51 protein-coding genes (2 of these 51 cut by a window edge) are annotated in these 57,671 nt (G+C 38.1%); 31 read left to right on the top strand and 20 right to left on the bottom strand.

From position 1 onward, the window contains the following. From AC0L7T_RS00500 to AC0L7T_RS00485, 4 genes are all read right to left on the bottom strand, one after another. Window positions 1-971 carry the 5' portion of a DUF4374 domain-containing protein gene (locus AC0L7T_RS00500; RefSeq protein WP_473340276.1) on the bottom strand. 268 nt of this gene lie to the left of the window's left edge, so only the first 971 of its 1,239 coding nucleotides appear in the window; the start codon lies at window positions 969-971; its stop codon lies off the left edge, out of view. Window positions 972-990: 19 nt separating this feature from the next. Further along, entirely contained in the window at window positions 991-3,360 is a 2,370-nt protein-coding gene (locus AC0L7T_RS00495) for a TonB-dependent receptor (RefSeq protein WP_473340275.1), read from the bottom strand. Window positions 3,361-3,825: 465 nt separating this feature from the next. Continuing rightward, window positions 3,826-4,989, bottom strand: a complete 1,164-nt coding sequence (locus AC0L7T_RS00490; RefSeq protein ID WP_473340273.1) for a PepSY-associated TM helix domain-containing protein — start codon at window positions 4,987-4,989, stop codon at window positions 3,826-3,828. Further along, window positions 4,989-7,370 carry a TonB-dependent siderophore receptor gene (locus tag AC0L7T_RS00485; RefSeq protein ID WP_473340272.1) on the bottom strand — a complete coding sequence of 794 codons (2,382 nt, stop codon included), beginning with the start codon at window positions 7,368-7,370 and terminating at the stop codon, window positions 4,989-4,991. Before AC0L7T_RS00485 ends, AC0L7T_RS00490 begins: the two co-directional genes overlap by 1 nt. Window positions 7,371-7,969: 599 nt before the next feature. Here AC0L7T_RS00485 and AC0L7T_RS00480 point away from each other — a divergent pair. Next, entirely contained in the window at window positions 7,970-8,770 is an 801-nt protein-coding gene (locus tag AC0L7T_RS00480) for a hypothetical protein (protein ID WP_473340271.1), read from the top strand. Window positions 8,771-8,906: 136 nt separating this feature from the next. Here AC0L7T_RS00480 and AC0L7T_RS00475 read toward each other — a convergent pair whose 3' ends face one another. From AC0L7T_RS00475 to AC0L7T_RS00465, 3 genes are read right to left on the bottom strand one after another with little or no spacing between them, the layout of a single operon-like run. After that, the gene (locus AC0L7T_RS00475) at window positions 8,907-9,770 is read right to left on the bottom strand and encodes a mechanosensitive ion channel family protein (protein ID WP_473340269.1); all 864 of its coding nucleotides are present in this window, start codon (window positions 9,768-9,770) and stop codon (window positions 8,907-8,909) included. Between the two features lie 49 nt (window positions 9,771-9,819). Then, the gene (locus AC0L7T_RS00470) at window positions 9,820-10,527 is read right to left on the bottom strand and encodes a methyltransferase domain-containing protein (protein WP_473340268.1); all 708 of its coding nucleotides are present in this window, start codon (window positions 10,525-10,527) and stop codon (window positions 9,820-9,822) included. Continuing rightward, complete coding sequence (locus tag AC0L7T_RS00465; protein ID WP_473340267.1) at window positions 10,524-11,603, bottom strand: type III polyketide synthase; 1,080 nt, start codon at window positions 11,601-11,603, stop codon at window positions 10,524-10,526. The genes AC0L7T_RS00470 and AC0L7T_RS00465 overlap by 4 nt, the downstream gene beginning before the upstream one ends. A gap of 86 nt (window positions 11,604-11,689) precedes the next feature. Here AC0L7T_RS00465 and AC0L7T_RS00460 point away from each other — a divergent pair, with 86 nt between their 5' ends. Together AC0L7T_RS00460 and AC0L7T_RS00455 are read left to right on the top strand one after the other, a co-directional pair. After that, a complete protein-coding gene (locus AC0L7T_RS00460) occupies window positions 11,690-12,559 on the top strand; it encodes a UbiA family prenyltransferase (protein WP_473340266.1) in 870 nt (289 codons plus the stop codon). A 127-nt stretch (window positions 12,560-12,686) separates the two neighbouring features. Beyond that, a complete protein-coding gene (locus tag AC0L7T_RS00455) occupies window positions 12,687-16,121 on the top strand; it encodes a ThuA domain-containing protein (protein WP_473340265.1) in 3,435 nt (1,144 codons plus the stop codon). Between the two features lie 257 nt (window positions 16,122-16,378). Here the strand turns inward: AC0L7T_RS00455 and AC0L7T_RS00450 are convergent, their stop codons facing one another. The 3 genes from AC0L7T_RS00450 to AC0L7T_RS00440 all read right to left on the bottom strand — a co-directional run bounded on the left by AC0L7T_RS00450 (window position 16,379) and on the right by AC0L7T_RS00440 (window position 19,746). Further along, window positions 16,379-17,557: a lycopene cyclase family protein gene (locus AC0L7T_RS00450; RefSeq protein ID WP_473340263.1), complete on the bottom strand. Its 1,179-nt coding sequence runs from the start codon at window positions 17,555-17,557 to the stop codon at window positions 16,379-16,381. Window positions 17,558-17,771: 214 nt separating this feature from the next. Next, window positions 17,772-18,761, bottom strand: a complete 990-nt coding sequence (locus AC0L7T_RS00445) for a 2-hydroxyacid dehydrogenase (RefSeq protein WP_473340262.1) — start codon at window positions 18,759-18,761, stop codon at window positions 17,772-17,774. A 160-nt stretch (window positions 18,762-18,921) separates the two neighbouring features. Beyond that, window positions 18,922-19,746: a DUF4349 domain-containing protein gene (locus AC0L7T_RS00440; RefSeq protein WP_473340260.1), complete on the bottom strand. Its 825-nt coding sequence runs from the start codon at window positions 19,744-19,746 to the stop codon at window positions 18,922-18,924. Between the two features lie 522 nt (window positions 19,747-20,268). On the opposite strand from AC0L7T_RS00440, the gene dapF reads away from it, so the two are divergent. The 5 genes from dapF to AC0L7T_RS00415 are packed head-to-tail and all read left to right on the top strand — an operon-like array spanning window position 20,269 to window position 27,002. Continuing rightward, window positions 20,269-21,075 carry a diaminopimelate epimerase gene (dapF, locus tag AC0L7T_RS00435; protein WP_473340259.1) on the top strand — a complete coding sequence of 269 codons (807 nt, stop codon included), beginning with the start codon at window positions 20,269-20,271 and terminating at the stop codon, window positions 21,073-21,075. A 30-nt stretch (window positions 21,076-21,105) separates the two neighbouring features. Beyond that, window positions 21,106-24,486: a preprotein translocase subunit SecA gene (gene secA / locus AC0L7T_RS00430; protein ID WP_473340258.1), complete on the top strand. Its 3,381-nt coding sequence runs from the start codon at window positions 21,106-21,108 to the stop codon at window positions 24,484-24,486. An 11-nt stretch (window positions 24,487-24,497) separates the two neighbouring features. Continuing rightward, window positions 24,498-25,040 carry a hypothetical protein gene (locus AC0L7T_RS00425; RefSeq protein WP_473340257.1) on the top strand — a complete coding sequence of 181 codons (543 nt, stop codon included), beginning with the start codon at window positions 24,498-24,500 and terminating at the stop codon, window positions 25,038-25,040. Further along, window positions 25,027-26,217 (top strand): M20 metallopeptidase family protein, encoded by a 1,191-nt coding sequence (locus AC0L7T_RS00420; protein ID WP_473340255.1) that lies wholly within the window; start codon window positions 25,027-25,029, stop codon window positions 26,215-26,217. The genes AC0L7T_RS00425 and AC0L7T_RS00420 overlap by 14 nt, the downstream gene beginning before the upstream one ends. Before the next feature lie 14 nt (window positions 26,218-26,231). Then, window positions 26,232-27,002 (top strand): S1/P1 nuclease, encoded by a 771-nt coding sequence (locus tag AC0L7T_RS00415; protein ID WP_473340253.1) that lies wholly within the window; start codon window positions 26,232-26,234, stop codon window positions 27,000-27,002. 6 nt (window positions 27,003-27,008) lie between these two features. On the opposite strand, the gene AC0L7T_RS00410 is transcribed toward AC0L7T_RS00415, so the two are convergent. Beyond that, entirely contained in the window at window positions 27,009-27,701 is a 693-nt protein-coding gene (locus tag AC0L7T_RS00410) for a ComF family protein (RefSeq protein WP_473340252.1), read from the bottom strand. Between the two features lie 144 nt (window positions 27,702-27,845). On the opposite strand from AC0L7T_RS00410, the gene AC0L7T_RS00405 reads away from it, so the two are divergent. The 17 genes from AC0L7T_RS00405 to AC0L7T_RS00325 all read left to right on the top strand — a co-directional run bounded on the left by AC0L7T_RS00405 (window position 27,846) and on the right by AC0L7T_RS00325 (window position 46,594). Next, on the top strand, window positions 27,846-28,208 hold the full coding sequence (locus AC0L7T_RS00405; RefSeq protein WP_473343406.1) for a hypothetical protein: 363 nt from the start codon (window positions 27,846-27,848) through the stop codon (window positions 28,206-28,208). Further along, window positions 28,205-28,963 (top strand): exodeoxyribonuclease III, encoded by a 759-nt coding sequence (locus AC0L7T_RS00400; protein WP_473340250.1) that lies wholly within the window; start codon window positions 28,205-28,207, stop codon window positions 28,961-28,963. Before AC0L7T_RS00405 ends, AC0L7T_RS00400 begins: the two co-directional genes overlap by 4 nt. 41 nt (window positions 28,964-29,004) lie before the next feature. Beyond that, window positions 29,005-29,406: an ATP-binding protein gene (locus AC0L7T_RS00395; protein WP_473340248.1), complete on the top strand. Its 402-nt coding sequence runs from the start codon at window positions 29,005-29,007 to the stop codon at window positions 29,404-29,406. A 1-nt stretch (window position 29,407) separates the two neighbouring features. Then, window positions 29,408-29,857: an rRNA maturation RNase YbeY gene (gene ybeY, locus AC0L7T_RS00390; protein WP_473340247.1), complete on the top strand. Its 450-nt coding sequence runs from the start codon at window positions 29,408-29,410 to the stop codon at window positions 29,855-29,857. A 53-nt stretch (window positions 29,858-29,910) separates the two neighbouring features. Continuing rightward, on the top strand, window positions 29,911-31,776 hold the full coding sequence (gene mnmG, locus AC0L7T_RS00385) for a tRNA uridine-5-carboxymethylaminomethyl(34) synthesis enzyme MnmG (protein WP_473340246.1): 1,866 nt from the start codon (window positions 29,911-29,913) through the stop codon (window positions 31,774-31,776). Window position 31,777: 1 nt separating this feature from the next. Further along, entirely contained in the window at window positions 31,778-32,662 is an 885-nt protein-coding gene (locus tag AC0L7T_RS00380; RefSeq protein WP_473340245.1) for a class I SAM-dependent methyltransferase, read from the top strand. Further along, the gene (locus AC0L7T_RS00375; protein ID WP_473340243.1) at window positions 32,659-34,413 is read left to right on the top strand and encodes an Ig-like domain-containing domain; all 1,755 of its coding nucleotides are present in this window, start codon (window positions 32,659-32,661) and stop codon (window positions 34,411-34,413) included. Before AC0L7T_RS00380 ends, AC0L7T_RS00375 begins: the two co-directional genes overlap by 4 nt. A 978-nt stretch (window positions 34,414-35,391) precedes the next feature. Then, window positions 35,392-35,745, top strand: a complete 354-nt coding sequence (locus tag AC0L7T_RS00370; RefSeq protein WP_473340242.1) for a MarR family winged helix-turn-helix transcriptional regulator — start codon at window positions 35,392-35,394, stop codon at window positions 35,743-35,745. Between the two features lie 42 nt (window positions 35,746-35,787). Continuing rightward, entirely contained in the window at window positions 35,788-38,193 is a 2,406-nt protein-coding gene (locus AC0L7T_RS00365; RefSeq protein WP_473340241.1) for a 3-hydroxyacyl-CoA dehydrogenase/enoyl-CoA hydratase family protein, read from the top strand. Window positions 38,194-38,291: 98 nt separating this feature from the next. Next, on the top strand, window positions 38,292-39,464 hold the full coding sequence (locus AC0L7T_RS00360; RefSeq protein WP_473340240.1) for a thiolase family protein: 1,173 nt from the start codon (window positions 38,292-38,294) through the stop codon (window positions 39,462-39,464). Between the two features lie 87 nt (window positions 39,465-39,551). Beyond that, window positions 39,552-41,360 carry an acyl-CoA dehydrogenase family protein gene (locus AC0L7T_RS00355; protein ID WP_473340239.1) on the top strand — a complete coding sequence of 603 codons (1,809 nt, stop codon included), beginning with the start codon at window positions 39,552-39,554 and terminating at the stop codon, window positions 41,358-41,360. Between the two features lie 9 nt (window positions 41,361-41,369). Continuing rightward, complete coding sequence (locus AC0L7T_RS00350) at window positions 41,370-41,888, top strand: DinB family protein (RefSeq protein ID WP_473340238.1); 519 nt, start codon at window positions 41,370-41,372, stop codon at window positions 41,886-41,888. Between the two features lie 165 nt (window positions 41,889-42,053). Continuing rightward, complete coding sequence (locus AC0L7T_RS00345) at window positions 42,054-42,617, top strand: glycosyl-4,4'-diaponeurosporenoate acyltransferase CrtO family protein (protein WP_473340236.1); 564 nt, start codon at window positions 42,054-42,056, stop codon at window positions 42,615-42,617. A 229-nt stretch (window positions 42,618-42,846) separates the two neighbouring features. Then, the gene (locus tag AC0L7T_RS00340; protein WP_473340234.1) at window positions 42,847-43,329 is read left to right on the top strand and encodes a peptide-methionine (S)-S-oxide reductase; all 483 of its coding nucleotides are present in this window, start codon (window positions 42,847-42,849) and stop codon (window positions 43,327-43,329) included. Between the two features lie 53 nt (window positions 43,330-43,382). Beyond that, entirely contained in the window at window positions 43,383-43,838 is a 456-nt protein-coding gene (msrB, locus tag AC0L7T_RS00335) for a peptide-methionine (R)-S-oxide reductase MsrB (RefSeq protein WP_473343405.1), read from the top strand. A 200-nt stretch (window positions 43,839-44,038) separates the two neighbouring features. Further along, on the top strand, window positions 44,039-45,916 hold the full coding sequence (locus AC0L7T_RS00330; protein ID WP_473340232.1) for a Xaa-Pro dipeptidyl-peptidase: 1,878 nt from the start codon (window positions 44,039-44,041) through the stop codon (window positions 45,914-45,916). A 162-nt stretch (window positions 45,917-46,078) separates the two neighbouring features. Further along, entirely contained in the window at window positions 46,079-46,594 is a 516-nt protein-coding gene (locus AC0L7T_RS00325) for a peroxiredoxin family protein (RefSeq protein ID WP_473340230.1), read from the top strand. A gap of 54 nt (window positions 46,595-46,648) precedes the next feature. Here the strand turns inward: AC0L7T_RS00325 and AC0L7T_RS00320 are convergent, their stop codons facing one another. The 6 genes from AC0L7T_RS00320 to ubiE form a co-directional block, all read right to left on the bottom strand. Continuing rightward, entirely contained in the window at window positions 46,649-46,948 is a 300-nt protein-coding gene (locus AC0L7T_RS00320) for a hypothetical protein (RefSeq protein ID WP_473340228.1), read from the bottom strand. Between the two features lie 757 nt (window positions 46,949-47,705). Next, entirely contained in the window at window positions 47,706-48,476 is a 771-nt protein-coding gene (locus AC0L7T_RS00315) for a ThuA domain-containing protein (RefSeq protein WP_473340227.1), read from the bottom strand. 40 nt (window positions 48,477-48,516) lie between these two features. Then, window positions 48,517-49,290: a M15 family metallopeptidase gene (locus AC0L7T_RS00310; protein ID WP_473340225.1), complete on the bottom strand. Its 774-nt coding sequence runs from the start codon at window positions 49,288-49,290 to the stop codon at window positions 48,517-48,519. Next, on the bottom strand, window positions 49,287-50,048 hold the full coding sequence (locus AC0L7T_RS00305) for an SDR family NAD(P)-dependent oxidoreductase (RefSeq protein ID WP_473340223.1): 762 nt from the start codon (window positions 50,046-50,048) through the stop codon (window positions 49,287-49,289). The genes AC0L7T_RS00310 and AC0L7T_RS00305 overlap by 4 nt, the downstream gene beginning before the upstream one ends. Window positions 50,049-50,108: 60 nt before the next feature. Beyond that, a complete protein-coding gene (gene porT / locus AC0L7T_RS00300; RefSeq protein ID WP_473340221.1) occupies window positions 50,109-50,888 on the bottom strand; it encodes a type IX secretion/gliding motility protein PorT/SprT in 780 nt (259 codons plus the stop codon). Next, window positions 50,837-51,559, bottom strand: coding sequence for a bifunctional demethylmenaquinone methyltransferase/2-methoxy-6-polyprenyl-1,4-benzoquinol methylase UbiE (ubiE, locus tag AC0L7T_RS00295; RefSeq protein ID WP_473343404.1), 723 nt, complete (start codon window positions 51,557-51,559; stop codon window positions 50,837-50,839). The genes porT and ubiE overlap by 52 nt, the downstream gene beginning before the upstream one ends. Before the next feature lie 116 nt (window positions 51,560-51,675). Between ubiE and yihA the strand changes: the two genes are divergently transcribed. The 3 genes from yihA to AC0L7T_RS00280 all read left to right on the top strand — a co-directional run bounded on the left by yihA (window position 51,676) and on the right by AC0L7T_RS00280 (window position 53,095). Further along, window positions 51,676-52,275 (top strand): ribosome biogenesis GTP-binding protein YihA/YsxC, encoded by a 600-nt coding sequence (gene yihA, locus AC0L7T_RS00290; protein WP_473340219.1) that lies wholly within the window; start codon window positions 51,676-51,678, stop codon window positions 52,273-52,275. A 62-nt stretch (window positions 52,276-52,337) separates the two neighbouring features. Continuing rightward, a complete protein-coding gene (locus AC0L7T_RS00285; RefSeq protein ID WP_473340218.1) occupies window positions 52,338-52,772 on the top strand; it encodes a DUF5606 family protein in 435 nt (144 codons plus the stop codon). A 5-nt stretch (window positions 52,773-52,777) separates the two neighbouring features. Next, window positions 52,778-53,095: a hypothetical protein gene (locus tag AC0L7T_RS00280; RefSeq protein ID WP_473340216.1), complete on the top strand. Its 318-nt coding sequence runs from the start codon at window positions 52,778-52,780 to the stop codon at window positions 53,093-53,095. Between the two features lie 36 nt (window positions 53,096-53,131). Here the strand turns inward: AC0L7T_RS00280 and fbp are convergent, their stop codons facing one another. Then, entirely contained in the window at window positions 53,132-54,148 is a 1,017-nt protein-coding gene (fbp, locus tag AC0L7T_RS00275; protein WP_473340213.1) for a class 1 fructose-bisphosphatase, read from the bottom strand. A gap of 54 nt (window positions 54,149-54,202) precedes the next feature. Between fbp and AC0L7T_RS00270 the strand changes: the two genes are divergently transcribed. Further along, window positions 54,203-55,474 (top strand): aspartate kinase, encoded by a 1,272-nt coding sequence (locus tag AC0L7T_RS00270; protein ID WP_473340211.1) that lies wholly within the window; start codon window positions 54,203-54,205, stop codon window positions 55,472-55,474. 338 nt (window positions 55,475-55,812) lie between these two features. Here the strand turns inward: AC0L7T_RS00270 and AC0L7T_RS00265 are convergent, their stop codons facing one another. Further along, window positions 55,813-56,304 (bottom strand): low molecular weight protein-tyrosine-phosphatase, encoded by a 492-nt coding sequence (locus AC0L7T_RS00265; protein ID WP_473340209.1) that lies wholly within the window; start codon window positions 56,302-56,304, stop codon window positions 55,813-55,815. A gap of 162 nt (window positions 56,305-56,466) precedes the next feature. On the opposite strand from AC0L7T_RS00265, the gene AC0L7T_RS00260 reads away from it, so the two are divergent. Next, window positions 56,467-56,886, top strand: coding sequence for a Fur family transcriptional regulator (locus AC0L7T_RS00260; RefSeq protein ID WP_473340207.1), 420 nt, complete (start codon window positions 56,467-56,469; stop codon window positions 56,884-56,886). A 49-nt stretch (window positions 56,887-56,935) separates the two neighbouring features. Beyond that, window positions 56,936-57,565, top strand: a complete 630-nt coding sequence (locus tag AC0L7T_RS00255; protein ID WP_473340204.1) for a peroxiredoxin — start codon at window positions 56,936-56,938, stop codon at window positions 57,563-57,565. An 89-nt stretch (window positions 57,566-57,654) separates the two neighbouring features. Here AC0L7T_RS00255 and AC0L7T_RS00250 read toward each other — a convergent pair whose 3' ends face one another. Beyond that, on the bottom strand, window positions 57,655-57,671 hold the final stretch of the coding sequence (locus AC0L7T_RS00250; RefSeq protein WP_473340202.1) for a GAF domain-containing protein. Its footprint extends 1,096 nt past the window's final position; 17 of the gene's 1,113 nt are visible here — the last part of the coding sequence; its start codon lies beyond the right edge, outside the window — the gene reads right to left on this strand; its stop codon occupies window positions 57,655-57,657.

Raw genomic sequence — 57,671 nt, 5'->3', positions numbered from 1 at the left:
CCTTTCTCTTTATTCATGGTTACAATAAATTTACCGTTACCTGCATAGGTGTTTGCTGTGATGTAATAATCATCAGCCAATTCCTGCACATTGAAATAATAGGATTCGTCAAATGCTAATGTTCCCTTATTTATCCGTGTGATGGCTGAAGGAAGCGTCGAAGTCATTTCCCCATTAGAGGAAGCTACGGAACTTGAAAAACCATATGCATCACCCTGCTCATCCACTTCTAGGCCTGAAAGAAAGTACCTGCCAAGAAAACTGGTTCGGTCATCTTTAATTACTGTATTCAATTCCATGCTCGGGTAATCAAACACTGCAACCCACGAACTATCAGGGTAGCTTGTACCAAAAGTGTCGTTGCAACAAGACTTGATGCTGAAGTAAGGGGCAAAAAGTTTGTCACCTACCTGAGTCACCCAAGAGAAAAATGCACGTTCACCGTTATTGGCTATTTCTTGCTGATTCCAAGTGCCTTCATCTACGATCTGCAATTGATCAGCATCCATTCTATACCATGAGGCAAAAGGATTGGTCTCGCTACGGCTTATTTTCACCATCACGATATCATCGTCCATCGCACCAAAAGCCTGTACTGTTTCTGACTGGAAATCAGACAATTTTTCCAACTCACCTTCGGCATTCAATTCATAAGTAGTTACGGCACCCGGATTTCCCTGCCCGTAAAGCATGCTGAAGAACTTGTTTTTGTGCGTTACATAATAACGGTAGGTCCCGTCTTGTTCCACACCATTTCCTAGTGTGCTCACTGTTCCTTCGGTTAGGCTTTCAGCAGTCAAGAGATAATCCGCTACTCCATCAGAAGAGATAGGAGTGGATGCAATGATATAGCGGCTTTCAGCGGTCGGTTGGCCAGGGTCTGGTTCGGGATCATCTGTAGGATTACAGCTAGAGAATCCGACAGTCATGGCTGCCGCAAAAGCTAATAGGTAGTTAAAATTAGTTTTCATAATAATTAGTGTGTAAGAATTAATAAATAAAATATCTTATTTTGCCTGAGAAGCTCCGCCCTGGTTTCTGCAAGCTGAAATTGTCATAGAGTTTACTGTCCAGTAAATTTTTGCACTCAGCAATCAGCTGAAGTCTACCTTTTTCTCCAGTGGTATAAGTGAGATTGACATCATGAGAAAGCTGCTGTGGCACATCGAATTTCTCAGCTCCCAGGCTGGGCCAGTAGAGGTAAAATGCATGCACATAAAGCAGATTGTATCCGACGTTGAGGTCGTTCCCTTTGCCAAAAGCATCTTGAAGCATCAGACTTGCATCAGCATTCCCAAAGAGGTATGGCATATTTGGCACCCTATCACGATAGACTATGCTCGAAGCCGTTTGCCCTTCTTCAAATTCCGTATTGTTTCGAAGATTTTGATATGTAATATTGGCACCAGCAGAAAGCAGGTTCTTATAGGTCCAGCGGATTTCCCCTTCTACACCGATATTGGTCACGCTGTAGAGGTTGTCCATCACCTGCATCGCTTGGTTGTTATTGAGTCTGGCACGAATGAAATCTTTTGCGTCACGGTAGAAACCATTGGCAGAAATATCAACCCGGTGATCTCTGTTGAGTTGTTTCCAGATACTCAGACCCAAATTATAGTTGTAACTGGTTTCTGGCTTTAGGTCCAAATTCCCCTGCAGGTTCACCATGTCACCAAAGAGTTCTTCTGGCTCCGGTAGCCGGTAGCTTTTCTCAAAAGAGGCTTTGGCTTGAATATTTCCTGTGATAAAATAGGAACCAGTAATCCCATATCCCGGGTAGGTGAAATTTTCCCTTTCGTTGCGATAGGCCACATCTCCATAATTCCCTGTGGGATTATAAGACAATGTGAAATAGTTGGTCTGCTTGTAGATTTTAGTAAATGCTGAAACACTGGCCTTCTCTTCCCAATTCAACTGATAGCTTAAACCTGTTATATTCTTTTGACTTTTTCGAGGTTGTTCGTATTTGTCATTCTCTGGATTAAGTGCATCGCTCCCAATTCGATTAAAACTATTGAATACATTGCTGATGGCAAACGTATGAATCCCAAAGTTGTAATGGGCATTCGCCGTGAGGACAGCGTTGTTGTTATTAAACTTGTAGCGTGTATACGAGCGCTCTCCTCCTGGCACATCATATTCTTTGTACTGCTGAAACCAGTTGTAGCGACGATTGACCGTATCGATGTTTTGTTCAGAGCCAAAATTGTAATTGGCATTCACATTTAAATCCAAGCCCTTTGTGATAAGGTCTCTCTTTTGATATTTAAAGGTCGGCATGAGGATTGTTCCTCTGCGGTGCCACTGTCCAAAAACCGACACCAAACGAGCTCCAGTCTGTACTTCTGAGTAATTTTTCCCAGCTGTCAGGCCAATTAATAGCTTGTCTGCATAAGATTTCCCTTGAACACCAAGTTGTGTAATCACTGTCTCATTGTGATAGGTGTCATGAAACCTTCGCACACGCTGATTGGGGTAATATTTTCCTGTTTCTATGTCCGCTACATCCACATCCACCCAATAGTTGTTGTCAGAATAGTTCTGAAAAGCATTCAATTGAAATGTAAAGCCAGATTCTGCTACAAAAGCTGTATTGATGACGGACCTATGGGTATTGAAGGAACCATAGGAATAGGATGCATCTACATAGTTTTTTCGAACGTTTTTTGTAACAATATTCACTGCGCCGCCCAAGGCATCTGCCCCCAGGCCGATTGGCACTACACCTTTATAGACCTCTATGCGCTCGGCAAGGTTGATGGGGATATTGTTGAGCTGAAAGGAGGAACCAAAATCATCCATGGGAATCCCATCAATAAAAAATTTCACCTGCTTGCCTGAAAAGCCATTAAGGGAAAAATTCATTCTCGAGCCAACGCCACCACTTTCCCTAACCCTTACACCTGAAACCCTATCGAGTGCATGCCCCAAATCAAGGTTGGTATGGTGGAGCTTTCTGGCATCTACCACTTCTACATTAAAAGCCCGTTCCCTAATTTCACTTAACTCGGATTTCCCTAAAATGGTAAATTCCTGAAGGTCTGTGGTTTCCTCAACCAATTGAATTTTAAGCTCTTGGCCAATTGGCCCTGCTGCTATTACTTCTTGATGGATTTTGTATCCTAGAAAAGAAAAATCTAGTGTAACCTCTTTGCCGGAAGGCAAATTGACGGTGAACTTACCGTTGAGATCTGTGACGATGCCCGTATTTTGAGCGTGAACTTTAACCAAGACCCCAGGAATCGCTTGATCCTGTTGATCTGTAACTATACCAGAAAAAACCCTCTTTTGCTGTGAAAAAACAGCATGAGTTAATAAAAGGCACAGAAATACTAGTGACAATATTTTATTATATTGCATTGCTTTTTAATTGGAGAATTAGGAAGTGATTACCGGAAGTCTTACAGTTGCCGCTGTAAGGCTTCTTTTTTGATTATTGTTCTTATTGTTATTTAGATTAATTTTAAATTAAAACAAATCTAAGGCCTAGCCTTTAAGTAGCCAAACGTTTTAGTAATTAATTTGAAATTTTTTTTAACAGCAGTCTAGCCTCAAGATTGATCAGGAATATCACACAACAACTCCATGTTGAATATTCTTTAATAGGATTTAGGAATACCATTCCCACCACTAATTAAGATTGTTGAAACCATAAAAACTTTAATCGTTTATAGTTTAAACAATTAAGAAGGATAAAAAAGGAAAGCTACTTTGAGAGCAAGGCTTATATACTGGTAGACATTTGACGAATATTAATATTTCTTAAATCCAAACGATAAGCTACACATCATGTTGGATTGGTTCATTAAATAATTACTTTATGCATTAGCCAATTTCTCCTCTGTTTGAGAGGGGGGAGTTCTTGTCTTCTTTATCCCTTTTTGCTTTCTTTTTTCTGCCCCACCAAATTAAAAAACCGGTCATTGGCAAAGACGCTATTATTGCGCTCAAAAGAAATGCAAAAATTTTACCAGACAAACCCGCAATAGCACCAACATGAAGGTCATAATTGATACGCATTACTTTATCTCCAATGGAAGCTTCATCAAAACGGTTATAGATATGTTCTACAGGTAATTCTTTCAATGTGTTTTGGTCAAAATACCGGTAATCCATCTTCCAATATGTAGAGGCGTCAGGATTGGCATTGGCAGCAATGGCCGCATTTTCAAATTCAGGAGGATGTACTTCAATCCACTCAGCATTTGGATATAGGTTTCTCATTTTCATCCATACGGCATCCAGTGCAGGAACAGCATCCTGGTACACGGATGTTGAATCGGAAAGGGGAGTATAATACTCCACATAATTATCTCCAGCCGAACTTATGAAAAAAACAGTATTGCGAAACCATTCAAAACCCCAAACCAAACCAGTAATAGCGAAAATACTGGCAAAACCCATTACATAAAAGCCCATCACTTGATGCAGGTCATAATTTTTTCTCCTCCATCTTGCCTTCCATTTGATTTTAAGACTGCTCTTAAGGTTTTTCTTTTTTCTTGGCCACCAAAGTATTAAACCTGAAATAACCATAAACAAAAACACAAGTGTAAAAGAAGCCACCACGGGTTGCCCAATGGCTGGTGGCAACCACAGGTAAAAATGTCCGTCCAGGACTAACCTGAAAAAATCAGCATAAGCATCTTTTACCTTTAAAACCTCACCCGTATAAGGGTTGACGTAGACAAAATAATAATAATGTTCTTCAAAACTATAATAAATTGCCTGAGCTGCCCGATCTGGCGTAGCATATAAAACGGCATGTAAATGCTTGTCAGGCAATGCGACATCTGCTTTTTCCCAAATGGCAGTAGGAGGTAAGATGGATGAATCTTTAGGTGTCACAAACCGGTAGGATTGGGTTAAATCCTGGATTTCAGATTGAAAAGCATAAATACAACCTGTTACAGCCACAATAAACACTACAAGCCCGGAGCTTAATCCGAGCCATAAGTGAAGTTTTGCAATTGCTTTTTTAACCTTCATTAAAACCTATAGTTTAAACTTAGGGAAATGTTTCTTGGATTTTGAGGCGTCACCGTAGACCAACCCGAGTAATATTTTTGGTCGGTAATGTTATTTACCTTCAAAGCCAGAAAGTATTGGGATCCAGTATAATTTACAGAAGCATTAAATACCTGATAAGCTGGCAAAGCAAAAGAGCCAATGTTTTCTCTATTGATGGTCAGGTATTCGCTTGCTGTATTGCCTCCCAACCCAAGTCCAAATCCTTTTAAGTCTCCTGACAAAAAGGAATAACTGGCCCAAAAATTAATGAGTTGTTCTGGCCCTGCTTCTTCTGGTCTCAGACCCAAATAACCACTTTCCTCATAATCCCTGGTTACCTCTGCATGGTTTTTACTGTATCCAGCTACAAGGTTTAAACCTTCTATTGGACTGGCTATCACACTAATTTCTAAGCCTTGACTTTTTACCTGCCCACCCTGAATAACGTTATTGATATTTTCAGGATCGGTCATTACCCGATTGTTAACATTAATATGATAATAGCTGGCCGTGGCGGCTACTTTGTCATTATAAAGATTGGTCTTCACCCCTAGCTCAATCTGATTGGCGTTTTCTGGTGAAAAGGTTTTTAGTCTTTGGTTACTCCCATTGGCGTCAGCTACCGACCTCGGGGCCACATTTACAAATCCATTCATATAGTTTCCAAAAACAGAAACTTTATCTTGAATGGGTTGGTATACGAAACCAAATTTAGGTGATAAGGCCGTTTGCGTTTTTGCGCCATCTGCAGCCCAATTTCCGGTTTCACTTTTAAAATTGTCAACCCGAACGCTCGCCATAACTGAAAGCTCTGGAAGTACTTCTGCCACATCTGATACATAAGCACTCATTATGCGAGTTTTTCCAGTAGTATTCCCTTCAAAGGAATTTTTCAGCAAATCGTCTACACCCGCCTGAGTCAATACACCAGTATCAACACCATCAGAAAGGGTAACAGCGCCATTTCCTACCCATCCCGTGCTGCCATTGAACAGTGAAGATTCGTAATAATCAAGTCCAACGACCAATTTATTAGGTATGGTTGCCAAGTCAAAATCACCTATAAAGTTTTGTTGAATGTCCGTTGTCAAGGTTTGCCCGTTTCTATCAGAAATGTATCGGGTGAAACTGTCTCCATTACTATCATCAAATAAATAATGATAATAGCCATCAGATTTTGTTGCACTACGGGAGACAACTGTTTGCGAAGTCCAATGTTTTGTGATTTTGTACAGGCCTTGGGCCTGTAATCCATAAGAAGAATTGTTAATCCCCAATTCATTACCAGTAAAAGAACGGTCATAATTATTTTCAAAAAGATCAATTTCTGAAAAAGTAATTGGATTAGATCTGTTTAAGAAAATCATAGGAGCATTTACAGAGGTAGTATTCAAAAACTCGGTATTGATCAAGAAGGTAAGTCTTTCACTGGCTTGGAATTTAAAAGAGGGGGCAAAGAAGAATGATTCGCTACCGCCTGCATCCTGAAAAGTATTACTGTTTTGATAAGCCGTATTTACCCGAATGGATGAGGCTTCGTTAAGAGGCGTATTTATATCTGCAGTAAGTCTATTCAATCCAAAACTACCCGTTATTAACCCTATTTCTCCTTTAAATGAATCTCCTGGGCGCTTTGTTGTAATATTAATCAAGCCACCATAGGAAATTACAGCACTTCCAAAAAGTGTTCCGGATGGTCCCTTTATCACATCCACACGTTCCACATTGGCCGGATCGAGTCCTCCGTTGTTTAGACTGGGCATTCCATTTACCATGGTCGGCTGTACAGAGAAGCCACGCATGGAATAATATTCAGCACCATCACCGCCCCTACCGGTCGATTGCCAAAGACGGGCTACACCGGTAGCATTTTTTAAGGCATCGTTCATATTGGTTACCACCTGCTCCTTGAGCAAACGTGAGGATATGGAATTATAAACTTGTGGGTTTTGAAGATCTGTTAAGGGTAATTTAGCTACTGTAAAAACACTGTCTGCATAATATCGGTTGGTGCCAACATCCGTAACAATTACTTCTGCTAAATCTGAAGCCGATTCCTCCAGACTAAAAATGATAGCCAATCTTTCTCCCGGGGATAAATGAATATTCTTTTCTTGCCTTTTGGCACCTATGAATGACGCAAAAATGGTATGTTCCCCCGGTTCAATATTGTTTATTTCAAAGCCTCCGTTTCGAGCTGTAGTTCCCCCTTTTGCCAGACCCACAATACCAACGTTCACATATTCAAGTGCCTGACCATCTGAAGTGGTAACTACCCCATATATACTCGCTTTTTGAGCATAAGTAATGGAAAAACCAAATAAAATTAATCCTATAGTTAGTAAAATGCTTTGTTTCATTGCTTTATTATTTTTTCAAAACTAATAACTGGATAGATTCCAAACAAGTTTATTTGGAATTAATCTAAATAAAATTCAAACCTTCTTTAGGTTTATAGATTAATGACAAAACATAATTTACCTGATGCCCAAAAATTGAGACAGTGCAGTACCAGTGCAAAGTTTTGAAAAATAGGGAAAAATGGTGATTTTACTAGGAATTCACTAAAAGTCAGAAGGACTTCAGTTAATATATCCTACAGTGCTACAGTTAGGGTTAGCCCTTTGAATTTTAAGTGATTAGAAATAGGCAGGGAAGTATTTGTTCTTTTTATCCAATCACACCATTTATTCTAGCAAAGTCAAATATATCAATGTTTTAAGGTGGAATTTAGCACTATTTTGGAGAAACCACGGGCCCAAATGCATTTTTTTTTAAGGTAATGACATTTATCAAGCAATAACCTCAGTGGTATAACATTTTTTGCTTTTCAAAACTAAATATATGCTTTGTTAATTTTAATAGTTATTTAATTGGTTTTTTATTAGTAAAAGAAATAATACCACAGTACTTTTCGAAAACAAAGTAGTAAAACATACATTAAAGTATCTTTTTTATCATGAATAATCCGAAATTTTATTTGATCAACAGCTTCGCAATTGTATTGCTACTTACAGCAGTCTCTTGTGTGACATCTGATCATGAGGATTTAGCACCGATTGATAAAAGCATTCCTTCTGAAGAAATTTCAGGAATGATGGGACTTATGGAAGAAGTTGACTTGATGGTAATGTCCACCATGCAACAGAACCTTAGCGAACAGCGATTGATACCCTTATTGGATGAGTTAAGCTGTCCAGGTACGATTATTACCAGGAACGACAAAATTGGTCAAGTAAAAATTGATTTCGGCAGTGGTTGCGTAAGTGGCCTTGGCATGGAAAGAATAGGAAATTTAACTATAAAATATTCAGGAGAAATATTAAGTAAAGGTAGCCTTCTCACCATAGATTTCGAAAATTTCTCTTTAAACGGCCATCAAATGAATGGAGAGAGAACATTAGAAAACCTGGGATATGATATAGCTACAAAGACCCTAAGATTCTCCTCAAGCATGGAAGATTTCAAATTGGTCAATTTAAATGGGCAAGAATTTAATTTAAGCCAAAATTACACCAGAGAATTGGAGTTTTCGACAGCATCGGATGGATTTAGAATTTATCTGAAAGGCAGTGGGTCTTTAACTACTGAGAATTATAGTAAGACAACATTTGAAATAGTACAACCTTTTAAATACATGCAGGAATGCATTGAATCAGGATTGTATGAACCTATTGAGGGAAGTTTACAAATTAGCAGCAATGCGGATCAAAATACAATAGTGAGCTTTGAATCAATTGGATGTAGTAGCTCATTATAAGGAATTAACATTGGATTTTTTATTATTTATTTTTGTTGTGAGGAAGATTGATTGTAGATAGTTGGTTATTTTTTAATGTAGGGTTTGCCCGGAGTCTCGAAAACTTGGTAGTAACTGAGACTCCGGCATTTTTTACCTATTTTTTTTCTACACTTTTTAATTCTGGATTACCCTCAGGAAAATAATGATGCACGTCTCGTTGTGGGAACGGTACTTCAATATTTTTTTCTTCCAAAGCTTCTTTAATATTCTCCATATTGTCCCAAAAAACTGGCCATAAATCACCCGCATCTGACCAGCACCTTACCGACAGGTCCAAAGAGTTATCTCCAAAATTAGTAAAATAAACTACCGGGGCTGGATCAGCATGGATTCTTTCGTCTTTCTTCAAAGTATCCAGGATGATTTTTCTGGTAACTTTTAAATCTGTTCCATAAGCTACCCCTACAGCCATATCCACTCTTCTAGTAGGTTTTTCAGAGAAGTTTGTAATGTTATTGTTCGCTAAATTCCCATTAGGAACGGTTACTACCTTATTGTCAAATTGCCTGATAGTAGTATAGAGAATATCAATTTTTTCTACTGAGCCAAGTGTACCTTGAGCCTCTACCGTATCTCCGATTTTAAAAGGTTTGAACACTAAAATTAAAACTCCGCCGGCAAAATTAGCCAAGGAACCCTGAAGTGCTAAACCTACAGCCAAACCTGCTGCACCTAGAATTGCAACAAATGCTGTGACCTCTACTCCCAAGGTTGCAAGCACGGCAAGTATTAATAACACATGAAGTAGACCACTTAAAAAGCTTTTCAAAAAGCTAGTCAGAGACTCATCTAAATCAGACTTCTTAAAAATTTTGTCTACTGCTTTAATTATTAGTCCTATTACCCATTTACCGACAAAGTAAACGACAACAGCGATAAAAATACTTTTCAATGCAAGTAAAATTAAAGGGGTAACAGTCTGGATAATCCCATCAAGGGAATTGGTATCAAATTCCATAAATTAAACTGATTTTTAATGATTTAATAAAAATTTAAAAATATATTTATCAAATCCAGCAAATAACTTGCCATCTAAAAGCCCAGTGCCATGAAATTGTGAATTTCTCGATTCCAGAGGCTTTTAAAATCAATTCCCAATCTGATTTTTTGAAAGACCTTAGTACAGATAATGGTGCATCATTTTTAACCATATTCGATTTGGAAAAACACCTTGTAAGCCATTTTATCGAATAATAGGCAAGGAAATGTCTGTGCAGATCATTGATTACAAAGCCAACCCTTGTTTTGCCTTTAAGGTTTTTTAAAATTTGAACCAACTGCTCTGAAGTGAAATGATGCGTAAACAAAGTACACGTTTGAATGTCTACAGACGTTTTAATAAATTCTGGATCAAAAACATTGCCCACCACAAACTCAATGGCCATGTTTTCATTTTTTACTTTATTCCTCGCCAAATCTATGATATTAGGGTTGGCATCGACTCCTATGATCTGCAAATCAAAACCCTTTTTAATCGCCCATCTTTTAATATGTATTGCCATATCTCCACCACCACAGCCAAGATCCACAATGGTCATGGGCTGATTAGTAGGTGCCCCCACTAAAATAGTAAGCCCAGAGGTGGTCACATTATTCCCTCCCAAAAGTTTATTGATTGTTCTTAATTCCTTTAATGTCTGAGCTAATTCTATGCCGCTGCATTCCAGATCATCCATTATTTCTTTCTCTTCACTTCTGCGCAAAAATTTACTCATGGCTTTTCTATTAGTAGGCATTCTAGTGTTAACCCGGGTCCAAAGCCCATTGCCAATATTTTCCCTTTTATGGATGCATCATTCAAAATAGCCTCCAAAACAAAGAGAATCGTCACTGAAGACATATTTCCAAATTCTTTTAAAATGTTGTGCGCATGCTGGTTTTGGCTTGCATCAATGCCGAATGCAGTTTCAATTTTATTCAATATTTGCTTGCCTCCGGGGTGAATGGCAAAATGCTTAATATTTGAAAGGCCAAATTTTTCCTCCAAACCATTTGCAAAGCTCTTGATTCCATTCTCCAATAGACTAGGAATATATTTGCTTAACTTCATTTGAAAGCCAAAATTGCCTATTGACCATGCCATGTCGCCAGCTCCATCAGGTATAATATTGGATTGGTAGTTTTCAATGTGCATCCCTTGGTCCCCTTGCTGGATGAGAACGGCAGCGGCACCATCCCCAAAAAGGGCATTCGCAAGTATATTGTCTTCATTGTATTCCTTCTGGAAATGAATGGTGCAAAGTTCAACCCCAACCACAAGCACATTTGCAGCTGGTTCACTTTTACAGATCCTATCCGCCATTTTAATTCCATTGAAAGCTGCATAGCAACCCATAAAATGAATGGCATAGCGTTCTACAGTATTAGATAATCCCAATCTGTTGATAATGTCCATTTCAACCCCGGGAGCATACATTCCCGTACATGAAATTAAAATTAAATGGGTGATGTGTTCAGGTTTCACTTGGGTTTGTGCCAGGCAATTTTCTATTGCCACAATGGCCAATTCAGGAGCTACCTTCTTAAATACCTCCATTCTACTAAGGGTATCTGGAAAAGGCTCAAGCAATTTATTTTTTGGAAAAAAGCTGAAGTCCTGAGGGTTGCTAAAATTAAAGTCCTTAAGTGCACTATACCTTTGGGCTATACCAGATTTCCGATAAACGAAGGATAACTTTCTACTTTCCTGGACATCTAAACCATGAGCCTTTTGCATAAAACGGCAGATCAATTCCTGTTCTATAGGTTTCCCGGGACTAGCAAGCCCTATGCTCTTTATTTGGCTCTTCATTGATTTTAGTTTAGCTTTAATTTATAGTACATTTCAAGATAAGTAAAAACCAATGACAAAGCGAATTGTTATCTCGCATAACGAATATGTTTAAAAAATCAAGCTGGGAGCACCTTCGAATTCCTTTTTCTTATTACCTGATGCCGGTTTTTTGGTTTGCTCTTTCTTCAGCAACTGATGCTCCAATTGTAAACATTCTAGCCGTAGGGGTAATTTTGCACCTATTCCTTTATCCTTCAAGCAATGGTTATAACAGCTATTTTGACAAGGATGAAAAAAGTATAGGAGGGCTCAAAAACCCTAAAAAAGTTACTATTGGTCTCTATTACCTATCTCTGGCTTTTTTTGGAATCGCTCTTATAGGCGCCTTCTTTATTAATAGCGCATTTTTTACTATGGTCCTCATTTACGGTCTGGTATCCATGGCTTATAGCCATCCTGCAATCCGTCTAAAAAAGTACCCTTACCTAAGCTGGCTAACAGCAGGATTTTTCCAGGGAGCATTTACATTTGGTATGTGTGTCATTGGATTTCTAGAAGGGAGTTTTAATCTACTATTTGAATGGGAAATTTTATTGCCTGCGCTATTTACTACCCTATTACTTCTAGGTTCCTATCCACTGACTCAGGTTTACCAACATGAGGAAGACAAAAAGAGGGGAGACCTCACCCTTAGTTTAATGCTGGGAACGATGGGCACCTTCTATTTCGCAGCCATTTGGTTTTTAATTGCAGGAATTACCTTCATTTGGTATTTTGTACACATAAATACTGAATGGGCTATCTGGTGGTTTCTTGGAAGCACTGCTCCATTGGTAATTTATTTTTTCATTTGGTTTAGCCTTGTACAAAAAGACCGAAAAAAATATGTCAACCATACAATGGCAATGACCATGAACAAAATCTCCGCCAGTACCTTAAATTTTTTCTTCATCTACTATTTCTTCGCTCAATAGCGACCGGTATTTTTTCATTTTATAACGAAAATTTGTTTATAGAAAAGCCAATCGGACCTATTATATTTACAAATGTTCAAGTCAAAAAAAGATATTCATTATATTGCCGCAAAATAAAAATCAATTTATGTCCAATAATAGTGTCATTAAGGGATTCTGTTCCCTAATATTGGCAACGTTCCTATTAGGAGCTTGTACCAATAAACCCAAAGATCCAAAAGTCCTCGTTTTTTCTAAAACCAGCGGATATTATCACGAATCTATTCCTGATGGGATTCAAGCAATAATCGATTTAGGAAAGCAAAATGGCTTTCAGGTAGAAAGCACGAAAAATGCTGAAATGTTTACCGAGGATTTATTGAAAGATTTCAGTGCTGTAATCTTCTTAAGCACTACCAGCGATGTGCTAAACAATAGCCAACAAGCCGAATTTGAACGCTATATTCAAGCTGGCGGGGGATTCGTTGGAATCCATGCTGCAGCTGATACCGAATATGGTTGGGACTGGTATGGTAAAATGGTAGGTGGCTATTTTGTAGACCATCCAGGAATAAACGATCCATACCCCAATGTTCAACAAGGGGATTTGGTCGTAGTGGATAAAACCCATGCAAGTTCTTCATTCCTTCCTGAAAAATGGACAAGAACAGACGAATGGTACAGCTATAAAAATTTTAATCCTGAGGTGAATGTATTACTAACTTTGGATGAGAACAGCTATCAGGGAGGGGAAGACATGGGAGAGCATCCAATTGCTTGGTACCATGAATATGATGGTGGCCGCGCATTCTATACGGGCGGTGGTCATACCAGGGCCTCTTATAAAGAAGAGCTCTATTTAAAACACCTTCTAGAAGGTATAAAATATGCCATCGGAGACAATGAAATTCTGGATTACTCCAGGGCTCATAGCAAAAGAGTACCTGATGCGGACCGTTTTGAAAAAGAATACCTAGCGGTAGGAGAATTCAAGGAACCTACAGAAATGACCATTTTACCCAATTTAGATATTTTAGTCTCTCAAAGGAGAGGTGAGATTCTACTCTATAAAAATGGTGGCTCAGAAACCAGTAAAGTTGCTCACTTGGATGTTTACTGGCAAACTGATGTGCCTAAAGTAAATGCGGAAGAGGGACTTATGGGAATCAAAGCAGATCCAGATTTTGCCAATAATCACTGGGTTTACGTTTTCTACAGCCCAACTGGTGAATCCGTAAATAGGCTTTCCCGCTTTAAGTTTGAGAATGACGAGTGGAAAATGAATACCGAACAGGTAATTCTTCAGTTTTATTCCCAAAGAGGAATTTGCTGCCACACCGGAGGCTCAATCGCTTTTGATGGTAATGGCTTGTTATACGTTTCTGCAGGGGACAACTCAACCCCTTTCAACCAACCCAACCAGGAATATACTTTAAAAGGCTATGGTCCATTAGACGATAGACCAGGTTTTGAGCAGTATGATGCAGCGAGATCCTCAGGAAATACCAATGATCTCAGAGGTAAAATTCTTAGGATTAAAGTAAATGAAGATGGTTCTTACAGTATTCCTGAAGGAAATCTTTATCCTCAAGGAATGGATAAAACCAAACCTGAAATCTATGTTCAAGGAAACAGAAATCCTTATAGAATTTCAGTAGATCAAAAAACAGGCTTTTTGTATTGGGGCGAAGTAGGTCCTGATGCACGAGAAGACCAATTCGGCGTTAGGGGTTCAAGAGGTTATGATGAAGTTAACCAAGCTAAAAAGGCAGGCTACTTCGGCTGGCCTTTCTTTGTAGGAAACAATTACCCCTACAATGCTTTTAATTTTAATACTGGTGAAAGTGGTGAAGCTTTTGATCCTGCCAAACCAATCAATAACTCCAGAAACAATACAGGTATAAATGAATTACCTCCTGCACAACCTGCATTTATTTACTACCCATATGACGAATCCAAAGATTTTCCTGAGGTAGGTACGGGTGGTAGGAACGCCATGGCAGGGCCTGTTTATTATTCTGATTTATATCCTGACGGAGGTGGCCTACCAGCATACTATGATGGTAAGCTATTCATTTATGATTGGATAAGGGGCTGGATAAAAGTAGTCACCATGGATCAAAATGGGGATTACCTAAAAATGGAACCTTTCATGGAAGATGTAAGGCACAATGCACTTATAGACATGGAAATGGGTCCAAATGGTAAACTTTACTTGCTGGAATATGGCAAAGGCTGGTTCAGTGCCAATGCAGATGCTGCCCTCTCCGTTATTAATTACAATCCTGGTAACAGGGCTCCGGTAATCGCCTCAATTGCTACAGACAAAACCTCAGGTAGCCTTCCATTGGAAGTGAAAATAACAGCTTCAGTAAAAGACCCCGAAAATGATGCGTTAAGCTATCTTTGGGATTTAGGGAATGGTCAAACGATGGAAACAAAAGTCCCGGAGCTTTCTTATACTTTTGAGGAAGTAGGGGATTATGATATCTCAGTAACTGTCTCTGACACTGAAAATAAATCTGTAAAAAGCAAAACTATCAATGTATACGCAGGCAATATTGCACCTAGTATTAATGTCTCCTTTGAAGGCAATGGAAGCTTTTATTTCCCAAATGAAAAAGTAAGGTATAAAGTAACGGTCAATGATCCAGATGATCCTTCAGCTGGAGAAGATCTTTCTACTCTTTACCTTTCTGCAGATTATATCGAAGGTTTCGACAAAGCGGAAGCAGCCTTGGGACACCAGGTAATGTCTGAAGCCATGGCAGGAAAAAGCCTGATGGAATCACTTACTTGTAAAAGCTGTCACCAAATCGATGGCAAATCGGTAGGCCCAGGCTATACTGATGTTGCTAAAAAATATGCTGATTCACCTGGAGCGGTGGACAAGTTGATTAATAAAATCATCAAAGGTGGTTCAGGTGTTTGGGGAGAAACAATGATGCCGGCCAACCCAACCTTAAAAGAAGGAGATGCAAGAAAAATTGTAGCCTTTGTACTTTCGTTAAATGGAATGGAAAACCAAGAACCATCACTACCAGCTTCGGGTCAGTTGGATCCGCTTCAAGGCAAAAAGATGGTCAATAACGGGGTCATGCTTTTGAACGCAAGCTTTACAGACAGAGGAGGCAACAATATCAAGCCACTTAGTACCTCAACCACTGTTTTCCTTCGGAACAACAATATTAATTTAGGTGAACTTGATGAGACCTTTGCCTATAACACCGAAGTAGAAAATGGTCAGCAGCATTTATCTGCTCCAATTGGTAAAGGCTATTTTACCCTTAAAAACATTGACCTTACAGGTTTGGAAGGCATTGATTTTAAAGTACGTTCTAAAACACCATTTGACTTCGGTTATCAATTAGAGGCTCGATCAGGTAGTCCGGAAGGAAATATTATCGGCCAGGTAGTCATTAGAAAAAATGAAACGGAAGGCATGATGGAAGAAACACTTGAATTAAGGTTTAATGACACCGTTAAAGAAGCGTTCCAGGATCTTTATATCGTCACAGAAGCATTAAATGACAAAGAATCAGTAGGAATGAGCATTTTATCTATGAAAATGATTGGTAAATAAATCTTCCGAATAAATATAAAAGGCCTGTAAATAAGTTATTTACAGGCCTTTTTTTGTCCAGACCATAATTTAAACGGGCAAAAAGGAAAGGATATATCAAACATTGATGCGAAAAAAAGGCAATAATCCCCTCAAAATCGAATAGTGCTTTTCTGTCTTTTCCCAGTCGAGATCCATATCTGTTTAATTTTTAGCACTTAAACCTATTGATTAGAAAGAATTATATGGCATTTTTTAATTTTTATTGAGACGGAAACTTAATCTTTAGCCTTTACTTTGTTCTTGGCAAACAGTTGCCGTATTCCAGAAAACATAAAAGGAAAAAGTGGTACACTATTTCTAATTTTAAACTCTTCCCAAAAGTTACTGTCGTTGTCAAGAAAAGACAAGATTTTTTCTGGCGAATTACTTTTGAATAAACTGGAAAAAATTTCCTTGCCAGTCACCTTTTTTGAAAGGAGAACATCGAGTAAAGTACGGTCGTACCAGGCATAAACACTGTTTTTCCAGGTCAAATCAACTACCGGCGATTGATTGATTTTCAACTGGTTTACTATTTGAAAAACATGCTTTTGTACAAACTGAAAAGTATAGCCTGTGCTGGCTTTTGTGAAACCTCCGGCGGTTCCTATGTTGATGATTCGGCCCCCATCTTTTACGGTTTGAGCAAATTTGGCCAATGACATGGGAATTGCCCCAAATTCCTCATGTGTGATCTCGTAATTCTTGATTTTTAGCTCCTTGTCGATATACGCTTTTAGTGCCTCTTGGTAATCTCCCTCATCCAGAATGCTTTCGCTAAATAGCGTATATTCAATCAAAGCTTCCGTTGCACTGGTTGGCAATACATACATAAAGGTGGTGCCATGTGTTTGCTGCAACCTAAAATCCATCAAAGTCCCAATTTTCGCATCAAAAAAGGGGGAATCCGTTTTGATATACCAGCCCATAAAATGTTGCAATAGCGTATTTTGGGTGTTCATTTCAGGATTAAACAAACCTGTGGAATTAAAAATATATTGCCCCGAATATTCCCCTGCTTGAGTTTTAAGAATGGCTTTTCCGTCATTTACCTCCATATCAAGGATCGCCTCTGTTTTAAAGGTTAGGTTTTTAAAGGAGGAAGCATGGTCCAGAATATGGGCGTAAAAATCTCCAGCCTGAATCATTTTATACTTGTACTTTTTTAGTTCAAAGGTTTTGGATACCTCTGGAGAAAAAAACTGTAAGGTTTTCCATTGATGATGCACAATCGGTTCGAAAACACCTTCACCCTTTTCCCAAAAACACCAGGTTTTGTCATTGTCTGACTTCTTCAGCTTATCAATGACCAAAATCTTTTTGCTTTGCAGTTCTTCATCCAACAAAATCCTGTGTAACAAGCTTAGACCGGCTAATCCAGAACCTGCAATAATATAATCGTATTCTAATTCCATCAATTGACTTTTCTTGCTTTATACTTATCCCGCACAACTTCAGCGATCACTTGTCTTAAGCAGCAAAACACCTGGCATTAAGAACATGTTTAAATTTTTTTAGGGGTTTTTTATAACTGACAACAAAATAAAGTGACCTATCAGAAAAGCTACAAAAGATTTATTCACATTCCATTTTAGTCAAAATAAGAAGCCTTTTGCCAGCAGCCATTGCTCAGACAACCTCATTTATCAATTGCTGCTTGTTTTTAAATGCTTTAATATTTTCGAGTGTTATTAAAGTTATTTGATCCATGGCTTCCCTTGTGAAATACGCTTGATGGGAAGTTATTAGCACATTTGGAAAACTATTCAACCTTAATAGGTAATCATCCTGAATGATGCTTTCTGACAGGTCTTCAAAAAATAGCTTTTCTTCTTGTTCGTATACATCGATCCCCAGATAACCTATCTTTTTCTGTGCCAGGCCATCAATGACATCCCCTGTATTTATTAGGGCACCTCTACTCGTATTGATGATCATTACACCCTCTTTCATTTGAGCCAGCGAACTTTTATTCACCATATGTTTGGTATCTGGGGTAAGCGGACAATGCAAAGATACAATATCAGATTGTTTGAATATTTCTTCGATTGGTAGGTATTGAACCCCAATAGCCACCAATTTCTGTGATTCTGTAAGGTCATAGGCCAACAATTTACAACCAAACCCTTTCATTATCCTGCAGAAAGCGGCTCCAATCTGACCGGTTCCGATTACACCTACTGTTTTTCCATGTAGGTTGAATCCAATAAGGTTTTTTAAGGAGAAATTTCCTTCCCGCACCCTATTATAGGCCTTATGGGTTTTTCTATTTAAGGTCAGTATCAATGCCACAGAATGTTCAGCCACTGCTTCCGGTGAATAAGCTGGAACCCGTACTACTTTGATTCCATGAGTTTTAGCTGATTGGATATCCACATTATTGAAACCTGCACAACGCATGGCGATCAATTTCACGCCATTTTTTGCAAGGATCTCTATTGTATCATGGTCCAGGTTGTCATTGACAAAAGCACATATGACATCAAATTCAACCGTTAAATTAGCAGTAGAACTCGTTAAAGATGTTTCAAAAAAGGTAAAATGAATTTCTTGACTACTACTGTGTTTTTCAAAATATTCCTGATCGTATGATTTCGTACTAAATACGGCTATTTTCATTGGAGTAATTTCAAGTTTTAAGTACCTAGGAATAAAGGACGAATAAACTCAGCTATACTAAACAATTTATAAATTCTTCTAGCCTAGCGGTCAATCCTTGAATCCATTCTTATTAAAGTAGGAAATAAAAAGATCAACCTGATAAAAAGTTTTAATTTTTTTAACTTCTAAATTTTCTAATAAAATAACCAAGGACAATAATCAATATCAGAAAAGGCCAAAATGCTATTAAACCAATTACAAAATTTAGAAAACCTTGCCAGCCATTGTTTAATGCACTAAAAAATTTTGCCAGGAATCCTCCTCTCTGAGAAGCATCATAAACATATGGGAGTTCTTCATAGAATGATAAACTTATTGTGCTAAGCGATACCTGTTTACTTAAATAATTAAATTGTCCCTGAAGATTTTCTATATCAGTCCGAATCTCGTTAAGTTTATTTTCGATTTCTAGAATATCCTTTATCTCAGTGGCACTTTCTAGAATTTTCAGGTAGCGTTTTTCTAGCAGTTTGTCGTTTTTTATTCTTGTACTTAAGTCATAATAATTTTCAGTTACATCTTCTATAGATGAATACTTGTTTTCAAGGCGATGCCCAATGGTGGAAAAAGTAACAAATAAACTATCATACACAGTAGATGGAACCCTAATAGTCAACTGGTAACTTATTTTTTCCTTAGTTTTTGATTGATTTTCATGCTCAATATAGGCATCATAACGAGGGAGGAGCTCTCGAATTGTTTGATAATCTTCCCCTATGTCTTGCGATTGGAAATTAATTCCTCCAGTCTTAATAGTTTTTTTACTTATCTGCTCCGTTCCTGAAATTATTGATGGCGGCGGTGGGGCTGGTTGTTCGGTTATAGGTATAGACAATAATTCCTCAAACGTCTCTTCGTCAGCCACTTCCATTATCATTTCTCTTTCTGGCCTGTTACATCCTTGAAGCAATAAAATTGCTATTATTAAAAATAATTGTTTCATAAAATTTATAATTTTTCATCACAGAACGAACATTATTATTGAAACGTGTTAAATAAGGTTTTTAGACAACTTTAACCACTGCCAAAATTTTATTCCAATATCCATCAATACTTAAATAGCTGATCATCCAAAATATACTTTGCAGTAAGATTTCAGCTAGGAATATAAAGAGGAACCAATAAAACGTTTTAATTAAAGTTAACGTTTTATTGCTGTTCAAACACTGAACTGAATAAAAATTATGTTTTATTCAACTAAACCTTATCAATTGGTAACTTCTCCAACAACAAGCAGCAGCACTACCTATGGAAAAGCAAATGACAACCTTTTATAAGTCGTTTTGTCAGTCTTGACAGGAAATCCTGTAGTTAATTGAATATAAGCCCGTAAATTCGGCCAAGATGTTTATTTTTGTATTTCATTCTGGCATTGGTTGGATTTTTGTGGACGCTTGTTAACATTGGTTAAGTTTTTCTGTCTTCAATAATCTATCAATTCAGAGGGTAACCTATTTAAAATCAAATGGATATCAATTTCTATAAATATCAGGGAACAGGCAACGATTTCATCATGATCGATGGAAGGTCATTTTCCCTAGGTCCTGATCCAATACCTTATATTCAACAACTTTGTCATAGGAAGTTCGGAATAGGTGCTGATGGGCTTATTCTAATTCAAGCACATGCTGATTATGATTTTGAAATGTGCTACTATAATGCGGACGGATCGCAAAGTATGTGTGGAAATGGTGCAAGATGTGCAGTAGCATTTGCTTCGTTTTTGGGCATAATCGGAGATTCTACCTCTTTTTTAGCCATTGACGGCGCCCATACCGCCAAAATATCCGGCAATAGCGTAGCTTTGAGAATGGGAGATGTAAAAGAAATAAAATATGTTGGTAAAGATTTCTTTGCCAATACCGGCTCCCCTCATCACATGCGTTTTGTGGATGATATCAAGGCATTTGATGTAGTTGGCACTGGAAGGGAAATCAGAAATGACAATGAAAAATATCCTGAAGGCACGAATGTGAATTTCATTTCTTCCGTTTCGGCGGACACTATCATGGTGAGAACCTATGAACGAGGGGTGGAAGATGAAACACTTTCGTGTGGCACTGGTGTTACAGCCTGCGCTTTGGTATACGGAGAGCAAGTGAAAAAAAACAAGATAAATATTCAAACCCCTGGTGGTAAACTACAGGTAAGTTTTGAGAAAAGTGAAGGTGGAAATTTTCAGGAGATAGTCTTAACTGGTCCAGCTGAACAAGTATTCAGTGGTACTATACCTGTCAATGTATCATCTGATGCAGTTAAAGAACACAATTAATTAGCCTAAGAGAAAAAGTATTTAAATAATATGTTAGAATCAATAGCAAAAGGGTTAGCAAAAGTCTTTGGTACAAAATCGGACCGGGACATTAAAGCGTTGAGCCCTGTCGTAGCACTAGTCAATACCGCCTTTGATAAGTTGGCCAATATTTCTGATGATGAATTAAGAAATGAAACGGCTAAAATTAAGGCTATAATCGATGAAGACCTCAAGTCATTTGATGACCGCATCTCTGAAATACGAATCGAAATAGACAAGTTAAATCCAGAGGAAGTACAGGCAAAAGATGCCCTGTTCAATCAAATAGATGTAGTAGAGAAGGAAAGGGATGAAGCCCTTGAAGTAAGTCTGGAAAAGGTTTTACCTAGAGCTTTTGCAACAGTAAAAGAAACGGCCCGTCGATTAAAAGAAAACGGTAAGTTGACAGTTACTGCCAATTTACATGATCAAACCATGGCCGCAGCTAAATCCTATGTGGAATTGGATGGAGATCAAGCAACATGGAAAAACACCTGGACTGCTGCAGGAGTAGAAGTTACCTGGGAAATGATCCATTACGATGTTCAGTTGCTTGGGGGTGTCGCCTTGCACAGAGGAAATATAGCCGAAATGGCAACAGGTGAAGGTAAAACTCTTGTTTCCACTTTACCTGCCTATTTAAATGCCCTTGCGGGTAGAGGTGTTCATATTGTTACGGTCAATGATTACCTGGCCAAACGAGATTCAGAATGGAATGCACCAATATTTGAATTCCACGGATTGAAAGTGGATTGTATTGACAAATACAAACCCAATTCAGAAGCCAGAAAAACAGCTTATCAAGCAGATATTGTCTATGGAACCAACAATGAATTTGGTTTTGACTACCTAAGAGACAATATGGCCAGGGATTCTAAAGACCTGGTACAGGGCAAACACCATTTTGCCATGATTGATGAAGTCGATTCTGTTCTTATCGATGATGCCAGAACACCATTAATTATTTCCGGTCCAGTACCTAGAGGAGATGAACATGAGTTTTACGACATTAAACCACGGGTTTCTACCTTGGTGGATGAACAAAGAAAATTAGTTCAGAACTACTTATCGGATGCCAAAAAGCTTATCAAAGAGGGCAATGTAAAAGATGGAGGCCTTTCTTTGTTCCGAGCCTTTAGAGGTCTTCCAAAGTACAAACCCTTGATCAAATACCTATCTGAACCAGGTGTAAGGGTGATTCTACAGAAAACAGAAAACCATTATCTTCAGGACAATAAGCGTAACATGCCTGAAGCAGATGAACCGCTATTGTTTACCATTGATGAGAAATCAAACAGTGTAGACTTGACGGACAATGGCATTGAAGTTATTACCAAAAAGAATGAGGACAATAGTTTCTTCATCCTGCCAGACATTGGAATGGCAATAGCCGAACTGGAAAAAGATGAGACCATAGAAGACCATGAAAAATTGGTTAAAAAAGAAGAACTCATCAAAGATTATGGGATAAAATCCCAGAGGATCCACACAGTCAATCAGCTGCTAAAATCCTACTGTATGTTTGAAAAGGACACCGAATATATATTGGTGGACGGAAAAGTGAAAATAGTAGATGAGCAAACAGGTAGGGTTATGGAAGGCCGAAGGTATTCTGACGGACTCCATCAAGCCATTGAAGCAAAGGAAAACGTAAAGGTAGAGGATGCTACCCAAACCTATGCAACCATTACTTTGCAGAATTATTTCAGAATGTACCATAAACTTTCCGGTATGACCGGTACTGCGGAAACAGAAGCAGGTGAGTTTTGGGAAATATACAAACTGGATGTAGTGGTAATCCCTACAAATAAACCTATTCAGCGTAAAGATCACCAGGATAAGGTATACAAGACCGTTCGAGAAAAATTCAACGCAGTAGTAGATGAGATAAACGAACTCACCGATGCAAACCGACCAGTACTAGTGGGTACCACTTCGGTGGAAATATCGGAACTGCTCAGTAGAATGCTTACCATAAGAAAAATCAAGCATCAGGTACTTAATGCAAAGCAACATGCACGTGAAGCAGATGTTGTAGCAGAAGCAGGAAAAGCCAAAACTGTAACCATAGCCACCAATATGGCCGGTAGGGGTACGGATATCAAGCTTTCCGCTGAATCCAAGAATGCAGGAGGACTGGCCATCGTAGGTACTGAAAGACATGAGTCTAGACGAGTTGACCGTCAGTTACGTGGTAGGTCAGGAAGGCAAGGAGATCCGGGAACAACACAGTTTTTTGTTTCGCTGGAAGATAACCTGATGCGTTTGTTTGGATCAGAGAGAATCGCCAAACTAATGGACCGAATGGGACTGGAAGAAGGCGAAGTGATCCAGCATTCAATGATTACCAAATCCATTGAAAGAGCGCAACGAAAAGTTGAAGAAAACAATTTTGGGGTCAGGAAAAGACTGTTGGAATACGATGACGTCATGAACAGCCAACGGGAAGTTGTTTATAGAAGAAGAAAAAATGCCCTAATTGGTGACAGGCTGGAATTGGATATCCTTAACATCATGTATGATGTTTGTGAAGACCTTATCCAAATGGGCAAAACCACTGATGACCTGGACAACCTAAGAATGAACATTTTTAGTTCTTTGGGTATTGATCACCAGTTTACAGAAGCAGAATTGAAAGAGAAAGACAGCCTTACCCTAACCAAGGCCCTTTTCGATCAAGCTTATAAAAGTTATACCCGCAAAAACGACCTCATTCTACAAAGAGCAATTCCTATTCTTAAGGATGTACAAAAAAATAGAGGGGCAACTGTTAAAGAAATAATGGTACCAATATCCGATGGTATCAAGCAAATAGGTGTTGTGATCAATTTGGAATCCACTTTAAACAATGAAGGAAGAGACCTAATTCGAGCCATAGAAAAAACAGTAACGCTAGCCATTATTGATCAGAATTGGAAAGAACATCTAAGAGATATGGATGATTTGAAACAATCGGTACAAAATGCTGTTTATGAGCAAAAGGATCCATTGTTGATCTATAAATTCGAAGCTTTTGAAATGTTCAAACGCTTTCTTGGCAAACTTAACGATGATATCGTATCATTTATTTCCAAATCTGACCTGCCGAAACAAGATCCTAACCAGGTAAAAGTGGCACAAAATCAACAAGGATCAGAACCAAGAGTAACGGCTTCTAAAGAGGAAGTGGGGAATACCCTTGGAAACCAAAGTGGCCAAAGGGCGGCAATTGCCAACAGTAGACCTGCAGTGAGCAGGGATCCAGTAAAACCAAGGAAATCAGACAAAGTGTATGGTAGAAATGACCGTGTCACTGTAAAGTATGCCAATGGCAACTTGAAGAAGGATGTCAAATATAAAAGTGTAGAAGAGGATATTTCTGATGCCAAGTGTGTGATAATCGAAGATTAAAGACCTTTATCATGTTTAAAAAAATAAATGTATTTCTATTGTCATTGCTTGTTTTAAGTAGCTGTGGCATCATCAATATTCGGAAAAGCGGTGGAAACATCGATCGATACAACAACTATACGGAAGATCTCCAGGAGAGTCGTATCCAGTTTGCCGAACTTCCGGAACCAGAAAGCTTTTCTGAAGAGAGCAGTAGTGCAGCTGCAATTGACTCAGAGCTTACCAGGAGAATAAATCAAATCGCTCAGGAAAATAATAAAAATTTGTTTGCCAATGGCTTTACTATATTGATATACAGCGGAGTAGACAGAGAGAAAGCATTTGAAATCAGAAACGAGGCCTATTCGGAATTTCCAAAAACACAAACCTATATGGAGTACGAACAGCCTAGATATTTGGTGAAAGTGGGACGCTTTATTAATAAAATTGAAGCGCTAGCCACATATGAAAAAATGAACATTGTTTTTCCAAATTCTCGTATTATCAAGGATCGGTTTTTGAAATTCAATAAAGAAAAAACAGAAGAAGAAAATATTGACAATGTTGAAAGATAAAATACACCTGCTATCCGAAAAATATAAATCGGAAGCTATTGCCGTAAGAAGACATTTACATGCCAACCCAGAGTTATCCTTTCAGGAAACCAACACGGTGGCATACGTTGAAGCAAAATTACGTGAATTCGGCATAACAAACATCGAATCCAAAGCAAAAACAGGCCTTGTTGTTATCATTGAGGGTAAAAACCCAGGAAAAAAGGTGATTGCATTAAGAGGGGATATGGACGCCCTACCTATCGTCGAAGCCAACGATGTTCCCTACAAATCGACCAATCCTGGAGTAATGCATGCGTGTGGACATGATGTGCATACCTCATCCCTTCTAGGAACAGCAAGAATACTGAATGAATTAAAGGAAGAATTTGAGGGTACCGTAAAATTGCTTTTTCAACCTGGTGAGGAGAAAATTCCTGGAGGTGCCTCTATGATGATCAAAGACGGCGCACTTCAAAACCCTGCTCCAACAGCTATTATTGGCCAACATGTAATGCCTTTTATACCTGTAGGAAAAGTTGGTTTTAGGAAGGGAATGTACATGGCCAGTGCAGATGAATTGTACCTAAAAGTAAAAGGAAAAGGTGGTCATGGCGCAATGCCAGAATCCCTAATAGATCCCATCTTGATCAGTGCTCATATTTTGACCGCATTGCAACAAGTGGTAAGCAGAAAGGCTGACCCTAAAACCCCATCAGTACTTTCATTTGGTAAAATTATAGCTGAAGGTGCTACCAATGTTATACCAAATGAGGTAAACATTGAAGGTACTTTCAGGACATTAAATGAGGTTTGGCGTAAAGAGGCCCATGTTCACATGGTTAATATAGCCAAGGGTATCGCGGAAGGTATGGGTGGAGAAATTGAGTTTGAAATACGAAGTGGATACCCATTTCTTAAAAATGAACCTGAATTAACCCAAAGGGCAATTGATGCAGCAGAGATTTATCTGGGCAAAGAAAATGTATTAGATATTGACATCTGGATGGCGGCAGAAGATTTTTCTTACTATACCCAGGAAATCGATGGCTGTTTTTACAGATTGGGTACAAGAAATGAGGCCAAAGGCATTGTTTCAGGCGTACATACCCCAACTTTTGACATTGATGAAGATGCATTGGGCATTAGTACAGGTTTAATGGCCTTTTTAGCATTGGAAGAACTAAAACATCAATAAACAATCAGGAAGCAATGAAAAAATCATTTTTGACAGCCTTCATGGTTGGCCTAATTGTCCTCAATTCATTTGGCTGGGGTCTAACAGGCCATAGGGTGGTAGGAGAAATAGCCTCTTATCACCTGAGCAAAAAGGCTGCAAAAAGTATTGAAGAGCTATTAGGCCCTGAGTCACTCGCAATGGTTGCCAACTGGATGGATGAAATAAAGTCTGATCCTTCCTATAACCGCCTAAATTCCTGGCATTATTTGACTGTTAAATCTGGTCAAGCCTATGATCCAAGTATTCAGGAAAAATCGGGAGATGCTTTTGGCAAGACAAAAATGATTATCGCCGCACTAAAAAATGGCGAACTGGACCGGGAAGAAAAGAAGGCCTATCTTAAAATGCTCGTTCATCTGGTAGGAGACCTTCACCAACCCCTACATGTTGGCACTGGAAAAGACAGAGGTGGAAATGATGCAAAAGTCACTTATTTCAATCAAAACACCAATTTACACACTGTTTGGGACTCCAAAATAATAGATGGTAAAAACCTTAGTTATACGGAACTGTCAAAACATCTTAATAGGAGAGTTACCAAAAGCTTGATTGCTGGGTTTCAAAACGTCCCAATGGATACCTGGTTACAAGAGGCTGTGGATTTGCGGCCAATTATTTATGACCTACCTGACAACAATCGTTTGTTTTATTCCTATGGTTATAAAACATATCCTATCATTGAAGGTCGTTTACTGGCAGGAGGTATCAGATTAGCAGGTATACTGAACGATATATTTAAATAAGTTCACTCAGTTTCCTGCAGCCAAAACAGCCAGATCGATGGTCTCAGGCTGATAGCTATTAAGGGAAATGGCACAGGATGCTAGCGTTGCACCAGTCGTCATGACATCATCAACCAGAAGTAATCTTTGGCCTTTTATTTCCCTTGTATCACATGCCTCAAAAACATCTGATACATTGTCCCAACGCTCAATTCTCGACTTATTCGTTTGTGTTTCTGTAGGTCGTTTTCTCAACAAAAAACATTTGCATTCAATTTCCAATGCCTGAGCTAGGCCTATGGCAAACTGTTCACTTTGGTTGTAACCTCTAATTTCTTGCTTTCGCACATGCAAAGGAACTGGGACTACATGACTCCAATTGTTCCAGAAACCATTACTTTTTAATAAATACCCATAATGAAGGCCCAAAACCCTCGCCAGGTCAGGTTTATTCTTATATTTAATTTGATGCAAGAGTTTCTGACTAGCTCCCTTTTTTGAAAACCTTATATAAGCCATGACCTTTTCCACAGGAGCAAGACCTAAAAGTTTGATTTTTAAATCGTTTTCTTCAGGAATAAGGTGATAATTGGTCACAGGCAACTGGGAAATACATATTTTGCAGAGTTGGTCTTCAAATGGAAACAGACTTCGTTTACACAAACAACACGTTTCTGGTAATACAAGTGATAAAAAATCTTCCCAATATTTGAAACGCATACCTAAAATGGGTTGTTTATAATTGACGAGCCATTTTACCTGCTATATTTGTAATCAAATGGCCTGTATCAATTTATAGAAAAATTTCAATTAATGAAATGAGTAGAAATACAGAAAAGACAAAAAACACAAAATAAAATGGCATTGTTAAAAAAAGACCTGGATTTAGAAAGAAGATGGTCGAAACTTCTCACTGGGTTACATGATATATTTGGAAAAAAACCCTCTGATCTGAATGCCGTATTGTTTATAATAGGGGTACAAGAACTAGGGAAAGGGCCAGCTAATTTTTCAAAAGAGGAAAAACAAGATTTAATGCATATTGCAGTTTGTAAGGTATTGAGTTTTTCGGATTTCTATACTTTAGATTTTATTGACCAGGATGGATGGCCACATTGGAAGTTAATAAAGAAATTACCCCATTTAGACAGTGCTGAGCAGGAAAAGATGCTAAAAATCCATGTTTTGGATTATTTTGAAGATGAATTTGAAATTGATATTAAATGAAAATAATTTCTTACAATGTAAATGGAATTAGGGCAGCGTTGAAAAAAGGGTTTGCTGAATGGCTAGAAATGGAGAATCCAGATATAATCGGCTTGCAAGAAGTCAAGTCAATGGAAAACCAAATTGATGTATCTATTTTTGAAGACCTGGGCTACCACGTTTACTGGTATCCAGCAGTAAAGAAAGGATACAGTGGTGTAGCCATATTAAGCAAGCAGAAACCTGATAACATAAACTATGGAATGGGTATAGGCGCTTATGATGATGAAGGCAGGACTATTAGAGCAGACTATAAAGACTTTTCATTCTTATGTGCTTACTTTCCCTCAGGAACCACTGGAGGCGTAAGACAGGACTTCAAATATGCTTTCCTTGATGACATTTATGGATACACGCAGGACTTGATCAAGCAAAGACCTAATCTTATCTTAAGTGGCGATTACAATATCTGTCACAAACCGATTGATATTCACAATCCCGTAGCCAACAAAAATACCTCAGGATTTCTTCCAGAAGAAAGGGCTTGGATGGATAAATTCACATCCACTGGTTTTGACGATAGTTTCAGGCTATTAAACCCTGAGCCAGATCAATACAGCTGGTGGAGCTATCGTGCCAATGCTAGGGCCAATAATAAGGGTTGGAGAATAGATTATCACATGACCACCCCAACCATTAGTGCCAAGGTTAAAAAAGTTGATATATTACAAGGCATACATCATTCTGATCATTGCCCAGTAGTAATAGAAGTGTAGAGAATAACAAAATAAAGTCGTGGTAAAAGCCAAATAATACGATGAAATCAATAAAAATTTCCATTCCATCTTTGATTGAAAATATTACTATCGTTGAGAGTTTTATTGATAATGCCAGAGAAAAGTTTCAGATTAACGATGACATCTATGGCAATATCATGATTTCAGTAACGGAATGTGTCAACAATGCCATTGTGCATGGCAATAAAACAGACAAAAACAGAGTTGTCAAATTAGAACTAATATTCTTAGACAATCAAATAAAATTCATTATTGAAGACGAAGGTGATGGATTTGACCATATGCGTCTTAACGATCCAACTTCTTTGGAAAACTTAGAAAAGTCAGGAGGAAGAGGAGTGTTCATTATGAAACACTTATGTGATGAAGTGGAATTTGAGAATGAAGGCAGAAAGATTACCCTCACTTTTTACATGAATTAAAATGGCTATTAATTTCTTTGAAGAAGAAATAAAATCATCCTTAACCAATAAAAGAATGGTAAAGGAGTGGATCAAGCAAATTGCGAGTAGTAAAGGGTTCAAGATTATTACATTGAACTACATTTTTTGCACGGATGAATATTTGTTGGATATAAATATAAACTACCTAAATCACGACACTTATACGGATATCGTTACTTTTGATCAATCTGAGAAAGAAAATGAAATAGAAGGAGATATATACATTAGCATCGATAGAGTAAAAGAAAATGCAAATACCCAACAAACGAATTATAAAGAGGAACTTCTAAGGGTATTAGCCCATGGCCTTCTTCATCTTTGTGGTTACAAAGACAAAACAAAAGTGGACAAGTCAGAAATGAGAAATGAAGAAAATCTTTCCCTCTCATTGTATCCACCACCAACTGTTCCACGTGGAACAGTAAAATAAAACAATTAAATTAAAGGCAAGTGTTTCACGTGGAACACTAGATTAAAACGAATATGTTTCCAATATACGATGTAATAGTAGTAGGTGCAGGACATGCTGGGTGCGAAGCAGCACATGCAGCAGCAAAGATGGGGTCCTCTGTGTTATTGTGTACAATGAACATGAATACCATTGCTCAAATGTCCTGCAATCCAGCAATGGGGGGTGTAGCAAAAGGGCAAATAGTAAGGGAAATTGATGCGTTAGGAGGTAAGTCAGGAGTCATATCTGACAAATCCACCATTCAGTTCAGGATGCTAAATAGGTCAAAAGGTCCAGCAATGTGGTCTCCCAGAAGTCAAAATGATAGAATGCGTTTCGCAGAAGAATGGAGACTAGCCTTAGAAGCTACTCCAAACCTTGATTTCTGGCAAGAAATGGTAACTGGTCTAATAGTAAAGGACGGTAGGATAGAGGGGGTTAAAACAGGACTTGGCATAGAGATAAAAAGCAAATCTGTCGTTTTGACCAATGGAACTTTTTTAAATGGAATTATCCATATTGGCGAAAAGAAGATGGGTGGAGGTAGGACTGGAGAGAGTGCTTCCAAAGGTATTACTGAAGACCTAATAGAAATGGGGTTCGAATCCGGAAGAATGAAAACCGGTACACCACCAAGAGTAGATGGTAGAAGTCTTGATTATTCCTTAATGGAAGTACAAGAGGGAGATGAAAACCCGGAAAAATTCTCCTATTCTGAAGAAACTAAACCAATTGAAAAACAGAGAAATTGCTGGATTACCTATACCAATAAAGCCGTTCACGAAACACTTGAGACAGGGTTTGACAGATCTCCTATGTTCAATGGTAGGATTAAAGGCTTGGGCCCTAGGTATTGCCCATCTATAGAAGATAAAATCAACCGTTTCGCTGAAAGAGAAAGACACCAAATATTCGTGGAACCAGAAGGGTGGAATACGGTGGAAATATATGTAAATGGTTTTTCTACCTCATTACCTGAAGATGTGCAGTACAAAGCCATTAGAAAGATTAAAGGGTTTGAGAATGCAAAAATGTTCCGACCAGGATATGCAATAGAATACGATTTCTTCCCACCAACACAGCTTAAATTAACCCTGGAAACAAAGCTAGTCGAAAACTTATACTTTGCTGGACAAATTAATGGCACAACAGGCTATGAAGAGGCAGCAGCACAAGGCCTAATGGCTGGTATAAATGCCCATAATAAAGTAAAAGAAAAGGAAGCATTTGTACTTAAAAGATCCGAAGCGTATATCGCAGTACTCATAGATGACCTTATCAATAAAGGCACTGAAGAACCCTATCGTATGTTTACCTCAAGGGCAGAATTCAGATTACTATTGAGACAAGACAATGCAGATTTAAGATTAACACCTTATGGATATAAATTGGGATTGGCAAATGAAAAAGAATACTTACAAACATTGGTCAAAGCAGAGAAAACTGAGGAATTAATCAAAAAACTTGAGAAATTCAGGTTGTCTCCAGACGACGTAAATACCGGTTTGGAAAACTTGAATACCGCAGTTATCAAAGAAAAGATAACGGTTGAAAAACTTTTAAAAAGACCCAATATAGGTTTGCAAGATATTATAAATATCAGTGATCCACTTAAAGAGGAGACAATCGAATATTCTAATACCGTAAAAGAACAGACTGAAATACTAATTAAATACAAGTCTTATATTGATAAGGAAAGGCAAATGGTAGAAAAAATAAGTAGTATGGAGGATTTACAAATACCTGCTTCAATTGAATATGCCAATATGAAAGCACTTTCAGCGGAAGGAAGACAAAAATTAGGTAAAATTCAACCACAAACAGTTGGGCAAGCTTCAAGAATTAGTGGAGTATCGCCAGCAGATATGTCAATACTTACCATTTATTTAGGAAGATAACATGTACGAAAGGTTAACCAAATGTCCACTCTGTAATAGTGAACAGATTATTAATCATCTTGTCGTAAAAGACCATGCAATTAGCAAGGAATCATTTATCATTTGTGAATGCCAGAATTGTAATGTATGGTTTACCAATCCCAGACCAACAGAAAAAAACATAGCCACCTACTACGACAATCCAAGCTATATATCTCATCAGGACAAAAGTAAAAGTCTGACAGATTTAGTCTACAAAACTGTTAGAAAATACACCCTAAATCAAAAATTAAACTGGGTAAACAGACGAAATAGCAAAGGTAGAATACTTGATTATGGTTGTGGGGTAGGTTTATTTGTGAAAGCATGTACCAATGATAACTGGGAAGCTTATGGTATGGAGCCAAATGAGAAAGCCGCTAAATTTGCTTCTGAACACAACAAAGTAAATATTATTCCTGATTTCGAAGGTCTTGAAAAGAAAAAGAAATTTGATGTAATTACGCTTTTTCACGTGTTAGAACACGTACATAATTTAAATGAAACCATAGATGTATTACTCAATAGGCTAAAGAAACGAGGCACCTTATTTATCGCAGTACCCAACAGAGATTCATTCGATGCAAATAAATTCAAAGAAAATTGGGCAGCTTTAGATGTTCCAAGACATTTGTATCACTTTAATCCCAGCTCTATGGAGTATCTAACAAACAAACACAGCTGCAGAATAGTCGATACAATACCAATGAAATTCGATAGTTACTATGTATCTCTTTTAAGTCATCAGTTTATTGGTACCAAAAACAAATACATTGAGGCGATTAAATCGGGATACAAGTCCAATAAAGAGGCTAAAATAAATGACAACAACTATTCAAGCTTGCTATTCGTGATTAAAAAGAAATGAACCAACTCTTCCATAAAGTATCATATATAATAATTGCACTGACCCTGGTATCCTGCGCAAAGCAAAGTTCACCAATGGGAGGACCAAGGGATGAAGCAGCTCCGATGCTTTTGTCTTCTAACCCTAAAAACGAAAGCAAAAATATCAAACCAAAGCAAATAGACCTCGAATTTAATGAATATGTAAAACTTGAAACCCCATCTCAATCTATCATCATAACACCAAAAGTAGAGAAAGATAAAGTAGAGTTTTTAGCCATTAAAAATAGAGTCCTAATAACCTTAAATCAAGAACTTGAAGACAGCACAACCTATGTTTTCAATTTTCAAAAAAGTATCCAAGATGTTTCAGAAAGCAACCCCGCCGAACAATTAAAACTTGTTTTTTCAACTGGTGAGACCATAGATAGTCTTACAGTATCTGGAAAAGTAGATTATTGGTTTACAAAGGATAGGGAAGATTATAAAGACCTATTGGTAGGTCTTTATATAAATGAGGACACCACAGATCTATTCAGTTCAGCACCCTATTATATAGCTCAGGTAGATACAGCAGGCAAATTTGAAATCACCAATATTAAAGCTGGGACATTCAGAGCTTATGCATGGTACGATGAAAACAATTCATTAAAAACGGAATACAAGAGTGAACCCTATGGTTTCATATCCAAACCAATAGAAGTAAATAAAAATTTACAAGGCCTACAAATTAACATCAATAGGGCCGATTTAAGTCCACTTAAAATTAGCAGAACTTCGAATTCAGGAAGCAATTTCGATATCATACTTAGTAAAGAATTAGCCAATTACGAAGTAACTCATGAAGATAAAAATTCAAAACTATTTTTTAGATTAAAGGAAAACAACTTAAGATTTTACCATACAGATTTAGTTAATGACAGTACACAGGTAAAGTTACAGTTAACAGATTCGGTAGGAGTAAGGGTAGATACCACACTATATGCACGATTCGAAGAAAGTGAAAGAAGCAAAGAAAAACTTGAAATAACCTCTAAAGGAACTGCAAAGTTCACAGACATTATAAAAGCAAAACTAGGCTTTAATAAACCCTTAATTCAAATCAATTATGATTCTTTATATGTAATGTATGATACAGCCAGTATCATACCCATAACGCCTGACATGTTATTCCTAACCGACAGCGCAGGAAGCAGAACCGAATTAAACATTTCCATACCAATAAATGATTCTATTCCATATGAGAAATACAAACTAATTGCGACAGATTCTACTTTTCAGGATGTAGAAAACCTATGGAATGAAAAGCAATTTGAAGCCAATTTCAATAGGCTTAAAAAAGACAATTTGGGGGATGAAATAAGTGGAACCATAGATACTGGAGAAAGACCAATAATGGTTCAGCTGTTGGATAATAAGGACAACATAGTAGCACAACAATACCTGGAAGAAAGCAATAAATTTATCTTCACAAAACTTGAAGCCACAAATTACCAATTACGAGCTTTCATAGATAGAAATGGAAATAAGGCATGGGACCCTGGCAATATAAACCTGAAAAGACAACCTGAACCAGTATACTTTTTCATGGATGAGGAAACTAAAAGTAAAGAACTCATTTTAAGAGGTAAATGGACAATTAATGAACAAGTAGTCTTTAAAAGAAGGGAATCGGGCTTACTTATTAACAAAATTGAAGCTAGTGACCTAAAAATAGAGGGTATACCCCTTTATATTTTAGAAATCAGTGAAGATGATCTCTTAAATAACTGATTTATAACACTTTATATAAAATTCAGGGTAAAATAAATTCTGTTGATAAGCGAAAATTAAAAGTGGATAAGTATATAGATACCTGTTTATATCAACATCCAAAAATGGGATTAATAACATTATTTACCAACATCTCATTCTTCTGGGGATAACCATCTACTTGTACACATTTATCCACATAGATACCAACCGAATACTTATACCCAATTAGAATAGATCATTTATACACACAAAATACCTGATTGAAATTATACATCACAAAGTCAATACTTTAGCTATAAAAAACCATGTGGGTAAGAAGTGCATAAGTATCCAATTACCAGTACAGGAAAGTGAATAAATAAATTCAGAGCGCTTTACCAACATATCCACTCTATAATAATAACAATAGCTTTTTTAATTTATGAAAATCCTAAAATAAATAAGGTGTGTATAAACCTTCAACCTTAAATTTTCATTCAAGCTTTAAATTGAAAATTTTACCTTTCTTTTCAATACGCTTTTTCAAATACCAATCTCAAACCAACTAACTTCAGATTGAGCTATTTTTAAATAATTTTAAGGTTAACTTTTAATCGTTAATTCTTGAAAGCCTTAAAAGAAAAAAATTTGCGTGATTTGTTGTTTAAATTTTTTTGACCAAAATAGTTTAGTCTTAATTTTAAATCAGCCTTAATACGCTAAGTAAAATCTCAAATGCGCTATAAAGTAATTTTAACGCCAGTAAAATTTTTAATGGTTGCACATTTGTCCTGTTAAAACAAATATTCCTTTCCCAGAATTCGCTATAAAAAGATAAACCAAGCATTCTAAGGTGCTTGGTACAAACTGCTTAATTCTTATTAATTTATTATGCATGCATAATTATTTTTATTAAATTGATGGCGATAGACACAAATGAAAAAGGAAGAAACAATAGATTTTCAAATTAAATCCTGTTGGCATTCCATTTCTAGAATGTATAACCAAAAGGCCAATATGGAGGGAATTACAACATCCATGGGTTTTGTACTTATAAACATACATTCTACTGATGGAACGGCTGCAACTAAAATTGCACCCAAAATGGGACTGGAATCAAGAAGTCTTACAAGACTGCTAAAAACCATGGTAGAGAAAGGTTTGATAGTAAAAGTTCCTGATCTTGAGGATAAACGTTCTGTTAAGGTTTATTTAACCGAAAAAGGAAAACAAAAAAAAGCTGCAGCAGTAAGTACTATAAAGGAGTTTAACGAGAAGGTTCGCGAAAAATTAACCGAAGAAGAGTTTGGAGCCTTTTTTGCGCTATTTCAAAAAATAAATACGGTTATAGATGAACTTCAAAAACCGTAATCCAATCAGAAAAATAAATAACAATAAGCAAATATATAACCAATGAAAAAAAGCATAAAAAAAGTTGCCGTTTTAGGTTCCGGAATAATGGGATCGAGGATCGCTTGTCATTTCGCCAATATTGGGGTTGAAGTGTTGCTTTTGGATATAATTCCTAAAGCCCCAAATGATAAAGAAGCAAAGAAAGGTTTAACTATTGAAAGCAAGGAAGTAAGGAACAGAATTGTCAACGATGCCTTAAAAAGCACGCTATTTTCAAAACCGTCTCCTATTTACGACAAGGAATACGTTAAAAGGATTACAACTGGTAATTTTGACGACGACTTGCCAAAAATCAATGGTTATGACTGGGTAATAGAAGTGATCGTTGAAAATCTTGAGATCAAGCAAGGGCTTTATGAAAAAGTGGAAAAGTACCGTAAGCCTGGAGCCTTGGTTACTTCGAATACATCAGGGATACCCATTCATTTGATGAGTGATAACAGGTCCGAAGATTTTCAACAGTGTTTTGCTGGAACACATTTTTTCAATCCTCCAAGGTACCTTCGTTTATTTGAAGTAATACCTGGTCCCAAAACCAATCCGGAAATTATTGACTTTTTGATGGATTATGGTGATAGGTTCCTTGGTAAAGAAACAGTTTTGTGTAAAGATACACCTGCCTTTATCGCCAATAGAGTTGGGGTGTATGCCCTAATCTCTGCATTGCATACTATAGAAGAGCAGGGCTTGACCGTATCTGAGGTAGACAAGATGACTGGGACAGTAATAGGAAGGGCAAAATCAGCCACTTTCAGGACCTTAGATGTAGTTGGCTTGGATACCACTGTACATGTAGCTAACAACCTCTACAAGGTGCTTGAACATGATGAATCAAGAGATAAATTTATACTACCCAAGAGTGTTCAGGTATTGTATGATAACAAATGGCTTGGAGATAAAAGCGGTAAAGGTTTTTTTCAAATGATCAGACATGATGACGGTCGCAAAGAGCTGAAGGAAATTGACTTTCAATCGTTTGAATACAAACCTGTAGAAAAACCAAAAATCAAGGCATTAGAAGCTTCAAAGGGCATTGATGATTTGAAGGAAAGAATTAAATTTTTGGTGAATTATGATGACAAAGCAGGTACCTTCTATCGGGCTATCTTTTATGACTTGTTTCGATATTGTTCTTTTAGAATTCCAGAAATAGCAGATGAATTGTACCGAATAGATCAAGCAGTTAGTGCAGGATTTGGATGGGAATATGGGCCATTTGAAAACTGGGATATATTGGGTGTAAAAGCTACCGTAGAAGCAATGGAAAAAGCAGGTGAAAAACCTGCTGATTGGGTTTATGAACTATTGGCCGCTGGCCATACCAGTTTTTATAAAGTGGAAGGTGGTAAAAAGCATTACTATGACATCCCATCAAAAACATACAAACCTGTTCCTGGATTAGAGGAGTTTATACTCTTGGATACGCTTAAATCTACCCAAAAGAAACTTTGGAGCAATGAAGGAGCATCGGTTTATGATCTTGGGGATGATGTAATCGGTCTTGAATTTCATACCAAAATGAATTCTCTTGGTCAAGAAGTGGTGGAAGGCATCAATACGGCCATTACTATGGCAGAGAAATCCTATAAAGGACTGGTGATAGGTAATGAGGGAGGTAATTTTTCCGCTGGGGCGAATTTGGCCATGTTATACATGTATATGGGAGATCAGGATTTCGATGAAATCAATTTAATGATTGCTCAATTTCAAAATACTGTATTAAGGGCAAGATTTTCTTCAGTTCCAGTTGTGGTAGCGCCTCATAATATGGCCTTGGGAGGCGGTTGTGAATTGTCCCTTCATGCGGATGCAGTACAAGCACATGCTGAATTGTACATGGGTTTAGTAGAAGTAGGGGTAGGCCTAATCCCTGCAGGTGGTGGAACGAAAGAAATGACCCTGAGATTTTCAAAGAACATTGTTCCGGGGGATGTAGAATTAAATCGATTGCAGGAAACATTTATGAATATTGCTACTGCTAAGGTCTCCACCTCTGCAGCCGAAGCCCGAAACTTCGGATACCTTGAACAAAAGGATGCAATTACCATCAATAGAAAACGTCAATTGGCGGAAGCAAAAGAAAAAGTTATCGCATTATTCGATGCAGGTTATACCCAACCGCTGGAGAGAAAAGATATCAAAGTTCTTGGTAAATCTTCATTGGCACTCTTTGAAACCGGAATAACCGGGATGCGTTACGGTGCTTATATATCTGAACATGATGCAAAAATTGCCAATAAATTAGCTTGGATAATGAGTGGGGGTGATCTATCTACACCTACAGAAGTAAGTGAAAGGTACTTGCTGGATTTAGAAAGAGAAGCTTTCCTCAGTCTTACAGGGGAAAAGAAAACCATGGAAAGGATTCATAGTATCCTTTTCAAAGGCAAACCTTTAAGGAATTAAGCATTAAAAGACCAATAAATTAAAATTGGTTCTGCTTTGGAACATCAAAGCTAGCTTTATTCAATTTAACCATATTCAAGCATTAAAATAAACATCAAATGGAAGCATATATTATTAATGGCTATAGATCTGCAATAGGAAAAGCAAAAAAAGGAGGGTTTAGATTTTACAGGCCCGACGACTTAGCTGCCAACATTATCAAATACCTAATGGCTGATACTCCAGGCTTGGAAACCAAAATGGTGGATGACCTTATTGTTGGAAATGCAGTTCCAGAAGCAGAACAGGGCATGCAAATGGGAAGGATGATTTCTCTTTTGGCATTGTCGGAAGATACTCCGGGTTTTATAATCAATAGATATTGTGGCTCCGGTTTGGAAGCAATTGCTTTGGCAACGGCTAAAATAAAATCTGGAATGGCAGATTGCATCATTGCTGGCGGAACTGAATCCATGTCCCTCGTGCCTATGATGGGTTACAAGACAGCGCTGAATTATGATATATCAACGCATAACCCGGATTATTATTTGAGCATGGGTTTAACAGCAGAGGAGTTGGCGAAGGATTTCAATGTAACCCGAGAGGACTCAGATCAATTTGCAGTCAGATCACATGAAAAAGCCATCAGCGCGATTAAAGAAGGAAGGTTTAAAGATGAGATTGTACCAGTAGAAGTAGAGGAAACCTATCTGGATGAAAATTTAAAAAGACAAACGAGGAAATATACGGTAGACACTGATGAAGGTCCAAGACCAGGAACTACCATGGAGGTTTTGTCCAAACTACGACCTGTTTTCAAACAAGGAGGGCAGGTAACTGCAGGAAATTCTTCTCAAACTTCAGATGGTGCCTCATTTGTAGTCGTTATGTCTGAGCGCATGATGAAAGAACTTGGTTTGGAGCCAGTGGCCAGACTTGTCTCCTATAGTGTAGCAGGAGTAGAGCCTAGGATAATGGGAATGGGTCCTAAAATAGCAGTTCCTAAGGCTTTGAAACAAGCAGGATTAACGCTCAATGACATTGACCTAATAGAATTAAACGAAGCTTTTGCTGCTCAGGCATTGGGAGTTATTCGCTCCCTGGATTTCAATCCGGATATTGTCAATGTAAACGGCGGAGCAGTTGCATTGGGTCACCCGCTGGGTTGTACAGGCGCCAAACTTACCGTGCAAATGATAAATGAACTAAAAAAACGACAAGGGAAATATGGTCTTGTTACCGCATGCGTTGGAGGAGGTCAGGGTGTAGCAGGGGTCATTGAGCTGTTATAATTGAACTTAGTACGGGTGATTGGCTTTGAGTGAAAATTGCCCTATGATTTTAGCTTAAAGTTTTAATTATCTAAAGAGAAACTAACGATGGAAAAAGTAAATAAAAAAAATGCCCTGGATGGTGGAGCCTTTCTTATCAAAGAAACAGAAGCATCTGCTGTATTTATACCAGAGGAATTTAGTGAGGAACAAAAAATGATGGCTCAGGCTTGTCAGGATTTTCTTGACATGGAGATTGCTCCCAAAATGGAGGAAATTGACAGCATGAAGAATCCTGATCTCGTACCTGCTATTTTAAAGAAAGCAGGGGAATTGGGACTTCTTGGTATTGCGGTACCAGAAGAATATGGTGGGTTAGGCATGAGTTTCAATACCTCTATGTTGATTGCAGATATTATTGGCGCAGCAGGATCATTTTCTACTACCTATGGAGCACATTCTGGAATAGGCACGCTTCCTGTGCTTTATTATGGGACGGAGGAGCAAAAGAAAAAATACCTTCCAAAGCTTACCAATGCAGATTGGGCAGCCTGTTATTGTTTGACGGAACCAGATGCTGGATCTGATGCGAACAGTGGCAAAACCAAGGCCACTATAAATAAAGAGGGCACCCATTACTTGATCAATGGGCAGAAAATGTGGATTTCAAATGCCGGTTTTGCTGATTTCTTTATTGTTTTTGCCAAGGTGGAAGACGATAAAAATCTTTCTGCATTTTTGGTTGAAAAAACCTTTGGTGGAATCACCATGAATGCCGAAGAGAAAAAGATGGGGATCAAAGGAAGTTCTACCCGACAGGTGTTTTTTAATGATTGTCCAGTGCCTATGGAAAACCTGCTCTCTGAAAGGGGAAAAGGTTTTAAAATTGCAGTGAATATTCTCAATATCGGCCGAATAAAATTAGGTGCCGGGGTGCTTGGAGGATGTAGGATGGTATTAGGATATTCGATAAAATACAGTGCTGATAGAAAACAATTTGGCGTTTCCATCAATTCTTTCGGTGCCGTTCAGGCAAAACTTGCTGAAATGGCCATCCGAACTTATGCTTGCGAATCCCTGTGTTACCGTGCCGGTCAGGATGTGGAAGACAGGATAGCTGCATTGGAAGCTGAAGGAATGGAACCCAACAAGGCCAAGTTAAAAGGAGTAGAACAATTTGCCATAGAGTGTGCCATTGCCAAGGTTCATGGATCTGAAGTATTGGATTATGTCACCGATCAAGGCGTACAAATTTATGGAGGAATGGGATATTCAGCAGAAGCGCCAATGGAACGCGCTTATAGGGACGCAAGAATTTCCAGAATATATGAGGGCACAAATGAAATCAATCGTATTTTGATGGTAGGCATGTTACTTAAGCGTGCCATGAAAGGGGAGATTGACGTATTTGGTCCTGCCATGGCCGTTGGAAAAGAGTTGACAGCTGTTCCCAGCTTTGGCAGTGCCGATACTTCTCAACCTTTGTCCGCTGAAAAAGCAACCTTGAGAAATCTAAAAAAAGTTTTTCTAATGATTGGGGGAAAAGCAGCTCAAGATTTAGGAGTTAAATTGGACCAGGAACAAGAGATTATGATGAATCTGGCAGACATTATGATCGAAATATATGCTGCAGAATCTACTTTGTTACGAACAGAGAAACTGTTGAATAAAAATGGGGAAGAAGCAGTGAAGGATCATTTGGCAGCCACGAAGGTTTACCTTTACGAAGCAGTGGAAAAAATTCAATCCGCTGGAAAAGAGGCCATCATGTCATTTACCAAAGGGGATGAACAAAAGATGCTTTTGATGGGTCTAAAACGATTCACTAAATACGACAATGTCAATACCAAAGATTTGCGTCGTGAAATTGCAGCATCACTTATCTCAAAAGGGAAGTATTTCTTCTTTCATGCTTAAATAACAAAAATGAGTCAAACTGAAGCTTGGCTAAGTGGGCCATTACCGGACATTCCATTTCTGCTACAGCCTGCAGCACATGCGCTTGTACAAGCAGAAATGGAATTAAAGGAATGCATGGAGGGATTTCCCGATAGCCTTCTCTGGAAAACAGTTGCAGGAAGGGCTAGCGTGGGTTTTCACCTACAACATTTATCCGGAGTTATGGACCGGCTTACCACCTATGCAAAGGAACTTCCATTATCAGATAACCAATTTGATTATTTGAGAAAAGAAAAAACACCTGACTTTACCTTAACTTCTAAGGAATTGGTTACCCGGTTTAGTGAAAAGCTCTCAGAAACACTGGGTATTTTCAGCCAAACTACTGAAGATGAGCTTAGACAATTCCGGACAGTTGGGAGGAAGAAGCTCCCTACCACAGTTATGGGTCTTTATTTTCATGTTGCTGAACACAGCCAGCGCCATTTTGGACAACTCTTGGTAACTGTAAGTGTTTTAAAGGAGCAAAATAAAATGGATCTTTAAATCCTTTATTCCCAATTATTTACTTATAACAGTAAGGAGTGATCGCCTATTCTGCTTAATTATTATCCAATCGATTTCAGTAACCATTAATTTTCTAAATTACAGCGTAAACCCTTTCTAGTTAAATGCTATTTGCTACTGAGAAGCAAAATAACAACTGAGCGCATGAAAATAATCAAACAGGCCGTTTTTATCCTTTTGTCCCTGTTTCTTCTGTATTTTTCATTTTCAACGATAAGGCAAATAGTACTTTTTGGACCGGAGCAATTGGGAATTGGCGAGTCGTTTTTTCTGGGATTTTTAATTAACTTATGTGTCACCGGTATTTTTGCATTTCCAGGTTTTGTGTTGCCCACCAGTAGCTTATTGCCTCGGGGTTATTATGCCATAAAAAATCCCTCAAAGGTGATGCGCTGGTACCGTATTCTGGGCGTCAAATATTTCCAAAAACTACTGATTCTATTCTTTTGGGGCAAAAAAGCAAATCGTAAAAAGTTTTTTGATGGAACCAAAAGAGGTTTGGAGAGTTTTAATTACCAATCCAAACAGTCTGAATTTGGTCATTTAGGCCCACTTTTTATTATTATGCTGATAGCAATTTTACTTTTATTTTCTTCCTATTTTCTACTGGTGTTTTTTATTGTTCTTATTAATTTTATAGGGAATCTTTACCCTGTCATCCTCCAGAGGTACCATCGGATAAGAATAGGTAAAATATTGTCCAACTGAAATTAGGTGATAATTTATCAATCCTGAGAAAACATCGAATGATAAGATGATAGGGAAATAGGAACAGTTGGCGGATTTAAAATGACTTGATTTGGTTTTGAAGGAAGGTCTAACGTTGTTTTCGAATTTGACAGGCAAGCAAGGTTTTCTGCCAAATTGAAGACAAAGATTATTCAGCTTATAAATATAAGATCCTATTTTATCAGTGAGGAATTAATTTCAAATGAAAATGATGAAAGTGGGAGTAGGGGGAGGCTGTCATTGGTGTACTGAGGGGGTATTCCAGTCCGTTATTGGTGTTACAGAAGTTAAGCAAGGATGGATTTCTTCCAAATCTCCCTATCAGGAATGGTCGGAAGGGATAGAAATCACTTTTGATCCGCTTTTGATTGATTTACCTTTGTTGATAGCCATTCACTTGCATTCGCATAGTTGTACAAGTGACCATGCTTTTCGGCAAAAGTACAGGTCAGCCATTTATTATTTCAATGAGGAGCAGGAAGAAATCAGTAAGTTCACTCTGTTAGGAATACAAAATGATTTTAACCAACCAATTGTCACCAAAGTGATTCCATTTATTGATTTTAAAATGAATACAGAACAATTTTTGGATTATTATAACAAAAATCCTGACTTGCCTTTTTGCACTAGCTATATAAAGCCTAAACTAAATGCGTTGAAAGAACGTTTTCAAAAGGAAATGGTCAAATAATCCTTAAGCTTGGATTATTTATGAATTTGGAAAAACATAAAATTGAATACCTAATGAATTGGAATGAAGTAATCAGCTACGCCAATAACGGCAATTTAAAACCTGATCGTAGGGTAGAAAAAACGGAAGCTGAATGGAAAAAGCAGCTTACTGAAGAGGAATTTCGTGTAACAAGAAAAAAGGGAACCGAAAGGGCTTTTAGCTCAGATGTTTGTAGTTCTTTTGAGCCTGGTATATATGCTTGCGTTTGCTGCGGCACCTTGCTTTTCGATGCCAGTGAAAAATTCGAAAGTGGAACCGGATGGCCTTCTTTTACAAAACCAATTAAAGACAATGCTGTAGCCCATCACAAAGACAGCAGTTTTGGGATGGTTCGGGTTGAAACAACTTGTAATACTTGTGACGCGCATTTGGGACATGTATTTCCTGATGGCCCAGCACCCAGTGGCTTGCGTTTTTGTATGAATGCCGTTTCCCTTAAAAAGGTGGAAGAGGAGATTCAAAAATAGCATTCCGATTGGAAAACGGTTTCAGTAAGAAATGCCTTTATTTCGTTTTTCTTTAAATTTTGTAAGTTTATTTTCAATGATAGTTTTAGTAGACGGTTTAAAAGACCCTTGTCTTGCTAAATTATTGCCAATTGTATTGAAATCACTTGCCTATAGGTAAGTGGAAGTATATTATTGATTAAAATTTTATATATACCCCAATGACCTATTCCAAACCGAATCCACTGGTAAAAAATAGCCTTAAGACGATTTTTAATTTATTGTTGTTTCTTTCCGTGATACCTGCCTTTGCTCAGAGGAATGCAGTACCGGTATTTGAAAATGGTGAATCGCAGGAGGTGAAGGCCTTTAAAGACCAAGGCAAATGGATCCGGCATGACCTTTGGGTGGAAACGGATTTTGACAGTGATGCGGATGGTAAAATGGACCGCATGCACGTGGATGTGACTCGTCCCTATCAGACTGAATATGAAGGTTTAAAACTTCCCGTTATATACATATCAAGTCCTTATTTCACAGGAGTAGCTCCAGATGTTCCTGGACTTTTTTGGGAGGTTAGGCATGAATTGGGAAATCCACCAAAAGAAAGGGCACATCCTCAGGTCAAGACCATTTATAAGCGACCATTCATTTCTGATTCCCATATCCGGGAATGGGTACCAAGGGGGTATATTGTCGTTCACTCCTCTTCTCCAGGAACAGGTTTATCTCAAGGGGCACCAACAGTGGGTGGCCTAAATGAATCTCTTGCACCTAAGGCGGTAATTGAGTGGCTTTGTGGTCGTAGAGATGGATATACAAGCATTGACGGAAATGAAAAGGTGGAAGCCTTCTGGTCCACTGGAAAAGTGGGAATGACAGGGACTTCCTATAATGGTACCATTCCACTTGCGGCTGCTACCACTGGCGTGGAAGGCTTGGAAGCCATTATACCCATTGCACCCAATACCTCTTACTATCATTATTACCGGTCCAATGGCCTGGTACGATCTCCTGGTGGATACCAGGGGGAAGACATCGATGTTTTGTACGATTTTATTCACAGTGGGGATACGGCCATGAGGGCGAGCAATAATGCACGTATTCGGGACAAGGAAATGAAAAATGGTATGGACAGGGAAAGTGGGGATTTAAATGATTTCTGGTTTGGGCGAGATTACCTATACCAAATGAAACCCATGAAGGCGGCTTTGTTGATGTCCCATGGGTTTAATGACTGGAATGTAATGCCCGAACATAGTTATAGAATTTATAAAAAAGCCGTTGAAATGGGCATCCCCTCCCAACTCTATTACCATCAGGACGGCCATGGCGGACCCCCACCTTTTTCAATGATGAACCGTTGGTTTACCAGGTACTTGCACGGAGTCGATAATGGTGTTGAGAAGGATGCGAAGGTTTGGATCGTTCGTGAAAACGATACCCATGAAAAGCCTACGCCTTACACAGCTTATCCCAATCCCAATGCCTCAGCAGTGCAACTATACCTCAAAGGTAAAGCCCCGGGTATTGGCGAATTGAATCTGGCGAAAGCAGATAAGCAGGGAAAAGAAAACTTTGTGGATAATTTTTCATTTGAGGGGGCCAGCCTCGCCCAGGCTGAGTTAACCCAACACCGTCTAATTTACGTAACACCAGAATTAAAAGAAGATTTACATTTATCAGGAATCCCTGAAATTACCATAAGGCTGGCTTCTAGTAAACCTGCTGCCAATCTATCTGTTTGGCTTGTTTCCCTTCCCTGGAATTCAACGAAAAATGCCAAAATCACCGATAACATTGTTACCAGAGGATGGGCTGACCCTCAAAATCATTCTTCTCTAAGAAAAGGAAAACCACTGAAACAAGGAAAGTTTTATACCATTTCTTTCCCTCTCCAACCTGATGATCAAATAATTCCAAAAGGACAGAAAATTGGTTTAATGATTTTCTCTAGTGACAAAGAGTTTACCATTTGGCCAGACCCCGGGACAGAACTTACCATAGATCTTGAAAAGACTAGTTTAGAATTACCTATAGTGGGTGGACAAGAGGCCATAATCCGAAGTTTAGCCGATCCAGAAACCCAGGATAAGTAATGAGTAGGTTTCCTTTTTATCTAAAATGAGCTGAACCCAAAAATAGTTATCTGCGTTTGGTGAAATAGGAATTAAATAAAATTTCCCTTTTAATTTACCCTAAAACCTTACTGAGCTATTTTTCAGTGACTTAAGACAGAAATTCATTTTAGAAAAAAAACCATGAAAACACAAACACTAGCATTATTAGTTTTTTTACTTATTTCTCAAGGGCTCATGGCTCAAGAAAAAATAAAAGACTTCACCTTGCCTGCTGTTGGGGATGAAAAACCATTTGTTTTAAGTGAAGCAAAGGGAAAATATGTTGCCTTGCATTTTTTGCTTAAAACGGAGTGCCCTTATTGCATTCGGCACACCAATGATTATGTAGAAGAAACTTCAGGACTTAAGGATGTGATTCAGGTTTTTATCAAACCCGATACGGATGAGGAAATCAAAGAATGGGCGGAAAATTTGGCGGAAGATAGTTTCACAATCTATAGGGATGTGGATGCCCATTTGGCAGATGAATTAGGTGTTCCTGGTGGGTACTCTTTTCACAATCAATTGGTGCATTATCCGGCTTTGATTTTGATTGGCCCTGATGGAAAGGAAGTCTACAGGTACATAGGAAAGAAAAATTCCGACAGATTGCCTGTTAAAAAGTTTATGGCTGTTTTGGAGGGTTTAAAAAACTAAACCAAAACAAATTGTTTTATTTCAAGGGCCTTAGAAGTGAAATTTAAAACGCTTCTAAAGGCTGTTGTTTACAATAAGCAGCAACAAAACCAAATTGATGAGCAATCGAAAGATTCCTAATAGAATGGCTGTTTTGAGATGATCTACAAGATTCCTGTGGGTTAAGCTGATATAGAGTAACACACTCACCAAGGCAATATTAAATAATGTAATGGCGAATAAGGAGTAATTGTACCAAATCGGTAGGTCAATCCGGTAAAAAACCCCATAGAGTATATAGATAACCAAGGTAATTGTACTGCTCCGGGTGTTCCATTTATATAATCCTTCTCTGGATATTTCTTTGGCAAACATTGTTTTTATTTATGGTGGACTCAATATAACCAATAGAAAGCCCATAACAAACCCAGGCCATTTTGAGGATTGAGCTTTCGAGAAAAGATTAGGAAGACATTAACAATGGTGTAATTCGAATAAACTTCAATTCTATATTAGCAATCCCCTTGCTGCTGGTATGTCTTTTTTAATAAAAACAGTCCATGGCTTCCTGCCACTGCTCCAGCTATAGTCAAAAGGCTTAGTAAAAGTAGAACCCAATGGGCCTTGTGCATGAATGAAAAGGTTTTGATCTGATTTTCTTTGGAGCCAAACCTTTTAACAGCTGGAATAATCACAGTGGTAACCATTGCTACTCCACCTATTCAAAGGACTACAGCCAACTTGAATTACCCGGGCAATAGTGATGTCTTCCATTTATCAGGATCTATTTTATCTATAACCAAATATACACATATGCTTTAATTTGAAACCTGTTTTAAAATGGTTTTCCTAATCAGGAATTTGGACAAAAAAAATTGATTTTGGGAGGGCTAAGGGGTTTAGAAAACTAAAAAGGATTCCTTAAATTTTATACCTAAATAGCCAATCAAGTCTTTATTCCTATTTAAGGTCATTTCGATTAATCCTCTTGTGCAAAAAAACTTTTATTAAAAGAGAGCACAAAAAATCCCACCTTCGCTTTAAATGCCAGCAAAGGTGGGTTGATGGTAAAAATTATTGGGTTTATTGATAATTCTATGTTTGTAAGATTAGCCTGAGGTTTAATTGGTATTTATAAAGGTTTACCCAAAGCAGCATACCAGATTCCGCCGTAGAGATGTTTGAGGAAATCTGCATCTTCAAATGCTTCTTCCACATGTCCCAGGCCGGTATAAAATACCCTTCCACCATCATAGCTATGGTACCAGGAAATTGGGTGAACGGCTCCCATTCCCATTTTGTTACCGTTACGTTGTCCTACATTATAAGAGGTTTCATCCAGTTGTAGTAAAATATTGACATCGGTATTGAAATTTTTGTACTCGTACCACTCATCGGTCCAGATCCATTTGTCATTAAGGTGATAAGTAGCAGGATGGTTTCCATTCATCACTTTAATTCTGGCTGTTTGTTGGTGAGGGTGGTGGTTAAACTGTCCGCCAATCATTTTTGTATACCATGGCCAGTCATATTCCGTGTCCGTAGCACTGTGCACCCCAACTACACCTTTTCCACTTTTGACAAAGCGCTCAAATGCTGCTTTTTCATCCGCATTGAAAATGGTTCCGGTGGTACTCATCATTATAATGACATCGTATTTTTCAAGGTTTTTATCGTTGATCAAACTTGCATCTTCAGTTGCATATACATCAAAGCGATGTTTATCAGCTAATTTTTTTATGGCGGCAACACCTTCAGGAATAGATTGATGTCTGAAGCCAGAAGTTTTGCTAATGACCAAAGCCCTGAATTGTTGTGCTTGACCAATTGAGGGAAGAGCCGTTAATAAAAGACATAAGGCAAGCAGCGAATATAGTTTAAGCTTAATGTTTGAGGTTTTCATAGGTTATTGTAATTAAAAATAAGGAACGATTATACCATTTTTATTTTACAATGTCGAATTTCTCCCCAGCAATTTTTCGGCTGAAGGCATTAAAGTGCCACCATTCAGATCCAATACCCTTAAAACCAGCCCCATTCATCACTTCCCGAAGCAATTGTCTGTTTTCCACCTGTTGTTGGTTGATTTTCCCTTCTTTAAGCATCTGAGCTTCTCTATCTGGGTAGGCAGGATAGCCGAAAAAATCAAATTCAGTTCCCATATCTAGTGGCTTCCCATTCCTGCGATCGGCAATGGTAAGGTCTACAGCTACACCAAAATTGTGTAAGCTACCTTTTTGGGGATCAGCTACATAAAGCGGTTTTATTTTGTCTGGTTTATCCAATTCATCCCAAAGGATTTGCTGTACTGATTGAGGCCTAACACCATCGAAAATTAGAAATGTTAAGGAAGGGTTTTTTTGTGCTAAAGCAAGGAGTGCTTCTTTGAGCATTTCAGCTACTTCAGGCTGTAAATAGCAACGCTCGAGTTCCCCATACACATCCTTACCAAAGAAATTATTATTGGTCGAATACCTAAGGTCTACTAACACTCCTGGAATTGCTACTTGTAAGTCTACTAGCCCTGCATCAATTAGCTGTTGTTCTAGTGCTCCCTTAGGGGAAATAGTATCTACCATAGCTAAAGCCAATTGAACACTGTCTTTAGCAACGATATCATGGCCAACTTCATTTAGTGGTTCTTTAGCTATCCCTTGCTTGTTTTCTCCACAAGCCAACACCATTAGACTTATCAGTCCAGCGATTATCATTCTCATAAACCTTCCTTATGCAATAGGGTAGTGCTGGCCTGAGCTGTTGGTAGAATAGTTACATCTGCCAAAACTACATGGGCTGGCCTGGTTACAGCAAACCGAACGACATCTGCGATATCTTCTGCTTTGAGCGGTGTAAAGCCTTGGTAGACATTTGTTGCTTTGTCTTCATCTCCTTTAAACCTAACGAGAGAAAACTCTGTATCTACCAAGCCAGGGTTGATAGCCATTACCTTTATACCGTATGGGTTTAGGTCCAGGCGCATTCCTTTTGTGATTGCGTCCACCGCATGTTTTGAACCACAGTATACATTTCCTTTAGGATATACTTCTTTACCAGCCGTTGAGCCAATATTAATGATTTGTCCTTCCTTTCTTTCTACCATACCGGGCATGATTTTTTTGGAAACATAAAGCAGGCCTTTTACATTAATATCCATCATAGCATCCCAGTCATCTTCATTTCCGTTTTGGATAAAGTCAAGACCATGGGCATTTCCGGCATTATTGATTAATACGGCAATTTTCTGCCAATCTTTAGGAAGGGAGTCAATGGCTCTGTAGACAGCTTCCTTCTCTCGAACATCAAATACCAAATACTGGTAGGGCGTATTTTCAGGAAGAAGTGCTTTTAACGCTACCAGTCTTTCTTTTCTACGTCCACATGCAATGATGGCGAAACCTTCTTCAGCCAGCGATATGGCACACGCTTTTCCTATACCGGAACTGGCTCCTGTGATAAATGCAATTTTCTTTTCCATAAGGGAAGTTAAAATTTTTCCCCTAAGATTAAAAATCAAAAGGGAGCCAATACCCCCTGTTTACTGAAAATTCAAATAAAGTGTGATAGATTTTCTTCTGATGTCTGAAATAGCCCCGTCCAATCGATCATCAGAATGTCCTTCCTGATATAGGTTCATTAAACCGTGGGAAAAACGGACTTCAGGAGAGAATTTGAAAAACTGAAAATATAGATCAAAACCGAGACCCATTTCCAATGCAACATCTGTTCCTTTTAATGCCACTGGATCTTCGTTGGCTTCTTCTTGATTTTTAGTTCTGAATTGGCCATTCAAACCACCCACAAAAAACATTCGGGTATTGTTAAACCGTTGGGACTTGTATTTGAGTAATAGTGGAAATTCCACCAGGGTTTCCTCCGTTAGCAGGGGCACAGTTGTTATTCCTACGCCGTTGGCGGCATTGGGATCATCTGCAAACAGCTGTAATTCTGTTCGGTATTCATAAAAACCCACTTTTGGAGTAAACATAAGATTTACCTGATCGTGAATTCTTGCTGTAACAAGAAAGCCAAGGGCAAAGCCTGGCGAAAATGTGGGCATTATTGCCCTAACATTGTCTAGAGCTGGGTAAACCGGGTTGAGAAAATTGTCAGAATACTTAATTCTGAGCGTACTGTTATGGGCCGCAAGGAAGAAGCCATAAGACAAGGCTTGGTCATCACTTCCTGAGGAGTTAAAGATAAAACTCTTTTGTTGGGCTTTTACCAGGAAAATTTGGGAAAAGAGCAGGCATAAAGAGAAAACAATTACTTTATGCCAATGTATATCGAACTTATGCCAAATGTTAGCGTTTTGCATTGCGTGTTTTTGAAACCTACCCTTTCAAGAATATTTATGAAATCATTTCCATCAGGAAAAGCCTTTACCGATTCGGGCAAATAGGTATAGGCAGAGTTGTCCTTAGAGATGACTTTACCAATCTGAGGTAAAATATATTTAAAATAAAAGGAATAAGCTTGCTTCATCGGGAATTTTTTTGGTGTGGAAAATTCCAATATCACTGTTTTTCCTCCTGGTTTAAGTACCCGATACATGTCTGCCAAACCCTTTTCAAGGTTTTCAAAGTTCCTTACACCAAAAGAAACGATTACAGCATCGAACTTATTTTCTTCAAAGAGTAACTTTTCTGAATCACCCATCTGCAGGTCTATGAGATGGTCCAGCTTTTTTTCCTTCATTTTTTTACGACCCACGTTGAGCATACCTTCAGATATGTCCACGCCGATTATTTTTTCAGGCTTCAGCGCCAGGGCTTCAATGGCGAAGTCGCCTGTACCAGTGGCGATGTCTAAAATTAACTTTGGCTGATCTTCTTTCAACATTTTAATGGCTTTTTTTCGCCAGATAATGTCTATCCCCAAGCTAAGAACATGGTTTAGCAAATCATAATTTTTACTAATATTGTTAAACATGTTGGCAACTTGTTGCTTCTTGCCTTCTTTTTGATTTTTGTATGGAACTACGGACATGGCTTCTATTTTCATTACAATATTACTAAGTAAACTTGAGCAATGGAAAATTGTTAATGAATTAATGGTTTGGAGACCATTGAGGAATTTAGTTACCTTTGTAAAAAAAAAGGGCCATGTTGAAGAATGCACGCTTTTTAATGAGTAATAGTGACCATACAAAGTGTCCGGCACCGACTAAGCCGGAGTTCGCTTTTATTGGTAGATCTAATGTTGGCAAAAGCTCGCTTATCAACATGCTTACTGACCACAAACACCTGGCCAAAACCTCAGGAAGGCCTGGTAAAACGCAGTTAATCAATCACTTTGAAATTGATTCCCACTGGTTTATGGTGGATCTTCCAGGATACGGATTTGCGAAGGCAAATAAAAAGTTGAAAGCCGAATGGAATAAAATGATTCGAAATTACCTTACGGAAAGGGAAAACCTTGTTTCAGTTTTTATTTTAATCGACAGTCGTTTACCACCGCAGCCTATTGACATAGAATTTATAAACTGGTGTGGACAATTGGAATTACCTGTTACCATTATTTTTACTAAAGCCGACAAACAGTCTCAATCAAAGACTTCAGATAATGTTCACCGCTTTCTTGATGAGATGGATAAAATGTTTGTAGAGGCACCTGAGTTTTTTGTGACTTCTGCCACAACGAAAGTAGGCAGAGATGAATTGACTAAATTTATAGAAGAAAACGTATCGGAATACTATGAGTAGGGGTATGTGCCCCAGTCTTTCTCAAGTTAACCTTATATTTAAAGCCAAAAAAAAGAACTATCATGGAATTTAAAGACATAGCCACCGTTTCTGGCAAACCAGGTTTATATAAAGTACTAAAGCCCAGCAGAAGTGGGGTAATCCTTGAATCTTTGGATGATAAAAAAGGTAAATTGGTTGTAGGTGCCGCTCAAAGAGTATCATTACTGAGTGAAATATCCATTTATACCTTAACTGAGGAAGGAGCTTCTCCACTTCAGGATATAATGTTTAAAATTGAAAAGGAATTTCAAGGAGATACTGGTCTTGAAGGTGCTGACAAAGAAGAATACCAAGCTTTTATGAAGCATATTCTTCCTGAATTCGATGAGGAAAGAGTATACGCTTCTGATGTGAAAAAATTGATCAATTGGTACCATATCCTCCGAGAACAATGTCCTGAGGTTTTAGAAGAAAAAGAAGCCGAAGAAAGCAATTCTAAGGAAGAAGAGAAATAAAATCGATGAATCCGTCTAATACTGATTCAGTCCTATTGAAAACAGTTGCAGTAGATCTAAAAGATTTACTGCAACTGTCTGTTATACCTGAGAGTATTGATCGGGAAGGTTTGGCAAAAGCCATTGCTCCAATGGTTTCCCAATTACTCAATCGGGAATTTGAAAGATTTCTACAGCTTTGTTATCGTCTCGATCTCGGAGAAGGAAAGCTGCGTGAAATTTTAAACCAAAGCCCACCTGAAGAAATCACCGAACGCATGTCTTTGGCAATTGTAGATCGGCAATTGATAAAGGTGCATTTTCGAAGAAAATACAGTGAATAGCCTAAATTTTTTATCACTAAGGACTTTCATTAGGTATTAACCATTCAAAACTTCCTGCAGCTTTTTAACCATGTTCGTAGATCCTATAAAAAAAGGAGTACGTTGATGCAGGCTTTCTGGTTGAATGTCTAGAATTCTATTTTCTCCGTCTGATGCCATTCCGCCCACCTGCTCAGCGATAAAAGCAAGGGCATTTGCTTCATATATTAACCTAATTTTTCCTTTGGTAGCCTGACTTGTGGCAGGGTAAAGGTAAATTCCTCCCTTAAGTAAGTTTCTGTGAAAATCTGCTACCAGGCTTCCAATGTATCTCGCTGAGGCTCCCTCACGTTTACAACTTTCCAGATAGGAGAGAATATTCGGATTTATAAGTGGTGTAAGGCCCTCATTCATGGTAAAGATGTTTCCATCTTCTGGCATTTTCATGTCGGGATGCGAAAGGAAAAATTCCCCCAAAGAACGCTCATATGTGAACCCATTGGCTCCTCGTCCGGTAGAGTAAACCAACATGGTAGAGGAACCATAAAGCACATAACCAGCAGCTACTTGTTCGCTACCTTTTTGCAATACATCAATTTCTTTGATTGGTGAACCGGAAGGTGTTACCCTTCGGTAGATGGAGAAAACAGTACCTATGGATACATTCACATCAATATTGGAAGAGCCATCCAGTGGATCTATTGCCACAACGTACTTCCCTTTGCTGTTTTGCAAATCTATGACTAGGTCTTCTTCTTCTGATACAATGGCACAAACTTCACCGCCTTTGGTAAGGGCTCTGGTAAATCGAATATCCGCAATTACATCAAGCTTTTGTTGTTCTTCTCCTTGAACGTTGATCTGACCAAAGGCTCCAGTAACATCGGACAGGCCAGCCCTACTAATTTCCCGGGAAACGATTTTTGCAGCTAAGGCGATGTCACGCAAAATTTGAGAAAGCTCTCCCGATGCAAAAGGAAAATCTTCCTGTTTGCTTTTGATAAAACGATCAAGAGTTACCCCAACATTATATGCGAGGTTTTGAGTATCTTGTTTGTAAGGCTGTGTCTTCATATCTTTGAAGATAATAGATTATCGTTAAAAATTTACTTTTTCCATTCTATTTTCATGACACAACCTTTGGTATACAAGTTTGGTGGGGCCTCCATAAAAGATGCAAAAGCCATTCAAAGAATTGCTCAATTACTCAAAAATCGTTGGGTAAACAATCTTGTTATAGTGGTCTCAGCTGCTGGGAAGACTACCGATAAATTAGAAGAGCTTATTGCGTTAGCTTTTGATAACAAGGACTTTGATGTTCCCCTATTTGAATTATTGGATTACCATCTGGACCTTTGTAAAGGGCTATTTGAGGAACGTCATCCAATTTTTTCCAGAGTTGAAAATCATTTTGCTCAATTGAGGAGATCCCTTGAGAATAGTGCGATTAAAGAAAATAAGGCTTTTTTTTATGACCAAATCATTGGTTATGGAGAGTTGATTTCTACAAGGATATTTCAAGAATACCTTTGTTTGAAGGGTTGTCCCTGCTTATGGCAGGATGCCAGGGAATTGGTAAGTACAGATTCACATACCAAAATGGCCAGGATTGATTGGGCTTTGACCATGCAGCATTGTCGGAAAATCTTGATTCCTAAATTGGAAATCTTTCCTGTGGTTACCCAAGGGTTTATTGGAAGAGACCTTCAGGGCAATACCACTACCCTAGGCAGGGAAGGCTCTGACTTCACTGCAGCCATTATGGGCGTAAGTCTTGGGGCTTCCTCAGTTACTATCTGGAAAGACGTAGCAGGCATTCTAAACGGAGACCCGGACATTTTCCCTGATGCGGTTAAATTTGAATACCTGGATTTTGAAGAAGCCGCTGAAATGACTTATTATGGTGCCAGTGTCATTCACCCTAAAACAATTAAACCCCTAAGCAAGCATGGGATTTCGCTCCATGTAAAGTCGTTCCTGAATCCTTCCATGGAAGGAACGGTCATAGGAGCCTTTGGTCAGGCACCGAGAATTCCCATAACCATTATAAAACACAAGCTTAGCCTAATAGAGTTAAAAATCAGAGACCTGTCCATGTTGGGAGGATTTCATTTTGATTATATCTATGATGTGGCAGAAAAAATCAATGCGGAAATTCAGTTGATTCAGGGGGCTGCTTCTCATATCAATGTTGTGATCAATACGCTTCCAATGGCTGATGAACAAATTATTAAAGCCTTTAGGGATGTTTTTCAAGCTAAAATCAAAAACGATCTTAGGTTGGTTACTGTAAAAAACCCTGGTGCTGTGGAGATTGATCATTACCGCAAAATGGAAACTGAGCTTCTCCTCGAGCAAAAAAGCCCAGAGTTGATTCAATGGTTGTTTGAAAACGAATAATAAAGAGTCGATTTTCTAAAATCTGTGATTAACCCAAGGGGCTTTAAAGTTGGTAAAAGTTGTCGATTGATCTAAAAAGGAATCACCCTTTTTGATTCACTTGGAATGCATGAAACTGTTAAATGCTATTGATAGAAAAAGTAAAGGATCAATTTTTACCACTGAAAACCTTTTATTCTTAATAAGTAGGATGGAAAACTAAAACCACGGCAAAGGTAATGTAGGTCAGTTAACTTCGGTGTAAATTCCTTAAATTTAGGGTTTTACACCTTTATTAATTGATTTCAATTGACTATTTGGAGGGAAATAAAATGGCATCAAAATGGGCAATGGAGGAATTATTTTTTTCCCAACAGCTGTTGGTTTTTTTCAAGTTCCGCTATCAACCCATCCAAGGAGCTATCCAGTATGTCATACACCTTTTGAAACCCATCCACGCCTCCATAATAAGGGTCTGGCACTTCCATAAATTCTGGGTCCTTTTGAAAAGACCGCATCAATAAAAGGTTCTTTGGGACGGTTTTGTGCTGTTTGGCAGATTTCTCCACGTTTTCCAGATTAGACTTATCCATAACAATGAGATAATCAAAATCTCTGAAGTCTGTTCGGTTAAGCTGTCTTCCACGGTGATTCATCTCAATGCCATTTTTATTGGCACAAGCGATGGCTCTTTCATCAGGAAGTTCTCCAATATGATAGTCTGAAGTGCCACAGCTATCACAGCTGAGGTGGGCCTGATAATTCTTTTGCTTTATTTTATGATTAAAAAGCGCTTCTGCTAATGGAGAGCGGCAGATATTTCCTAAGCATACAAACAACACTTTTACCATAAAACTATCTGTTTCTGTTTGTTAGCTACCTCTAGCAGCATATTGTAATATTGGTTAGATTAATAAATGGTTAATTTACAGAAATGATAGAACTATACATATGATTTTTGCAAAATATTACCTACATTTGCAGAATGAATCCTAAACAGGAATGATTCTTATATGAAAATGAATGTTGAAAAGCTAAAGGAAAAAATCACTTCTAAAGGGATGAAGTTTACCCATCAGCGTTGGGTAATCTATCGTTCCCTATGTGATTCTCAGGATCATCCAACAGCTGATATGGTTTACAATCAAATTACTGAGGAAAACCCCAGTATTTCGAAGGGTACCGTTTACAAGACCCTGGAGAATTTTGTAAATGCTGGTATTTTGCAAAAATTTAGAGATGATTTGGGTTTGATGCGTTTTGATCCTGTGATGGATACCCATAGTCACCTCTATTGCAATGAAAGTAGTAGCATTCGGGATTATAAGAACCCTGATTTGGAACAATTATTAAATAATTTCTTCAAGGAGAACCAAATTGAAGGGTTTGAAGTTGAAGAAGTATCATTGGTTATTAAAGGAAAAACAAAATAATTTCTTTTTTATATCATTAATTTATCTATAAACAATTAAAATTTAACTTATGTCATTAGTTGGAAAAAAAGCACCTTTATTTAGCGTACCTGCAGTAATTGATGGAGAGGAAATCGTTGAAGATTTCTCTTTGGAGCAATATCTCGGTAAAAAAGATGTTATTTTCTTTTTCTACCCAAAAGATTTCACTTTTGTATGTCCTACAGAAATTCTTGCTTTTCAGGAGAAGTTGGAAGAGTTTGAAAAAAGAGGAGTTGCAGTAGTAGGCGCATCTTGCGATACTGAAGAGTCTCATCTTGCTTGGTTAAATATGCCAAAAGCAGAAGGTGGAATCCAAGGCGTAACTTATCCGATCATAGCTGATCCTGTGAAAACAGTAGCACATAACTTTGGCGTATTGGCTGGAGACTGGAACTATAATGAAGAAGGAGAACTTACTTACCAAGGACTTCCTGTGGCATATAGGGCTACATTCCTTATTGACAAAGAAGGAACAATCAGACATGAAACAGTAAACGATCTTCCTTTAGGAAGAAATATAGATGAAATGTTGCGTTTGATTGATGCACTTAGACACGTTGAAAAATTCGGTGAAGTTTGCCCTGCAAACTGGGAAGAAGGAAAAGAAGCAATGAGCGCAACTCGAGAAGGAGTGGCTTCTTATTTATCTAATAAATAAGTATAAAAATGCTTTTAAAATTAGTAAACCCTACCATATGGTGGGGTTTATTTTTTAGCCTGTTTTACCTCATCCGGTCAATAATTTATTTAATTATTTTTATTGT

The sequence above is a fragment of the Cyclobacterium sp. 10D3-21 genome, assembly GCF_055809755.1.
Note: the sequence above shows the minus strand (reverse complement) of the source record. Positions and strands in the feature narration are given on the sequence as shown.

Coding starts and splice junctions, on each gene's coding strand:
- porT (WP_473340221.1), bottom strand. CDS start 50,888: ATGCAAAACGCTAACATTTGGCATAAGTTCGATATACATTGGCATAAA.
- AC0L7T_RS00415 (WP_473340253.1), top strand. CDS start 26,232: ATGAAAAAATCATTTTTGACAGCCTTCATGGTTGGCCTAATTGTCCTC.
- AC0L7T_RS00485 (WP_473340272.1), bottom strand. CDS start 7,370: ATGAAACAAAGCATTTTACTAACTATAGGATTAATTTTATTTGGTTTT.
- AC0L7T_RS00445 (WP_473340262.1), bottom strand. CDS start 18,761: ATGAAAATAGCCGTATTTAGTACGAAATCATACGATCAGGAATATTTT.
- AC0L7T_RS00365 (WP_473340241.1), top strand. CDS start 35,788: ATGAAAAAAAGCATAAAAAAAGTTGCCGTTTTAGGTTCCGGAATAATG.
- AC0L7T_RS00360 (WP_473340240.1), top strand. CDS start 38,292: ATGGAAGCATATATTATTAATGGCTATAGATCTGCAATAGGAAAAGCA.
- AC0L7T_RS00265 (WP_473340209.1), bottom strand. CDS start 56,304: ATGGTAAAAGTGTTGTTTGTATGCTTAGGAAATATCTGCCGCTCTCCA.
- AC0L7T_RS00280 (WP_473340216.1), top strand. CDS start 52,778: ATGAATCCGTCTAATACTGATTCAGTCCTATTGAAAACAGTTGCAGTA.
- AC0L7T_RS00380 (WP_473340245.1), top strand. CDS start 31,778: ATGTACGAAAGGTTAACCAAATGTCCACTCTGTAATAGTGAACAGATT.
- yihA (WP_473340219.1), top strand. CDS start 51,676: ATGTTGAAGAATGCACGCTTTTTAATGAGTAATAGTGACCATACAAAG.
- AC0L7T_RS00375 (WP_473340243.1), top strand. CDS start 32,659: ATGAACCAACTCTTCCATAAAGTATCATATATAATAATTGCACTGACC.
- AC0L7T_RS00285 (WP_473340218.1), top strand. CDS start 52,338: ATGGAATTTAAAGACATAGCCACCGTTTCTGGCAAACCAGGTTTATAT.
- AC0L7T_RS00470 (WP_473340268.1), bottom strand. CDS start 10,527: ATGAGTAAATTTTTGCGCAGAAGTGAAGAGAAAGAAATAATGGATGAT.
- AC0L7T_RS00425 (WP_473340257.1), top strand. CDS start 24,498: ATGTTTAAAAAAATAAATGTATTTCTATTGTCATTGCTTGTTTTAAGT.
- AC0L7T_RS00315 (WP_473340227.1), bottom strand. CDS start 48,476: ATGAAAACCTCAAACATTAAGCTTAAACTATATTCGCTGCTTGCCTTA.
- AC0L7T_RS00490 (WP_473340273.1), bottom strand. CDS start 4,989: ATGAAGGTTAAAAAAGCAATTGCAAAACTTCACTTATGGCTCGGATTA.
- AC0L7T_RS00370 (WP_473340242.1), top strand. CDS start 35,392: ATGGAGGGAATTACAACATCCATGGGTTTTGTACTTATAAACATACAT.
- AC0L7T_RS00350 (WP_473340238.1), top strand. CDS start 41,370: ATGAGTCAAACTGAAGCTTGGCTAAGTGGGCCATTACCGGACATTCCA.
- AC0L7T_RS00270 (WP_473340211.1), top strand. CDS start 54,203: ATGACACAACCTTTGGTATACAAGTTTGGTGGGGCCTCCATAAAAGAT.
- ubiE (WP_473343404.1), bottom strand. CDS start 51,559: ATGTCCGTAGTTCCATACAAAAATCAAAAAGAAGGCAAGAAGCAACAA.
- AC0L7T_RS00465 (WP_473340267.1), bottom strand. CDS start 11,603: ATGAAGAGCCAAATAAAGAGCATAGGGCTTGCTAGTCCCGGGAAACCT.
- ybeY (WP_473340247.1), top strand. CDS start 29,408: ATGGCTATTAATTTCTTTGAAGAAGAAATAAAATCATCCTTAACCAAT.
- AC0L7T_RS00420 (WP_473340255.1), top strand. CDS start 25,027: ATGTTGAAAGATAAAATACACCTGCTATCCGAAAAATATAAATCGGAA.
- AC0L7T_RS00340 (WP_473340234.1), top strand. CDS start 42,847: ATGATGAAAGTGGGAGTAGGGGGAGGCTGTCATTGGTGTACTGAGGGG.
- AC0L7T_RS00475 (WP_473340269.1), bottom strand. CDS start 9,770: ATGGAATTTGATACCAATTCCCTTGATGGGATTATCCAGACTGTTACC.
- AC0L7T_RS00400 (WP_473340250.1), top strand. CDS start 28,205: ATGAAAATAATTTCTTACAATGTAAATGGAATTAGGGCAGCGTTGAAA.
- AC0L7T_RS00450 (WP_473340263.1), bottom strand. CDS start 17,557: ATGGAATTAGAATACGATTATATTATTGCAGGTTCTGGATTAGCCGGT.
- AC0L7T_RS00255 (WP_473340204.1), top strand. CDS start 56,936: ATGTCATTAGTTGGAAAAAAAGCACCTTTATTTAGCGTACCTGCAGTA.
- AC0L7T_RS00320 (WP_473340228.1), bottom strand. CDS start 46,948: ATGTTTGCCAAAGAAATATCCAGAGAAGGATTATATAAATGGAACACC.
- msrB (WP_473343405.1), top strand. CDS start 43,383: ATGAATTGGAATGAAGTAATCAGCTACGCCAATAACGGCAATTTAAAA.
- AC0L7T_RS00260 (WP_473340207.1), top strand. CDS start 56,467: ATGAAAATGAATGTTGAAAAGCTAAAGGAAAAAATCACTTCTAAAGGG.
- AC0L7T_RS00480 (WP_473340271.1), top strand. CDS start 7,970: ATGAATAATCCGAAATTTTATTTGATCAACAGCTTCGCAATTGTATTG.
- AC0L7T_RS00330 (WP_473340232.1), top strand. CDS start 44,039: ATGACCTATTCCAAACCGAATCCACTGGTAAAAAATAGCCTTAAGACG.
- fbp (WP_473340213.1), bottom strand. CDS start 54,148: ATGAAGACACAGCCTTACAAACAAGATACTCAAAACCTCGCATATAAT.
- secA (WP_473340258.1), top strand. CDS start 21,106: ATGTTAGAATCAATAGCAAAAGGGTTAGCAAAAGTCTTTGGTACAAAA.
- AC0L7T_RS00305 (WP_473340223.1), bottom strand. CDS start 50,048: ATGGAAAAGAAAATTGCATTTATCACAGGAGCCAGTTCCGGTATAGGA.
- AC0L7T_RS00440 (WP_473340260.1), bottom strand. CDS start 19,746: ATGAAACAATTATTTTTAATAATAGCAATTTTATTGCTTCAAGGATGT.
- AC0L7T_RS00395 (WP_473340248.1), top strand. CDS start 29,005: ATGAAATCAATAAAAATTTCCATTCCATCTTTGATTGAAAATATTACT.
- AC0L7T_RS00455 (WP_473340265.1), top strand. CDS start 12,687: ATGTCCAATAATAGTGTCATTAAGGGATTCTGTTCCCTAATATTGGCA.
- AC0L7T_RS00460 (WP_473340266.1), top strand. CDS start 11,690: ATGTTTAAAAAATCAAGCTGGGAGCACCTTCGAATTCCTTTTTCTTAT.
- AC0L7T_RS00495 (WP_473340275.1), bottom strand. CDS start 3,360: ATGCAATATAATAAAATATTGTCACTAGTATTTCTGTGCCTTTTATTA.
- AC0L7T_RS00345 (WP_473340236.1), top strand. CDS start 42,054: ATGAAAATAATCAAACAGGCCGTTTTTATCCTTTTGTCCCTGTTTCTT.
- dapF (WP_473340259.1), top strand. CDS start 20,269: ATGGATATCAATTTCTATAAATATCAGGGAACAGGCAACGATTTCATC.
- AC0L7T_RS00355 (WP_473340239.1), top strand. CDS start 39,552: ATGGAAAAAGTAAATAAAAAAAATGCCCTGGATGGTGGAGCCTTTCTT.
- AC0L7T_RS00325 (WP_473340230.1), top strand. CDS start 46,079: ATGAAAACACAAACACTAGCATTATTAGTTTTTTTACTTATTTCTCAA.
- AC0L7T_RS00310 (WP_473340225.1), bottom strand. CDS start 49,290: ATGAGAATGATAATCGCTGGACTGATAAGTCTAATGGTGTTGGCTTGT.
- AC0L7T_RS00410 (WP_473340252.1), bottom strand. CDS start 27,701: ATGCGTTTCAAATATTGGGAAGATTTTTTATCACTTGTATTACCAGAA.
- mnmG (WP_473340246.1), top strand. CDS start 29,911: ATGTTTCCAATATACGATGTAATAGTAGTAGGTGCAGGACATGCTGGG.